This is a genomic window from Streptomyces sp. ID05-26A (assembly GCF_033794685.1).
GTDB lineage: Bacteria > Actinomycetota > Actinomycetes > Mycobacteriales > Pseudonocardiaceae > Lentzea.
Genome location: NZ_JARAYZ010000001.1, coordinates 1294359 through 1350685 on the forward strand (window position 1 = coordinate 1294359; position 56327 = coordinate 1350685).

60 protein-coding genes (1 of these 60 only partly in view) are annotated in these 56327 nt (G+C 69.6%); 31 read left to right on the forward strand and 29 right to left on the reverse strand.

Features of this window, described 5'->3' with window-relative positions; genetic code table 11:
• From PV646_RS06220 to PV646_RS06230, 3 genes are all read left to right on the forward strand, one after another.
• The coding region (locus PV646_RS06220) for a WD40 repeat domain-containing protein (RefSeq protein ID WP_500340514.1) at nt 1-332 on the forward strand (332 nt) is incomplete at its 5' end.
• Nucleotides 333-399: 67 nt separating this feature from the next.
• The gene (locus PV646_RS06225) at nt 400-1164 is read left to right on the forward strand and encodes a GntR family transcriptional regulator (protein WP_500340516.1); all 765 of its coding nucleotides are present in this window, start codon (nt 400-402) and stop codon (nt 1162-1164) included.
• A gap of 7 nt (nt 1165-1171) precedes the next feature.
• Entirely contained in the window at nt 1172-1879 is a 708-nt protein-coding gene (locus tag PV646_RS06230; RefSeq protein WP_500340517.1) for a hypothetical protein, read from the forward strand.
• Here PV646_RS06230 and PV646_RS06235 read toward each other — a convergent pair.
• From PV646_RS06235 to PV646_RS06265, 7 genes are all read right to left on the reverse strand, one after another.
• Nucleotides 1851-3014, reverse strand: coding sequence for an acyl-CoA dehydrogenase family protein (locus PV646_RS06235; protein WP_500340519.1), 1164 nt, complete (start codon nt 3012-3014; stop codon nt 1851-1853). The genes PV646_RS06230 and PV646_RS06235 overlap by 29 nt on opposite strands.
• 78 nt (nt 3015-3092) lie before the next feature.
• The gene (purE, locus tag PV646_RS06240; RefSeq protein ID WP_500340520.1) at nt 3093-3581 is read right to left on the reverse strand and encodes a 5-(carboxyamino)imidazole ribonucleotide mutase; all 489 of its coding nucleotides are present in this window, start codon (nt 3579-3581) and stop codon (nt 3093-3095) included.
• Complete coding sequence (locus tag PV646_RS06245) at nt 3578-4732, reverse strand: 5-(carboxyamino)imidazole ribonucleotide synthase (RefSeq protein ID WP_500342283.1); 1155 nt, start codon at nt 4730-4732, stop codon at nt 3578-3580. The genes purE and PV646_RS06245 overlap by 4 nt, the downstream gene beginning before the upstream one ends.
• A 136-nt stretch (nt 4733-4868) precedes the next feature.
• On the reverse strand, nt 4869-5975 hold the full coding sequence (locus tag PV646_RS06250; RefSeq protein WP_500340521.1) for an ABC-2 membrane transporter-related protein: 1107 nt from the start codon (nt 5973-5975) through the stop codon (nt 4869-4871).
• Nucleotides 5972-6766 carry an ABC transporter ATP-binding protein gene (locus PV646_RS06255; protein ID WP_500340523.1) on the reverse strand — a complete coding sequence of 265 codons (795 nt, stop codon included), beginning with the start codon at nt 6764-6766 and terminating at the stop codon, nt 5972-5974. The genes PV646_RS06250 and PV646_RS06255 overlap by 4 nt, the downstream gene beginning before the upstream one ends.
• Nucleotides 6763-7143, reverse strand: coding sequence for a GntR family transcriptional regulator (locus PV646_RS06260; protein WP_500340524.1), 381 nt, complete (start codon nt 7141-7143; stop codon nt 6763-6765). The genes PV646_RS06255 and PV646_RS06260 overlap by 4 nt, the downstream gene beginning before the upstream one ends.
• 110 nt (nt 7144-7253) lie before the next feature.
• Nucleotides 7254-8021: a hypothetical protein gene (locus tag PV646_RS06265; protein WP_500340525.1), complete on the reverse strand. Its 768-nt coding sequence runs from the start codon at nt 8019-8021 to the stop codon at nt 7254-7256.
• A gap of 142 nt (nt 8022-8163) precedes the next feature.
• Here PV646_RS06265 and PV646_RS06270 point away from each other — a divergent pair, with 142 nt between their 5' ends.
• From PV646_RS06270 to PV646_RS06280, 3 genes are all read left to right on the forward strand, one after another.
• On the forward strand, nt 8164-10416 hold the full coding sequence (locus PV646_RS06270; protein ID WP_500340526.1) for a sigma-70 family RNA polymerase sigma factor: 2253 nt from the start codon (nt 8164-8166) through the stop codon (nt 10414-10416).
• A 141-nt stretch (nt 10417-10557) separates the two neighbouring features.
• Entirely contained in the window at nt 10558-11127 is a 570-nt protein-coding gene (locus PV646_RS06275; RefSeq protein WP_500340527.1) for a GtrA family protein, read from the forward strand.
• Nucleotides 11057-11590, forward strand: a complete 534-nt coding sequence (locus tag PV646_RS06280) for a GtrA family protein (protein WP_500340528.1) — start codon at nt 11057-11059, stop codon at nt 11588-11590. The genes PV646_RS06275 and PV646_RS06280 overlap by 71 nt, the downstream gene beginning before the upstream one ends.
• A 5-nt stretch (nt 11591-11595) precedes the next feature.
• On the opposite strand, the gene PV646_RS06285 is transcribed toward PV646_RS06280, so the two are convergent.
• Both PV646_RS06285 and PV646_RS06290 read right to left on the reverse strand, forming a co-directional pair.
• Complete coding sequence (locus tag PV646_RS06285; RefSeq protein WP_500340529.1) at nt 11596-12870, reverse strand: ATP-binding protein; 1275 nt, start codon at nt 12868-12870, stop codon at nt 11596-11598.
• Entirely contained in the window at nt 12870-13544 is a 675-nt protein-coding gene (locus tag PV646_RS06290) for a response regulator transcription factor (RefSeq protein ID WP_500340530.1), read from the reverse strand. Before PV646_RS06290 ends, PV646_RS06285 begins: the two co-directional genes overlap by 1 nt.
• Before the next feature lie 32 nt (nt 13545-13576).
• Between PV646_RS06290 and hisN the strand changes: the two genes are divergently transcribed.
• Nucleotides 13577-14356, forward strand: a complete 780-nt coding sequence (hisN, locus tag PV646_RS06295; RefSeq protein WP_500340532.1) for a histidinol-phosphatase — start codon at nt 13577-13579, stop codon at nt 14354-14356.
• On the opposite strand, the gene PV646_RS06300 is transcribed toward hisN, so the two are convergent.
• The 4 genes from PV646_RS06300 to PV646_RS06315 are packed head-to-tail and all read right to left on the reverse strand — an operon-like array spanning nt 14337 to nt 17965.
• Entirely contained in the window at nt 14337-14591 is a 255-nt protein-coding gene (locus PV646_RS06300; protein ID WP_500340533.1) for a hypothetical protein, read from the reverse strand. The two genes, hisN and PV646_RS06300, sit on opposite strands and share 20 nt — an antisense overlap.
• Entirely contained in the window at nt 14588-17167 is a 2580-nt protein-coding gene (locus PV646_RS06305; protein ID WP_500340534.1) for a TNT domain-containing protein, read from the reverse strand. Before PV646_RS06305 ends, PV646_RS06300 begins: the two co-directional genes overlap by 4 nt.
• 1 nt (nt 17168) lies before the next feature.
• Nucleotides 17169-17483, reverse strand: a complete 315-nt coding sequence (locus tag PV646_RS06310) for a hypothetical protein (protein ID WP_452253629.1) — start codon at nt 17481-17483, stop codon at nt 17169-17171.
• On the reverse strand, nt 17480-17965 hold the full coding sequence (locus PV646_RS06315) for a YbaB/EbfC family nucleoid-associated protein (RefSeq protein ID WP_500340535.1): 486 nt from the start codon (nt 17963-17965) through the stop codon (nt 17480-17482). Before PV646_RS06315 ends, PV646_RS06310 begins: the two co-directional genes overlap by 4 nt.
• A gap of 95 nt (nt 17966-18060) precedes the next feature.
• Here PV646_RS06315 and PV646_RS06320 point away from each other — a divergent pair, with 95 nt between their 5' ends.
• A complete protein-coding gene (locus PV646_RS06320) occupies nt 18061-18501 on the forward strand; it encodes a MaoC family dehydratase (protein ID WP_500340537.1) in 441 nt (146 codons plus the stop codon).
• Between the two features lie 316 nt (nt 18502-18817).
• Here PV646_RS06320 and PV646_RS06325 read toward each other — a convergent pair whose 3' ends face one another.
• The 3 genes from PV646_RS06325 to PV646_RS06335 are packed head-to-tail and all read right to left on the reverse strand — an operon-like array spanning nt 18818 to nt 21075.
• Nucleotides 18818-19747, reverse strand: a complete 930-nt coding sequence (locus PV646_RS06325) for a hydroxymethylglutaryl-CoA lyase (RefSeq protein WP_500340538.1) — start codon at nt 19745-19747, stop codon at nt 18818-18820.
• Complete coding sequence (locus tag PV646_RS06330; protein WP_500340539.1) at nt 19734-20258, reverse strand: PH domain-containing protein; 525 nt, start codon at nt 20256-20258, stop codon at nt 19734-19736. The genes PV646_RS06325 and PV646_RS06330 overlap by 14 nt, the downstream gene beginning before the upstream one ends.
• 13 nt (nt 20259-20271) lie before the next feature.
• The gene (locus PV646_RS06335) at nt 20272-21075 is read right to left on the reverse strand and encodes a biotin--[acetyl-CoA-carboxylase] ligase (RefSeq protein WP_500340540.1); all 804 of its coding nucleotides are present in this window, start codon (nt 21073-21075) and stop codon (nt 20272-20274) included.
• A 117-nt stretch (nt 21076-21192) separates the two neighbouring features.
• Here PV646_RS06335 and PV646_RS06340 point away from each other — a divergent pair, with 117 nt between their 5' ends.
• Nucleotides 21193-22839: an acyl-CoA carboxylase subunit beta gene (locus PV646_RS06340; protein ID WP_500340541.1), complete on the forward strand. Its 1647-nt coding sequence runs from the start codon at nt 21193-21195 to the stop codon at nt 22837-22839.
• Nucleotides 22836-23060 carry an acyl-CoA carboxylase subunit epsilon gene (locus PV646_RS06345; RefSeq protein WP_500340542.1) on the forward strand — a complete coding sequence of 75 codons (225 nt, stop codon included), beginning with the start codon at nt 22836-22838 and terminating at the stop codon, nt 23058-23060. Before PV646_RS06340 ends, PV646_RS06345 begins: the two co-directional genes overlap by 4 nt.
• Here PV646_RS06345 and PV646_RS06350 read toward each other — a convergent pair.
• Nucleotides 23057-23443 (reverse strand): hypothetical protein, encoded by a 387-nt coding sequence (locus PV646_RS06350; RefSeq protein ID WP_500340543.1) that lies wholly within the window; start codon nt 23441-23443, stop codon nt 23057-23059. The two genes, PV646_RS06345 and PV646_RS06350, sit on opposite strands and share 4 nt — an antisense overlap.
• Before the next feature lie 77 nt (nt 23444-23520).
• On the opposite strand from PV646_RS06350, the gene PV646_RS06355 reads away from it, so the two are divergent.
• The 3 genes from PV646_RS06355 to PV646_RS06365 all read left to right on the forward strand — a co-directional run bounded on the left by PV646_RS06355 (nt 23521) and on the right by PV646_RS06365 (nt 26961).
• Entirely contained in the window at nt 23521-24930 is a 1410-nt protein-coding gene (locus tag PV646_RS06355; protein ID WP_500340545.1) for an MFS transporter, read from the forward strand.
• Nucleotides 24890-25489, forward strand: coding sequence for a Maf family protein (locus PV646_RS06360; RefSeq protein WP_500340546.1), 600 nt, complete (start codon nt 24890-24892; stop codon nt 25487-25489). Before PV646_RS06355 ends, PV646_RS06360 begins: the two co-directional genes overlap by 41 nt.
• Nucleotides 25490-25674: 185 nt before the next feature.
• Nucleotides 25675-26961, forward strand: a complete 1287-nt coding sequence (locus PV646_RS06365) for a dicarboxylate/amino acid:cation symporter (RefSeq protein WP_500340547.1) — start codon at nt 25675-25677, stop codon at nt 26959-26961.
• Here the strand turns inward: PV646_RS06365 and PV646_RS06370 are convergent.
• Nucleotides 26958-27584, reverse strand: a complete 627-nt coding sequence (locus PV646_RS06370) for a hypothetical protein (RefSeq protein ID WP_500340548.1) — start codon at nt 27582-27584, stop codon at nt 26958-26960. The genes PV646_RS06365 and PV646_RS06370 overlap by 4 nt on opposite strands.
• Before the next feature lie 164 nt (nt 27585-27748).
• Between PV646_RS06370 and PV646_RS06375 the strand changes: the two genes are divergently transcribed.
• From PV646_RS06375 to PV646_RS06410, 8 genes are all read left to right on the forward strand, one after another.
• Nucleotides 27749-29509, forward strand: a complete 1761-nt coding sequence (locus PV646_RS06375) for an acetyl/propionyl/methylcrotonyl-CoA carboxylase subunit alpha (RefSeq protein WP_500342286.1) — start codon at nt 27749-27751, stop codon at nt 29507-29509.
• 31 nt (nt 29510-29540) lie between these two features.
• Complete coding sequence (locus tag PV646_RS06380) at nt 29541-29927, forward strand: DUF1707 SHOCT-like domain-containing protein (RefSeq protein WP_500340549.1); 387 nt, start codon at nt 29541-29543, stop codon at nt 29925-29927.
• On the forward strand, nt 29906-30703 hold the full coding sequence (locus PV646_RS06385) for an HAD family hydrolase (protein ID WP_500340550.1): 798 nt from the start codon (nt 29906-29908) through the stop codon (nt 30701-30703). The genes PV646_RS06380 and PV646_RS06385 overlap by 22 nt, the downstream gene beginning before the upstream one ends.
• A 112-nt stretch (nt 30704-30815) precedes the next feature.
• Nucleotides 30816-31382, forward strand: a complete 567-nt coding sequence (locus PV646_RS06390; RefSeq protein WP_500340551.1) for a GNAT family N-acetyltransferase — start codon at nt 30816-30818, stop codon at nt 31380-31382.
• A 6-nt stretch (nt 31383-31388) separates the two neighbouring features.
• Complete coding sequence (locus tag PV646_RS06395; protein WP_500340553.1) at nt 31389-31973, forward strand: DUF3558 domain-containing protein; 585 nt, start codon at nt 31389-31391, stop codon at nt 31971-31973.
• Between the two features lie 97 nt (nt 31974-32070).
• Nucleotides 32071-32436 (forward strand): hypothetical protein, encoded by a 366-nt coding sequence (locus PV646_RS06400; protein ID WP_500340554.1) that lies wholly within the window; start codon nt 32071-32073, stop codon nt 32434-32436.
• Between the two features lie 2 nt (nt 32437-32438).
• Complete coding sequence (locus PV646_RS06405) at nt 32439-33641, forward strand: PPE domain-containing protein (RefSeq protein WP_500340556.1); 1203 nt, start codon at nt 32439-32441, stop codon at nt 33639-33641.
• Nucleotides 33641-34447 carry an ESX secretion-associated protein EspG gene (locus PV646_RS06410; RefSeq protein ID WP_500340557.1) on the forward strand — a complete coding sequence of 269 codons (807 nt, stop codon included), beginning with the start codon at nt 33641-33643 and terminating at the stop codon, nt 34445-34447. The genes PV646_RS06405 and PV646_RS06410 overlap by 1 nt, the downstream gene beginning before the upstream one ends.
• Nucleotides 34448-34486: 39 nt before the next feature.
• Here PV646_RS06410 and PV646_RS06415 read toward each other — a convergent pair whose 3' ends face one another.
• A complete protein-coding gene (locus PV646_RS06415) occupies nt 34487-34957 on the reverse strand; it encodes a gamma-glutamylcyclotransferase family protein (protein ID WP_500340560.1) in 471 nt (156 codons plus the stop codon).
• Nucleotides 34958-35066: 109 nt separating this feature from the next.
• On the opposite strand from PV646_RS06415, the gene PV646_RS06420 reads away from it, so the two are divergent.
• From PV646_RS06420 to PV646_RS06435, 4 genes are all read left to right on the forward strand, one after another.
• Nucleotides 35067-36470 carry an NAD(P)H-quinone dehydrogenase gene (locus tag PV646_RS06420; protein ID WP_500340561.1) on the forward strand — a complete coding sequence of 468 codons (1404 nt, stop codon included), beginning with the start codon at nt 35067-35069 and terminating at the stop codon, nt 36468-36470.
• Nucleotides 36471-36523: 53 nt separating this feature from the next.
• A complete protein-coding gene (locus PV646_RS06425; RefSeq protein WP_500340562.1) occupies nt 36524-36970 on the forward strand; it encodes a sortase domain-containing protein in 447 nt (148 codons plus the stop codon).
• A gap of 11 nt (nt 36971-36981) precedes the next feature.
• Nucleotides 36982-37449: a hypothetical protein gene (locus PV646_RS06430; protein WP_500340564.1), complete on the forward strand. Its 468-nt coding sequence runs from the start codon at nt 36982-36984 to the stop codon at nt 37447-37449.
• Nucleotides 37450-37519: 70 nt separating this feature from the next.
• Nucleotides 37520-38056, forward strand: coding sequence for a sortase domain-containing protein (locus PV646_RS06435; protein ID WP_500340565.1), 537 nt, complete (start codon nt 37520-37522; stop codon nt 38054-38056).
• Between the two features lie 54 nt (nt 38057-38110).
• On the opposite strand, the gene glpK is transcribed toward PV646_RS06435, so the two are convergent.
• Nucleotides 38111-39619 (reverse strand): glycerol kinase GlpK, encoded by a 1509-nt coding sequence (gene glpK, locus PV646_RS06440; protein ID WP_500340566.1) that lies wholly within the window; start codon nt 39617-39619, stop codon nt 38111-38113.
• Between the two features lie 14 nt (nt 39620-39633).
• Complete coding sequence (locus PV646_RS06445) at nt 39634-40377, reverse strand: MIP/aquaporin family protein (protein WP_500340567.1); 744 nt, start codon at nt 40375-40377, stop codon at nt 39634-39636.
• A 284-nt stretch (nt 40378-40661) separates the two neighbouring features.
• On the opposite strand from PV646_RS06445, the gene PV646_RS06450 reads away from it, so the two are divergent.
• Nucleotides 40662-42371, forward strand: coding sequence for a glycerol-3-phosphate dehydrogenase/oxidase (locus tag PV646_RS06450; protein WP_500342288.1), 1710 nt, complete (start codon nt 40662-40664; stop codon nt 42369-42371).
• Nucleotides 42372-42486: 115 nt separating this feature from the next.
• On the opposite strand, the gene PV646_RS06455 is transcribed toward PV646_RS06450, so the two are convergent.
• The 6 genes from PV646_RS06455 to PV646_RS06480 all read right to left on the reverse strand — a co-directional run bounded on the left by PV646_RS06455 (nt 42487) and on the right by PV646_RS06480 (nt 50389).
• Nucleotides 42487-43680 carry a M20 family metallopeptidase gene (locus tag PV646_RS06455; protein ID WP_500342291.1) on the reverse strand — a complete coding sequence of 398 codons (1194 nt, stop codon included), beginning with the start codon at nt 43678-43680 and terminating at the stop codon, nt 42487-42489.
• An 80-nt stretch (nt 43681-43760) separates the two neighbouring features.
• Nucleotides 43761-44933: a M20 family metallopeptidase gene (locus PV646_RS06460; RefSeq protein ID WP_500340568.1), complete on the reverse strand. Its 1173-nt coding sequence runs from the start codon at nt 44931-44933 to the stop codon at nt 43761-43763.
• Nucleotides 44934-45152: 219 nt separating this feature from the next.
• A complete protein-coding gene (locus PV646_RS06465) occupies nt 45153-45446 on the reverse strand; it encodes a hypothetical protein (protein ID WP_189154370.1) in 294 nt (97 codons plus the stop codon).
• A gap of 56 nt (nt 45447-45502) precedes the next feature.
• Nucleotides 45503-46495 (reverse strand): methylmalonyl Co-A mutase-associated GTPase MeaB, encoded by a 993-nt coding sequence (meaB, locus tag PV646_RS06470; RefSeq protein ID WP_500340569.1) that lies wholly within the window; start codon nt 46493-46495, stop codon nt 45503-45505.
• Entirely contained in the window at nt 46488-48626 is a 2139-nt protein-coding gene (scpA, locus tag PV646_RS06475) for a methylmalonyl-CoA mutase (protein WP_500340570.1), read from the reverse strand. Before scpA ends, meaB begins: the two co-directional genes overlap by 8 nt.
• Nucleotides 48623-50389, reverse strand: coding sequence for a methylmalonyl-CoA mutase family protein (locus tag PV646_RS06480; RefSeq protein WP_500340572.1), 1767 nt, complete (start codon nt 50387-50389; stop codon nt 48623-48625). The genes scpA and PV646_RS06480 overlap by 4 nt, the downstream gene beginning before the upstream one ends.
• A gap of 149 nt (nt 50390-50538) precedes the next feature.
• Here PV646_RS06480 and PV646_RS06485 point away from each other — a divergent pair, with 149 nt between their 5' ends.
• Genes PV646_RS06485 through PV646_RS06495 form a run of 3 tightly spaced genes read left to right on the forward strand, consistent with a single transcriptional unit; the run spans nt 50539 to nt 54575 of the window.
• Nucleotides 50539-52176, forward strand: coding sequence for a serine/threonine-protein kinase (locus PV646_RS06485; protein WP_500340573.1), 1638 nt, complete (start codon nt 50539-50541; stop codon nt 52174-52176).
• Nucleotides 52177-52185: 9 nt separating this feature from the next.
• The gene (locus PV646_RS06490) at nt 52186-52977 is read left to right on the forward strand and encodes a purine-nucleoside phosphorylase (RefSeq protein ID WP_189154375.1); all 792 of its coding nucleotides are present in this window, start codon (nt 52186-52188) and stop codon (nt 52975-52977) included.
• Nucleotides 52974-54575, forward strand: a complete 1602-nt coding sequence (locus PV646_RS06495) for a phospho-sugar mutase (RefSeq protein ID WP_500340574.1) — start codon at nt 52974-52976, stop codon at nt 54573-54575. The genes PV646_RS06490 and PV646_RS06495 overlap by 4 nt, the downstream gene beginning before the upstream one ends.
• Here the strand turns inward: PV646_RS06495 and PV646_RS06500 are convergent.
• Both PV646_RS06500 and PV646_RS06505 read right to left on the reverse strand, forming a co-directional pair.
• Nucleotides 54568-54903 carry a hypothetical protein gene (locus tag PV646_RS06500; protein WP_500340575.1) on the reverse strand — a complete coding sequence of 112 codons (336 nt, stop codon included), beginning with the start codon at nt 54901-54903 and terminating at the stop codon, nt 54568-54570. The two genes, PV646_RS06495 and PV646_RS06500, sit on opposite strands and share 8 nt — an antisense overlap.
• 21 nt (nt 54904-54924) lie before the next feature.
• On the reverse strand, nt 54925-55551 hold the full coding sequence (locus PV646_RS06505) for a class I SAM-dependent methyltransferase (protein WP_500340576.1): 627 nt from the start codon (nt 55549-55551) through the stop codon (nt 54925-54927).
• Between the two features lie 20 nt (nt 55552-55571).
• Between PV646_RS06505 and PV646_RS06510 the strand changes: the two genes are divergently transcribed.
• Both PV646_RS06510 and PV646_RS06515 read left to right on the forward strand, forming a co-directional pair.
• A complete protein-coding gene (locus PV646_RS06510; protein WP_500340577.1) occupies nt 55572-56039 on the forward strand; it encodes a hypothetical protein in 468 nt (155 codons plus the stop codon).
• Nucleotides 56039-56327: the 5' portion of a flavodoxin family protein gene (locus PV646_RS06515; protein ID WP_500340579.1), read on the forward strand. The gene runs 164 nt beyond the window's last position; the window shows 289 of its 453 coding nt (coding positions 1-289); it begins with the start codon at nt 56039-56041; the stop codon falls past the right edge of the window. The genes PV646_RS06510 and PV646_RS06515 overlap by 1 nt, the downstream gene beginning before the upstream one ends.

Here is a 56327-nt window from a genome sequence, read left to right on the forward strand (position 1 = left end):
GGAACGCCACCACCGGCCAACCCATCCACGAACTCACCGGACACACCAACTGGATTCAATCCGTGGCCTGGTCCCCCGACGGCACCCACATCCTCACCGGCAGCGGTGACAACACCACCCGCTTCTGGAACGCCACCACCGGCGAGCAGGAAGGCGAATACCTGGTGTTCCTGCCGGGTGACGAGTTTGCCGTTTTCGAGTCGGGAACAGACGCGCTGATCGGGTGCACGGATGGCGCCTGGCGGTGGCTCGGCTGGAGCGTCGTCCGGGACCAGCGGATCGATCGCCTTCCGGCGGAGTCCTTCGGCCCGCTGCCTCCGTTGCCTGCCTAGGCCGACGCCGCAGTTACGCCAGGTAGCGTGACCTCTGTACAGAACTGCGGCACCAAGGAGACGATTCATGACCGGCAACGCCCTGCCAGGGCGGGTTGGCTATCGCGAGATCGCGAACGACCTCCGGCATCAGATCGACTCCGGCGAACTGGCGCCTGGCAGCAAAGTCCCCGGCGAGAACGACATCATCAGCCAGTACGGCGTGGCGAAGCTGACCGCGCGGCACGCCCTGGAGGTCCTGAAGTCCGAAGGCCTGATCATCGCGAAGCGTGGATCGGGAACGTTCGTCCGCGAGTTCAAGCCGATCAGGCGCGTGTCCCCGGATCGCTTGCAGGCGAGCACGTCGTGGGGTTCAGGCCGGCCGATCTGGAACACCGACGTCGGCGCGAGGCCCAGGACTGAGAACGTGGCTGTCGATGTCGAGCTCCCGCCCGCTTCGGTCGCCCAGGTGCTGGGACTCGACGGCGACACCCACGTGGTCGTCCGGCGCCGCACCTACGTGGTGGACGACAAGCCTGTGCAACTTGCGACGTCCTACTACCTGGAAGCGCTGGTCGCGGGATCTGCGATCACCGAGATCGACACTGGCCCCGGCGGCGCCTACGCCCGACTGAAGGACCTGGGCCATGAGCCCGTCAAGTTCCGCGAAGAGCTGCGCGTGAGCATGCCGCGTGAAGCCGAGCGCAAGGCTCTCGACCTCACTCAGGACATGCCGATCGTCCTGATCACGAGAACCGCCTACACCGCCACTGACCAGGCGGTTGAGGTCAGCGAGATGGTTCTCGACTCAGCGGCGTACGTGCTCGAGTACAAGTTCACCTCGCAAGACTGACTTGCACTTGTATATAGAACTGCGCTTCACTGTCCAGACCAAGTTCTATATACAACTGGCGGCCGACATGTCGAGGATCATCGCGCCCTACATCACCGCGTGGAGTGCCGAGCAGGACTTGCCGTGCGTTCTCATCGAACGGCCCGGCCACAGCATCGGGTATGCGAACGAGCTGCTGAGTGATCGCGATCGGCACGGCGTTCTGTGGCAGCAGACGGCGTCGCGGCACCGAGTCGGACGGCCGGAGTTCGCCAGGGTTCACCCGTCACGGCAGCGCCGGGCCATGGAACTGTTGCTGTGCCAGGTTTGTGGCGGGCCAGCCGATCAGAACGACGACGGAGTCCTGTGGTTGCAACGGGATTTCCGCGGTGACTGGCCGCAATGGCCGGATGGGATGGCTTCGGTCGAACCGCCGGTCTGTCTGGCGTGCGTGCCTGTCGCCACTCGGCTTTGTCCTGCGCTGCAACGGGGTGCGGTCGCGGTTCGGGTGAAGGACTGCGCGATCGTGGGCGTGCGGGGCGTGTTCTACCGGCAGAGCGTGCTGGCGCCGACTGCCGTCACGGCTGGGAACTTCGCCTACGACGATCCGGCGGTGCGCCGGGTGCTCGCGTCGGCGTTGATTCGCGAGTTGCGCGGGTGCGTCGCCGTCCCGCTCAACGAGTTGAGCAGGACGGCGACCCCGAGCCTCAGCCGTTCAGGACCGCGCGGGACATGACCACGCGCTGCACCTGGTTCGTGCCCTCGTAAATCTGCGTGATCTTCGCATCGCGCATCATCCGCTCGACCGGGAAGTCACGCGTGTACCCGGCTCCACCGAACAACTGCACCGCATCCGTCGTGACCTCCATGGCCACATCAGAGGCGAAGCACTTGGCGGCGGCCGTGATGAAGCCGATGTTCGGCTCACCCCGCTCGGCCTTCGCGGCGGCTACGTAGACCATGTGGCGGGCGGCCTCGATCTTCATCGCCATGTCGGCGAGCATGAACTGGACGCCCTGGAAGTCCGAAATGGACTTGCCGAACTGCTTGCGGTCCTTGACGTACTCGACCGCGGCCTCGAGAGCGCCCTGCGCGATGCCTACGGCCTGCGCGCCGATGGTCGGACGGGTGTGGTCCAACGTGCGCAGTGCGGTCTTCAGGCCGGTGCCGGGTTCGCCGATGATGCGCGACTCCGGGATGGTGCAGTTCTCGAAGTAGATCTCGCGGGTCGGCGAGCCCTTGATGCCGAGCTTGCGCTCCTTCGGGCCCACCGAGAAGCCCGGGTCGTCCTTGTGCACGACGAACGCCGAGATGCCGGCGGACTTCTTCGCGGCGTTGGGGTCCGTCACGGCCATGACCGTGTACCAGGTGGACTCGCCTGCGTTGGTGATCCAGCACTTGGTGCCGTTGAGCACCCAGTCCGAGCCGTCGCGCACTGCGCGGGTGCGCATCGACGCCGTGTCGGAGCCTGCCTCGCGCTCCGACAGGGCGTAGGACGCCATCGCCTCGCCTGAGGCGATGGACGGCATGACCAACTGCTTCAGCTCGTCGGAGGCCGCGAGCAGGATCGGCATGGTGCCGAGCTTGTTCACCGCCGGGATCAGGGAGGACGACGCGCAGACGCGGGCCACTTCCTCGATGACGATGCAGGTGGCCACGGAGTCCGCGCCCTGTCCGTCAAAGGACTCGGGGACGTGGACGGCCGCGAAGCCCGCCTTGACCAGGGCGTTGTGTGCCTCTACCGGGAAGCGCTCGTTCTCGTCGACCTCGGCCGCGTACGGCTTGATCTCCTTCTCGGCGAGCGAGCGGACGGCCTCTCGCAGCGCCTCGTGCTCCTCGGCGAGCTGATAGGTGCCGAAGCTCGGGTTCACCTTGTTACCTCCCAGTAGCGAGTACTCGGCACGATGTTAGCGCCCGTTCACGTCGGGCGCTGCTGTGCTGTTGAGCACTCAGAGGGACTTCTGCAGCGCCGCGTCCTTGTCTAGTACGAGCTGCTCGAGTTCGGCCTGGAAGCGGGCGATGCGTTCCTGCAGTGCCGGGTCGCCCGCGGCCAGGATGCGGACGGCCAGCAGGCCCGCGTTGCGCGCGCCGCCGATGGCCATGGTCGCCACCGGGATTCCTGCGGGCATCTGCACGATCGAGAGCAGCGAGTCCATGCCGTCGAGGTACTTCAGCGGCACGGGGACGCCGATCACCGGGAGCACGGTGGCGGAGGCGACCATGCCGGGCAGGTGGGCGGCACCGCCGGCACCCGCGATGATCGCGCGCAGACCGCGGTCCGCCGCCGTCCTCGCGTAGTCGATCATGCGCTGCACGGTGCGGTGGGCGGAGACGACGCTGACCTCGTACTCCACGTCGAACTCGGCGAGGGCTTCGGCGGCCGCCTTCATCACCGGCCAGTCCGAGTCGCTGCCCATGATCACGCCAACCTGAGTCACTCCGCGCTCCCGTGAATGTCGAATCCGTCTGACCAAATGCCCGTGGACAGCCAGTCCGCGGCGAGACGCGCGCGCTGGCGGACCTCGGTCATGTCGTTGCCGAGGAACGTCACGTGCCCGACCTTGCGGCCCGGCCGTTCCTCCTTGCCGTAGAGGTGCACGTGCGCGTCGGGGAACCGGGCGAACAGGTGGTGCACGCGTTCGTCGGGGCCCATCGCGGGCGTTTCGGTGGCGCCCAGGACGTTCGCCATCACCACGGCCGGGGCCATCAGGTCGGTGCGGCCCAGCGGGTAGTCGAGGACGGCGCGCAGGTGCTGTTCGAACTGCGACGTGCGGGCGCCCTCGATCGACCAGTGGCCTGAGTTGTGGGGACGCATGGCGAGTTCGTTCACGACCACGCCGTCCGCGGTCTCGAACAGCTCCACGGCCAGCACGCCCACGACGCCCAGCGCCTCGGCGACCTTCAGCGCCAGCTCCTGGGCCTCGGCGCCGTCCAGGGCGGGAGCGGGAGCGAGCACCTCGACGCAGATGCCGTCGGACTGCACGGTCTCGACGACCGGCCACGCCGCGCCCTGCCCGAACGGCGAGCGCGCCACGACGGCCGCCAGCTCGCGGCGCATCGGCACGCACTGCTCGACCATCAACGGCGTCCCGGACTCCAGCAGCTCGGGGACGACCCGCTCGGCGCTCTGCGGAGTGTTCAGCATCCACACGCCGCGGCCGTCGTAACCACCGCGGATCGCCTTCAGCACGCACGGCCAGCCGTTCGACGCGCCGAAACGAAGCACGTCACGCACCTCGTGCACCTCGGCGAACGGCGGCACCGGCAGGCCCAGCTCGGCCAGCTTCACGCGCATCTTCAGCTTGTCCTGCGCGTACTGCAGCGCGTCCGGGCCGGGGTGCACCTTGACGCCCTCGGCGGCCAGCGCGCGGAGGTGCTCCTGGGGCACGTGCTCGTGGTCGAACGTGACCACCTCGCAGCCCTTCGCGAACGCGCGCAGCGCGTCCAGGTCGGTGTGCGTGCCGAGCACCACGTCCCGCGCAACGAGCGCGGCCGGGTCGTTCTCGGAGACTGCGAGCACGCGCAGCGACTGCCCGAGGGGGATCGCGGCCTGGTGCGTCATGCGGGCGAGCTGCCCGCCGCCGATCATTCCGACGACGGGGAGACGGGTACGAGAGTCCACGGTTCAGGCATTCTACCTGCGGCTTCACCCACGGTCGAAGTGCACCGGCTGAACGGCCCCACCCCCAGTGGAGCCGTCCAGCCGGACGCCGGTTCGTGCCGCGCTACCCCTCGGTGCGGGTCGCCGCGGTCTCCGGCTCGGCCTGGTCGCCGGAATCGGGCTCGCCCTCACCGTCGGACCCAGACCCAGACCCAGACCCGGCCTCGGGTTCGGGTTCGGCCTCGGATGCCGACTCAGGCGCGGCCTCGGCCTCCAGTTCGGAACCCGGCTCGGCCTCGGGCTGGGACTCGGGCACGGGCTTCGAGTCCTCGGGCACCGCCGGGCCGAGGCGGCGGTGCGTGCGGGACGGCTTCCACCCGCCGCCGTTGCGCAGCAACCGGAAGATCACCGCGAACAACCCCGCCGCGATCAGCGCGCACAGGACGAACTCGATGATCTGGAACAGCAGGAGCCGCTCGATCGGCTGGAAGTCGATGTACGTGCCGATGGCGGTCTTCGAGCTGCGCATGCAGGTGTGCTCGTTGATCGCCTGCACGCACTTCTCCGGCACCGCCACCGGCTCGAAGTCGGGTCCGGCGAAGCCCCTCGCGACCTCGAGCCCCCGATCCGGCACCTGAGCCGTGTCCTCCCAGCGGGCGATCACGCGGTCCGACGGCAGGTAGTGGTCGCGCACCCCCATGGCCAGAAAGAGGCGCACGAATGTGAAGACCACCAACGTCGCCGCCATTGCCGTCACGACGTGCCGGCTCAGCAGACCGATGAGCACGCCGATCGAGAGACCTAAGACGGCGTAACCGACCTGCACGAGAGAGTTGGCCTCGAAACCGCCCCACGACCTCGTCGCGCCGACGAAACCGTCGCCGTTCCCGACGAGAGCGCCCAGCAGCACGGTCAGGCTGCCGAGCACGATCAGCTTGCCGCGCAACCACTGCACGGGCGTCACGTCCTGGCCCCAGGCCACGAAGTAGGTGCGTTCCTCGAGCTCGCGGGCGATCAGCGGAGCGCCCCAGAACGAGCCGATCACGGCGCCGAACGCGAGCTGCACCATCAGCGCGTAGAAGCCGGCGATCGGCATCGAGTTGGTCAGCGCCCGATCGCCCGCCTCGGTGGTGACCAGGCCGTACACCGCGGCCATCGCGACCGACCCGACGGCGACGAGGGACCAGCGGTGCTGGCGCCAGGTCAGCCAGATGAGTGAACTCAGCTTCACTGCCCACGCTCCAGGTGCGCCACGACGAGCTCCTCCAGCGTCACGTACCGCGCGGTCCACGGTTCGTCGATCCGCGTGCCACCCGAACGCACCAGGTACGACGACTGCGACCTACCGTGCTTCGCCAGCACCACGGGCCCTTCGACGGGTGATTTCGACGCGTGCGGGCCGGTGTAGAGCACGTGCTCCTCGAGCAACGCGTCCGTGTCGCCGTCCACCAGCAACCGGCCGTTCGACATCAGCAGCAACCGGTCGGCCACACCGCCGATCTCCGCCACGACGTGCGTGGAGAAGATCAGCGTCATGCCGTTGTCGCTGACCTCGGTCAGCAGTTCCCGGACGACCCTGCGGCGCGCCAGGGGATCCAGTTCGGCCAGCGGCTCGTCCAGCAACAGGACGTCCGGGCGCGATCCCAGCGCCAGCGCGAGCACCACGTGCGTGCGCTGACCGCCGGAGAGGTCCTCGATCTGGAGCTTGCGCGGAATCCGGTACCGGTCGAGCCACTGCTCGGCGCGGTCGTTGTCCCAGACCTCGTTCATGCGGCGGCCGAACTGCAGCACGTCCGCGATCTTGAACGACTTGTACATCGGCTTGTGCTGGGGCACGTACGCCACCCGGCCCGCGATCGAGGTGTGACCCGAATCCGGTTCGAGGTGCCCGGCCAGCACGTTGAGCAGCGTCGTCTTGCCGGATCCGTTGGATCCCACGATCGCCGTGACGCTGCCCGGCGGCAGCTCGAAGGAGACGTTCCGCAACGACCACTTCGACACATCGGCCGCAACCACGCTCATTGCGCTCCCCCACTCAGCACTTCGCGCACCAGCGCGTAGATGTCCTCGTCCTCCAACCCGGCGGAGCGTGCCTCCGCGACCCATGCGGCGAGCTTCTTGCGCAACGGGTCGAGGTCCTCGGGGGCGGCGGACCCCAAGGAAGCCTTGACGAAGGTGCCGGAGCCCTGACGGGCTTCGACGAGGCCGGCGAGCTCGAGCTCGCGGTAGGCCTTGAGCACGGTGTTCGCGTTCACGCCGCTCGTGGCGACGACATCGCGGACCGTCGGCAGCCGATCGCCCGGCTGCAACCAGCCGAGCCTCATGGCCTCCCTGACCTGCTGACCCAGCTGCAGGTACGCGGGAAAACCACTGCCGCGGTCAACGTGGAACTCGACCACGCACGCTCCCCAGATTGTTCTAGTGAACTAGGACAATAGAACACTTCTGAGCGTGTTGAAAAGCACCCCCGGTGGGGACACGGGGAGCCTCCGGGCGCGGGACAGGGGGGTCAGCGCCCGAGCGAGGTGAGGAGCACACGCGCCTCGGCGTGCGTGTCCGGCAGCTGTTCGACCCAGACCTTGGCTGGTCCGACCGGCCGGACGTGGGGGTCGTCGGCGAGCCGGTCGGCCGCCAGGACCCGGAGGTTCGAGACTCTTCGGGCAAGAAGTTCGTCACGGCGGACCAGCACCGCGGCCACGCACGGGCCGAGGGTCGCCAGCGTCTCGCCGCCGTCGAAAACGGTGCGCAGCGCGTCGCTCGCGAGTGTCATCGCGACGACCCGGGACCAGCCCGAGGCGCGGTGCACGTCGAGCCGCAGCAGGACGAGGGCGTAGTCGAGGGACGCGACCGGGGTCTCCCGGTACACCTCGCCCAGCCGTGTCCGCAGGTAGGCGGCAGTCGCCAGCCCGGTCAGAGGATCTTCGGCCGCGCAGTCGCCGGCCTGCTTGGTCACCACGTCCGCCCATCCCAGCGCTGTCATGCGCACCATCTGGGAAGGGAGCGCGTCGACGTCCGGCGACACGACGTGCGACGCGTCGGTCAGCACGGCGTGCAGCGCGGCCAGGTCCATGAGCGTCTCGCTCAGGCCCGCACCGGCCTCGGCGCGAGCGCGGCCCAGCCGGACCAGCGCGTCGCCGGGATCGGCCTCGTCCAGCATCGCCGCGCACACCTCGTCGACCTCGGCGAGCGGCCAGTCTGCGGGGAAAGCCCAGCCGGCGGCCATGGTGGCTGTCCGCCACCTCGACTTCAGCAGGCGTTCCGCTTGTGCGACACCCACCCGGTCTCCCTTCAGTTCGCCCGATTCCAGGTGGGAGACGCGTCCGTCGCCGATTCGTGACGCAACCCGCGCGGGGGATTCAGATGACTCCGCCAGGCGCCGTAAGTCACACTGGGCGCCGCGTGGGAGGGAAACAAAGACTGTGGCGATCGTTCCTGCAGACGTCCAGGGACCGAGCGACGCGGAACTCATCGAGTCCGTGCGCGGCGGGACCATCGACGCCTACGGCCAGTTGTACGAACGCCACGTCTCGGCGGCCTACAACCTCGCCCGCCAGTTGGCGCGCTCTCAGGCGGAAGCCGACGACCTCGTCTCCGAGGCGTTCGCGAAGGTGCTGGACACGCTCCGTGCGGGCCGTGGCCCCGATTCCGCGTTCCGCGCGTACCTCCTGACGGCGCTGCGCCACACCGCGTACGACAAGACCCGCCGCGACAAGAAGGTCGACCTCACCGAGGACATGACCGACGTCGCACCGGCGGTGCAGTTCAGCGACACGGCCGTGGCCGGGCTGGAGCGCTCGCTCGCCGCCCGCGCGTTCGCCGCCCTGCCCGAGCGCTGGCAGATGGTGCTCTGGCATACCGAGATCGAGGGCCAGTCGCCCGCCGAGGTCGCCCCGCTGCTCGGGCTGACGGCCAACGGCGTGTCCGCGCTCGCCTACCGCGCCCGTGAGGGCCTCAAGCAGCAGTACCTGCAGATGCACCTGGCCGACACGGAGGCGGAGCGCTGCAAGGCGACCGTCGACCGGCTCGGCGCCTGGACTCGCGCGGGCCTGTCCAAGCGCGAGGCGACCCAGGTCGAGGCGCACCTCGACGAGTGCGGCCGGTGCCGCGCGCTGGCCGCCGAACTCGCGGACGTCAACGGTGCGCTGCGGATCTTCGTCGCGCCGCTGGTGCTGGGCCTCGGTGCCACGACGTACCTGGTGGCCGCCGGGACGACGACCGCTGTCGTCGGTGCCGGAGCGGCCGCCGGTGGGGCGGGTGCCGTCGGTGCCGCGATCCCCCGCCAGCTCGTCACGGTCGGTGGTTCCGCTGCCGCCGTGGCCGCGGCCGTGGTGATCGCGCTGGCCGCGGCGAGCAGCGAGCAGCAGGCACCGGTCGTGCAGGCCGTCGAGCCTCCGCCCGCGCAGACGCAGGTCCAGCCGCCACGGCAGACCGTGCCGCCGGTGCCGCCCTCTCCGACTCCCACCACGCAACCGCCCCCTCCGACGACGACCACCACGACGGAGCCGCCGCCCTCGGTGACCCCGCCGGCGCCTCCCGCACCGTCCGAGCCGCCCGCTCCCGAACCGCCCGCGCCCGCGCCGCCGTCGCTCACGCCGACCACCCCCAGCGGGTACACGCTGACGCCGGGCGAGGAGCCCAAGGACTTCCCGATCACCGTCCGCAACACCGGCGGCACCGCGGCACCGCCCGCGAGCATGGTGCTGAACCTGCCGCCGGGCGTCGTGTCGACGGGAGGCCCGGCGGGCTTCGGCGGAGCACGGCTGCTGCAGCCGGACGGCTCGGCCGACCAGACCGTGAACTGCCCCGCCGGCACCGGCACGATCGTCTGCGCGACGCCGCAGGGCATCGCTCCCGGCGGGCAGGCGACGTTCCACTTCCGGCTGCGCGCGACCGACACCGCCGTGCCCGGCACGATCACCGGTGTCATCAGCGCGGGCACGTCGGTCTCGGTCGACATCAGCGTCGAGGTCAACGTGCCTCCGGTGAACGACGACATCGACCTGACCGTGAAGACGTGGCACGAGGTGTGGTGGCACAACCCGCGGGCAGACGTCCTGGTGCGCAACAAGGGTCCGCGCGCGGGCACGCTGAAGCTGGACATCACGTCGACGAAGGACCTCGTGATCTTCGCGCCGTACCGGCAGTGCCAGCAGGTCGACAAGCGGTCGATCCGCTGCGTCGCCGACCTCGACAAGGGCGGCAAGTTCCGGATGTCGTTCTGGGCGTTCGGGCGCTACGGCGGGGACGTCACCGTGACGGCCGCGCTGGGCAACGCGACGAAGTCCGTCACCGTGCCGATGAAGGGCTGGCCGGAGCACCCGCCGGGCGAGGAACCGCCGAACCCGCCGACGACCACCACGACGGTGCCGCCGACGACCACGACCACCCAGCCCACGAAACCGACGGAGCCCACCGAGCCCACGCGGCCGACCGACCCCACGAAGCCGACCGGGCCCACCGAGCCGACCGGACCGACGGAACCGACCGGCCCCACGGAGCCCTCGACGCCGGAGAACCCGCCGTCGGAGACCCCGCCGCCGTCGACGCCGTCCATCCCTCCGTCGACCACACCACCGAGGTCGGAGGAGCCCTGCGAACCGCCGCCGGGACTGGTTCCGGGCCTGCTGGGACCGATCCTCGGGTGGCCGGATTGCGCACCGCCGCGAAGTTGATCAAAAGTTGATCTTTGCTCGTCACCGAACGTGCAGGTCATGCACCTCTGTGTCGAGTTTTGTAACACCCGGAGACGGGCCCGTGATCCAGATCCGTAAGCTGGCGAGGTGCTGCCAGTCGTTCGCCGTGCCATGAGCCGGATGCCGGAACCAGTTCAGTTCCTGCTGCACAAGCACCGCGAGTTGATCAGGTTCGCCCTGGTCGGCGGCACGACGTTCCTCATCGACAACGGCGTCTGGTACGCGCTGAAGCTCACCGTGCTGACCGACAAGGTCGTCACGGCGAAGGTCATCGGCGTGCTGGTGGCGATCATCGCCTCGTACGTGCTGTCCCGTGAGTGGTCCTTCCACACCAGGGGCGGCCGCGAACGCCACCACGAGGCCGCGCTGTTCTTCTTGGTCAGCGGCCTGGGCGTGGGCATCAACATCCTGCCGCTGTGGTTGTCGCGGCACCTGTTCGGCCTGCAGGCCCCGTTCGTCTCGGTGCTGACCGAGGAGGTCGCGGACTTCGTCTCGGGCTCGATCATCGGCATGCTGCTCGCCACCGGCTTCAAGTTCTGGGCCATGCGCCGCTGGGTCTTCCCCGACGCGGGCGCTCGTCCGGACCGGCACGTTCACCCGATCTCCGTAGACTCGTCTCGTGTCCCTAGCCGAAACAGTGGTCTCGCGGTTCCCGGAGCCGATCCGGTCGATCGCGCTGAAGCATCGTGAACTGCTCAAGTTCGCCCTGGTCGGGGGCACCTGCTTCGTGATCGACACGGTCTTGTTCTTCGGAATCAAGACCGTGGTCCTGCCGAACAACCCGGTCACGGCGAAGATCATCGCGACGCTGGTCGCCACGATCGTGTCGTACCTGCTGAACCGGGAGTGGTCGTTCCGCACGCGCGGCGGCCGTGAGCGTCATCACGAGGCGCTGCTCTTCTTCATGGTCAACGGCATCGGCATCGTGCTGAACTCGGCGCCGCTCTATCTCGCGCGCTACGCGTTCCACCTCCAGGAGCCGCACGTGTCGCGGCTCACCGAGGAGATCTCGGACTTCCTGAGCGCGCAGATCGTCGGCACGCTCATCGCGATGACCTTCCGCTGGTACGGCTACAAGAAGTGGGTCTTCCCCGAGGAGAACGCCCGCGGCGACCGTTCGATCGAGGACGAGAAGGAACTCGGCCACTCCTAGGGCGCCTAGCGCGGTGTGGTCGGCGCCTTCCACGGGATGCCCACCACGTCCTGCGCCTTCGGCACCGGCAGGAACACGGCGAACGTCGCCGGCCTCGCCGTGGACAGCTCCAACCGGCCGCCGTCCGCGTCGACCAGCGCCCGTGCGAGCGCCAGCCCCACACCGGTCGAGCCGCCACCCGACACACCGCGTTCGAAGATGTGCGCCGCCAACTCGTCCGGCACTCCGGCGCCGCCGTCGCTGACCTCTACGACGACCGTGCCGTCCTCACCGCGGGCAGAGACCACGACGGAGCCCTCACCGTGGCGCAGGGCGTTGTCGAGCAGCACGCCGATCGCCTCACGCAGCCGTGCCGGAGTGGCCCTGGCCAGCAGGCCGTCGGGAACGCGCACGCGCAACGCCCGGCCCTGGCTCTTCACCTGCTCACGCCACTCGTCGGCGATCAGGGTCAGCGCGGGCCGCAGTTCCAGCGGTTCGGCGCCGAGGGCCCTGGCCGCGCGGGCGGCGGCGAGGAGCTCGTCCAGCACGGCGGCGAGGCGTTCGGCCTGTTCCAGTGCGGCGCGGGCCTCGGCGGCCGTGTCGGGTTCGGGGTGCTCGGCCAGTGCCTCCAGGCGCAGCTGGAGCGCGGTCAGGCGGCTGCGGAGCTGGTGGGAGACGTCGCCGACGAGTTCGCGCTCGCGCTGGACCAGGCGGGCCAGGGCCGTCGCGGAGGTGTCGAGGGCGTCGGAGACCGCGTCGAGCTCCTCGATGTTGTAGCGCTGCTCATCGGCGCGGAAGTCGCCGGCGCCGAGCTTGGACGCGCGGGCGGCCACGTACCCCAGCGGGCGGGCAAGCGTTTGCGCCGTCACCAGGGCGACGACCGTGCCGGTGCCGACGGAGACCGCCAGCAGGAGCAGCACGAGGCCCGCCACCTGGTACTGCGTGGTGTGCATCGGGCCGGAGGGGATCTCCAGGCGGACGGTGCCCTGCTGCGCGATCGTCAGCTCGACGGTCAGCGGGTCGTCACCCGGCGAGGGACCGGTGGCGGTGGTCATGCCTCCGGACACGACCGTGAGGCGGCCGTCGGTCGGGATGGCGACCCGGACGTCCTCGATGTCGAGGCTCTGCTGCTTGGCGAGCTGGTCGTCGAGCCGCGTCGCGATCTGCTGGGCGCGCTGGGTGAGGTCGCCGCGGGCGGTGTCCTCGACGAGCGTCAGCGCCGAGTAGCCCAGCGGCAGGCCGAGCACGAACCCGGTGACGGCGACGGCGAGCAGGATCGCCCGCAGGATCCGGCGGCGCACTAGTCGGCGTTGAAGCGGAAGCCGCGGCCGCGCACGGTCGCGATGTGCTTCTCGGCGGAGTTCGGGACGCCGTCGCTGAGCTTCCGGCGCAGCCACGACATGTGCATGTCGAGCGTCTTGCTGCCCTTCAGGTCCGGGTCGTTCCACACCTCGGACAGGATCTCGTCGCGGCTCACGACCTGACCCGCGCGCTGGATCAGCACCTTGAGCAGCTCGAACTCCTTGTTCGCGAGCTGGATCTCGCCGCCGTCGACCGTGACGCGGCGGGCGGCCAGGTCGACGCGCACACCGTTGACCTCCAACGTCCCGGGCGCGCGGCGGCGCAGCAGGGCCCGGATGCGGGCCATCAGCTCGGCCAGCCGGAACGGCTTCGCGACGTAGTCGTCCGCGCCCGCGTCGAGCCCGACCACGAAGTCGACCTCGTCGGCACGCGCGGTGAGCATCAGCACGGGCACGCCCCTGCCGCTCTGCCGCAGCCGCCGGCACACCTCCAGCCCGTCCATGCCCGGCAGGCCGAGATCCAGCACCAGGAGGTCGATTCCCCCGGCGAGGGCGGCATCGAAGGCACTGGGCCCATCACCGACGACCTGCACCGAATAGCCCTCCCGCGTCAACGCGCGGGAGAGTGGTTCGGCGATGGCCGGGTCGTCCTCGGCCAGCAACACCACGCTCACGGACCCCAGCGTATTCGTGGAACGATCGCCGCGTGTCACGCCACGATGCTGATCTCGAACTCGCCCTCCGCCTCGCCGACGCCGCCGACGCGATCACCGCGACCCGATTCCGCGCTCACGACCTCGCCGTGGAGCGCAAGCCGGACCGCACGCCGGTCACCGACGCCGACATCGCGGTGGAGGACGCGGTCCGTGCCGTGCTGGCCGCCGAACGTCCCGACGACGTCGTCATGGGCGAAGAGCGCGGCGGCACGCTCGACGCGTCCCGCGTCTGGGTCCTCGACCCGATCGACGGCACGAAGAACTTCCTGCGCGGCGTGCCGATCTGGGCGACGCTGATCGCCCTCGTCGAGGACGGCGTGCCGATCGTCGGCGTCGTGTCCTCACCAGCGCTGAGCCGCCGCTGGTGGGCTGCTTCCGGTGGCGGTGCGTTCGCGTCGGACGCCTCCGGAGAGCGTGCGATCTCCGTGTCCGGCGTGCGTTCTCTGGAGGACGCCTACGTGTCGACGACGGACATCAAGTCGTGGGTCACGTACCACTCTCGCGAGGCGTACCTGCGCTTGGTGGACGCGACCTGGGAGAGCCGTGCGTTCGGCGACTTCTACCAGCACTGCCTGGTCGCCGAGGGCGCCATCGACCTGGCGCCCGAGTGCGTGGCGAACCCGTGGGACATCGCCCCGTTCCAGGTCCTGGTGACCGAGGCGGGTGGCCGTTTCACCTCGCTGGACGGCGAGGAGCGCTACGACGGCGGCAGTGTGCTGACGTCGAACGGCCACCTGCACGAGGCCGCGCTCAAGCTGTTGGCACGGTAAGACTTCCGCGCGCGACCTGGGCCCAGGCCAGCCGGCCGAAGAGGTAGTGGCACGCCACGCTCTCGTCGTCGAACCGGGCCCAGTCGTAGCGGTTGCCCTGCTCCTGCCAGAACACCTCGTGCCCGGTCTCGTCACTGAGCACGCACCAGCGCTGGTCGGCCTCCTCACCGAGGCTGACGACGTCGTCGGCCACGCCGATCCTGGTCAGCCACTCGGGCAGCTGTTCGACGTTCATGCGGTGATCTCCGTGAGGTAGCCGAGCGCGACGAGGTCCGCGACGGGGTAGGTGGCGCGGTACCGGCTGCCGCCGCCGGGCTGGCCGAACCAGGGCGCGCTGATCGTGCGGTGCACGGGCAGGTCCTTCTCGACGCGATAACGCCGGTAGCCCTCGTCCGCGGCCTGGGGAGGCAGCGAACGCTGGGAGAACGGGGTGCCCGCGGCGCTCAGGACGCGGCCTTCCGGGGTGCCGAACCGGTCGAGTTCGGTGCCCGCCTTCACGATCTCGGGCCGGCTGTCCTCGTAGCCGCCCTCGCGTTCGGCCGGCCAGCGCGGAGTGCCGTCCTCGTGCTGGAACAGGCTTTCCCAGTCGCGTTCGTGCATGCCCGCGAGCGGGTCGTGGCCTTCGAGCAGCGCCTGCACGATCGGGTGATCCTTGCCGAGGCCGTCGTGCTGCGGGGACGGCTGGGCGGAGGACGTGTCGATCCGCTGCGGGTGGTCGTCCGGGCCGAACCGGGGAACGGCCTGCTCCTCCACCTGTGGAGGCGGTGGGAGCTGACGAGCCGGCTTCGGGGCGAGCCGCGGCGCCCTGCCCGCGCTCAGGAAGATGGCCATGAACCAACTGCCCGCCGCGGCCGCCGTGTAGGTGTGGCCGATGATCTCGCCGGCGAGGGCCTGGTCCTCCCGGCTCTCGAGGCGGTCGCTGAGCGCGTGCGACGCCGGCTGGCCGCCGGTGTCGACAGTGGCCAGCGGGCCTGACGTGGTGATGTCACCGAGATCAACGTCGGCACCCGGCGCGGCCGGGGTGGCGATCGTGTCCCCGACCTTCTGCGCACCGGCCGTGTCGGGATCGGGCTCGCCGAACTCCCAGGCCTGCGCCTGAGCGTCCTTGGCCGCCTGGTCCTTCGCCAGTGCTTCCTTCGCCGTCACCTGGGCCTGCGGACTCTGGCCGTGCGCGGCGGTCTGCGTGCCGGACGCCGCCTGACCCGGCCCCTGCGCCTGGGTCGGCTGAACACCGGCCTGGCCACCGAACTGGGTCGGCTGGGCCGGCTGGCTCGCGGCCGGCAGTGCGCCGGGAACACCGGTCTTGGCCGCGGCGGCCTGCGCACCCGGCTTGGCGTCGCCCGGCTTGACCTCACCGGACTTGACCTCACCGACCCGCGCCTCAGCCGCCTTCGCGTCCACGGCCTTGGCGGCCTGCTGCGCTGCCTGACCCTGCTGGCCGGGAGCCTGCGCACCGCTCTGCTGGTGTCCCACGACGCCACCGACCTGGGAAGCGGCCGCCGGAACACCACCGGCAGCGACACCACCGATCGGTCCGGCCGCCGGAGCGGCAGCGCCCATCGGACTGCCCATCGCCGGACCCGCGGGAGCGGGCTGGGCGGCCGGAGCGGCGGGCGCCGCGGTCTGAGGCGCGGAGGGCCCCTGACCGGGAACCTCGCCGCCACGGATCAACGGCTGGTCGAGCACCGCGGCGCCGGACGCCTGGGTCGTGCCGTCGGCGATGGGCCCGAGGGTGCCCGCGACGCTCGGGATCACGTCGGCCACCGGCTGCGCGACGGGCGCGACGACCGGCCCGACGGCGTGGACGGGGTTGGCCACGAGACCGGGCACCGGCCCCTTGCCCTCACCACGCCCGGAACCTTCACCACGTCCGTCACCATGACCATGTCCCGGACCGTCACCATCGCCCCGCCCGTCGAACACGGGCCCGACGGTGTCACGGCCACCGGGCACCGCGTCCACCACCGGCTGCACGACAGCGGCAGCGGGCGCGGTGACGGGAGCAGCGGCGTCGAGAACAGGTGCCGCAACGTCGGCCACAGCACCGACGACAGGTGCAACGGGTGCGGTCACAGCGCCCACGACCGGGGCGACCGGAGCGGTCACAGCCCCGACGACGGGCGCCACGGCCTCGGTCACCGGGGCGACCACGGCGGCGACGGGCTCGACGACGGGGGCGACCACGCCCGCCACCGGCGCCACCACGCCACCGACGATGTCCGTGATCGGCGACAACAGACCGCCGCTGCCGTTGCCGGGCCCGTGGGCACCGGGAGCGGTGTTGACGGGGTTCGTGCCCTGGCTCATGTCGATGCCGCTGTCGAGCCGGATGGCCGAGGTCAGCGTGCTCTGGAGGTTCGCGACGTTGGCCGCGGCACCCTTGGTGAGCGTGTCGAGGCCGAGCAACGCGGCGGGGTTGCCGGCGTTGGCCGAGGCCGCGGCGGCATCGTTGTTCTTGGCCAGCGAGACCAGTTCGCGAACGATCTGGACCTTCGCGGCACCGACCTGCGTGGCAGCGTGGTCGAGGCGGTCGGCGGCGGCGTGGCACCCGCGGGCGGCGCGGTGGAAGTCGCCGTCCGGGGCCACGACCTTGGCCCACCGCCCGCGCGCGGCGTCACCGGTACCGCCGGACATGCCGCCCAGCGCACGGTTGGCAGCACCGTCGGACGTGGTGCCGAGGCTCTTGATCTTGTCGCCCGCCTCGCGCCACGCGGTGGCGCTGGACCGCATGGCGTCCTCGTCGGCCTTGGGCCACGAGACACCGGCCTTGGCCGCGATGGCGGTGAGTTCGGCGGGAAGCTCGATGCCCATGTCAGCCGTCCAACCTTCTCATCGCGGACGAGTTGCTCTCTTCGACGTGCCGGTACGTGGAAGCCGTGGCGGCGAGCTTGTCGCTCACGTCCCCCAACGTGGAGGCAAGCCCCAGCACAGCACCGGTGGCGTCACCGGAGGGCTTCTCGTGCGAGGCGGCGAAACTCCGCCCGACAGCGTCGTCTCCCCAGCACGCACCGAACGAGGCGAGCGCCCGATCGAGCGTCCCCGCGATCTCGCCCGCCTGCCCCGCAAACCCCTTGAGCTCGCGCGCCCCGGCGTCGAGCCGCTCGAGGTCAGCCGAGTACCCGGTCATCGGACCCTCCTGTCGATGAGCTCGGAGTCGAGCCAACTCTCCCGCTGCTCGTTGTCCTCGTCGTCGTCCACGCGGAGCCCAACGGGCCGGTGCCCCAGGTCCACGGTCTCGGTGTCGTCGACCGCGTACTCGTCGGGCCGCAGATCAGCGGTCCCGGCGACCAAGGCCGCGGGATCCGTCGCAGACGGCAACACAGCGCTCAACGTCTGATAGGTGTCCTCGGCAGCACTGGCAGCAGCAGCCGCCACAGTCCGCACGATCAACTCGGCCAACTGCTCGGGCCGATGCCTGCGATAGGCCATCTCGGAAAGCTCGAGTCCCACCAGCGCACCCCCGGCCCCCACGGTCGCCGAGACCGTCCCGTCAGGACTGGCGGCCTGCCCGGACACAGCGGCAAGCTCACGCTGGACCGAAGCAAGCTGCTCGCGGCTGCGCCGATAGTCGGCGAGCATCTCCTCGACCTGCGCACGGTGGTCGTCCACCGAGTCCCCCTCACACGCATAGCCCTGGGCTCGGGCTCTAGGACGCCGTCGCCCATAGATCGGTTCCCAGCGGATTCAGTTACTAGGATCAACGGATGATCGCCTTCGAGGATCTGCCCGCAGGCCGCATCATCCCGCTCGGCGAGCTCACCGTCGACAGGGAGGACATGCTGGACTTCGCGAAGAAGTTCGACCCGCAACCGTTCCACCTGGACGAGCAAGCGGGCAAGAACTCGATTTTCGGCGGTTTGTCCGCCTCGGGCTGGTACACCGCATCACTCTGGATGCGCCGCTGGGTGGACGAGGTCCTCGCGGACTCCACCTCCCAGGGCTCACCGGGAGGCCGGGAACTCTCGTGGCTGGCCCCGGTCTACCCAGGCGACACCCTGACGTTCGCGGCAAAGGTGCTCAGCGCACGACTGTCGAAGAAGCGCCCAGAACTGGGCCTGGTGGAGTTCGAGGGCACAGCGAGCCGGGACGACCAACTGGTGTTCCGATTCGTGGCAACGGGCATGTTCACAGCACGCAACGCCTAGCCCCACCCGAACGCGATGCCGCAGGCGAGCCGCCCTTACCAAAAGGTCCGGGTGGGGTGGCTTCGTCACGAGTCGTGCCATAGCTCTTGCTGCATGCCTGAAGGGGTGTCAAACCGCCACGCTTTTCGGCGGTTTGACACCCCTTCAGGCATGTGGCCCGCTCTTGGCTCGACTCGTGACGAAGCCACCCCACCACCGCAACCACCAACGCAACGCGCCTCCGCCCAAAGCAACAGGCGTGCCATCTACCCGCGCACGGCGCAGGCCCCGGCTTTGGATCAGATTGGCGGGGTCTGGGGCGGAGCCCCAGGAAGGCCTACTTACCCAACGCCCGCACAACACGGGAAGGACTGGGCCGCCCCAGTTGCTCAGCCATCCACACCGAGGTCTCGACCAACTTGTCGAGATCAACCCCGGTCTCGACCCCAAGCCCGTCCAACATCCACACCAGATCCTCGGTAGCGAGATTCCCAGTGGCCGACTCGGCATAGGGACACCCACCCAGCCCGCCGGCCGACGAGTCCACAGTCGTGACCCCACAACGCAAAGCGGCCAACGTGTTGGACAACGCCTGCCCATAGGTGTCGTGGAAGTGCACAGCCAACCGCGAAACATCCTCAAACCCGCCGAGCAAAGCCTCGACCTGCCCAGGAGTGGCAACCCCGATGGTGTCCCCCAAAGACAACTGAGAACACCCCATCTCCAGCAACCGCTCCCCAACGGCGACCACCTGGGCCCGGGCGACAGCCCCCTCCCAAGGATCGCCGAAGCACATCGACACGTACCCGCGCACGTCCAACCCCGCTGCCAGCGCACGAGAAACGGTCGGCTCGAACATCTCGAACTGGGAATCCAACGTCCGGTTCAGGTTCCGGGAGGCAAAGGTCTCCGTGGCCGAAGCGAAGATCGCGATGTGCGAGACCCCGGCCTCCAACGCCCGATCCAGCCCACGCTCGTTCGGCACCAGCACGGGATAAACCACGCCGTCCCGGGCCCGAAGCCCAGCCAGCAACTCGGCGGCGTCGGCCAACTGCGGCACCCACTTGGGGTGCACGAACGACGTGGCCTCCAAAACGGACAGCCCAGCCGAAGCCAGCCGATCCAGGAACTCCAGCTTCACCGCCACGGGCACGACGACGGACTCGTTCTGCAGCCCGTCCCGGGCCCCGACCTCCCAGATCGTCACCCGCGACGGCAACGACCCGCCGGGGACGACGTCGGGCAGTCCGACCTCACGCGCGCCCATCGAGTGCTCCGGGGTGGAAGTCGTCGTCGGGGTTGTCGTTGACCTCTCGGTACAACATCGTGTGCACCTTCTCCACGGACGGGATGTCGTCGAACTCGAGCGGCTCGTCCGAGGCCGACTCGATGATCAGGGTGCCGCAGCCGAGCAGGCGGTCGAGGAAACTGTGCTCGAAGCGGACGCTGTTCACACGAGCCAAAGGGATGTCGAGGCCTGTGCGCTTGAACACTCCCTCGCGGTACATCACGCGGTCCGACGTGATGATGAAGTGCGTCGTCCGCCAGCGCACGACCGGCGCGATCGTCAGCCACAGGACCAGCACCACGCCGATCACGGCCAGGGCGATCCACGCGATCGAACCCCACGACTGGTCACCGACGAGCCCGGCGAGGTAGGTGCCGAGCGCGACCACCACCAGCAGCCAGAACACCGGGAAGATCAGCATCTTCCAGTGGGGGTGCTTGTGGATCACGACGTGCTCGCCGGAGCTCAGCAGGTCGTCGGGATAGGCCATGGAGCAACCCTAACTACGCCGGGCGCAAATGCACCACGTCACCAGCGGACACGCCGTGGTCCACCCCGTCGGTGCCGCGCACCACCAGCGTGCCGTCGGCTTCGATGCGCTGCGCCACCCCGACCAGCTGAACACCACCCGAAAGTTCGACGCGCACGTTCTGGCCGACGGTCGACGAGTGCTCCTCGTACTCCTCCAGCACACCGGACTCGACGGCGTCGCCCTCGTTCTTGCGCCACACGCCTTCCAGCCCGGCCAGCTCGACCAGGAGCCGGAACGCGAGCTCGCCGCGATCCAGTTCGGTGGCGCCCAGGTCCTCCAGCGACGTCGGCGGGAGACCACCGGGTGCGGGCTCCACGTCGGACGGCAGCTTCGCCACGTTCAGGCCGATGCCGACGACGACGGAGCCGTCGGCGGTGATCTCGGACAGGATGCCGGCGCCCTTGCCCGGCCCGGCACCGAGCAGCAGGTCGTTCGGCCACTTCAGCGTCGCCTCGACCCCCACCGACTCGGCGACGCGCACGAGCGCGAGCCCGGCGATCAGGTTCAGCCACGGCAACCGCGCGGCGGGCACACCGGCCGGGCGGAACAGCACGCTGACGTAGAGGCCACCTTCGGGGGACGACCAACTGCGGCCGCGACGGCCCTGGCCCGCGCTCTGCTCCAGCGCGATCAGCACGGTGCGGTCGGCGGCACCAGAGGCGGCGAGGTCCGCATTGGTGGACGCGGTGGTCTCGACGACGTCGAGAGCGGCGTACGGGCCGTTGGGTGCGACGAGCCGTGAGCGCAGCTCTTCGGCGTCGAGTGCGGTGGTCATCGCGCCAGGCTATTGGAACGGAAGAGAGTACGTGCGATCGAACACGACGAACAGGTTGCCGTGACCTGGACAACTGCACGGGGCAGTTCAGCAATGGTCTCGTTAGGCTGCCAGCCCATGAGCAGTGCGACCGAGCCGATCGGGCACGTCCCCACCGGCGCCTCAGGCGCCCCGGACGTCCACACCACCGCGGGCAAGCTCGTTGACCTCTACCGGCGCAACGACGAGGCGGTTCACGCCGGCTCGGAACGCGCGGTCGAAAAGCAGCATGCGAAGGGCAAGAAGACAGCCCGCGAGCGCATCGACCTCCTGCTCGACCCGGGGTCGTTCGTCGAACTGGACGAGCTCGCCCGGCACCGGTCGACGAACTTCGGCCAGGAGAAGAACCGCCCGTACGGCGACGGCGTCGTGACGGGCTACGGCACCGTCGACGGCCGTCCGGTGTGCGTGTTCTCCCAGGACGTCACGGTCTTCGGCGGGTCGCTCGGCGAGGTCTACGGCGAGAAGATCGTCAAGATCATGGACCTGGCCATCAAGACCGGCCGGCCGATCGTCGGCATCAACGAGGGCGGCGGCGCGCGCATCCAGGAGGGTGTCGTCTCGCTCGGCCTCTACGGCGAGATCTTCTCCCGCAACGTCAAGGCCTCCGGCGTGATCCCGCAGATCTCGCTGATCATGGGCTCGAACGCGGGCGGGCACGTCTACTCCCCCGCGCTCACCGACTTCGTGGTGATGGTCGACCAGACCTCGCACATGTTCATCACCGGCCCGGACGTCATCAAGACCGTCACCGGCGAGGACGTGACGATGGAGGAGCTGGGCGGCGGTCGCACGCACAACACCAAGTCCGGCAACGCGCACTACCTCGGCAGCGACGAGGAAGACGCGATCGCGTACGTCAAGGAGCTCCTGAGCTACCTGCCGTCGAACAACCTGAGCGACTCGCCCACGTTCGAGGGCACGCTCGCCGAGGGGTCGATCTCCGACTCGATCACGGACGAGGACCGCGAGCTCGACACGCTCATCCCGGACTCCGCGAACCAGCCGTACGACATGCACGAGGTCATCAACCGCGTGCTCGACGACGGCGACTTCCTGGAGGTGCAGCCGCTGTTCGCGCCCAACATCCTCGTGGGCTTCGGCCGCGTGGACGGCCACAGCGTCGGTGTCGTCGCGAACCAGCCCACGCAGTTCGCCGGCTGCCTCGACATCAACGCCTCCGAGAAGGCCGCACGGTTCGTGCGCACCTGCGACGCGTTCAACATCCCGGTGCTGACGTTCGTCGACGTGCCCGGCTTCCTGCCCGGCACCGACCAGGAGTGGAACGGCATCATCCGCCGCGGCGCCAAGCTGATCTACGCCTACGCCGAGGCCACCGTTCCGCTCGTCACCGTCATCACGCGCAAGGCGTACGGCGGCGCGTACGACGTCATGGGCTCCAAGCACCTCGGCGCCGACATCAACCTCGCGTGGCCGACCGCGCAGATCGCCGTCATGGGCGCGTCGGGCGCGGCGAACATCGTGCACCGCAAGACGCTCGCCGCCGCCGGCCAGAACGGCGAGGACGTCGACGCCCTGCGCGCGAAGCTGCAGCAGGAGTACGAGGACACGCTGTGCAACCCGTACGTGGCCGCCGAGCGCGGGTACGTCGACTCGGTGATCCCGCCGGCGTACACCCGCGGTTACGTGGCACGGGCGTTGTCGATGCTGCGGGACAAGCGCGAGACGCTGCCGCCCAAGAAGCACGGGAACATCCCGCTGTGACCGCGCCGGAGGAGAGCACGCCGCTGCTCAAGGTCGTCAAGGGCGCGCCCGACGACCACCAACTGGCTGCGCTGACGGCCGTCATCGCCGGGCTGGCGTCCGCCGCGCCCGCCGAGGACGAGCCGAAGCAGCGTTCGGAGTGGGCGAACCCCACCCGTCGCGTGAGGCGCGCGGTGCAGCACGGACCGGGCGCTTGGCGCGCCTCCGGGTTCCCCGGTTAACAGTCCACTCGACGACTGGCGACGTTCGGGCCGACGGCGACCTCGCGACAGCGGGTCTCGCCGTCGACCTGCATCTTCAGCGTCCAGAACGCGCTGCCGTACGCCGAGGTCCTGCGCAGCACCTCGACGCCCGCGTGGTTGAGCGGCGAGCCCGAGCGCACGGCGGGCACGACCGACGAGAGCAACGCGTTCTCCGCGCGATCGGCGGTGTCGGCGAACGGCCAAATGGGCACTCCATAGCCGATCGGGTCACTCGCGAGCACACTTCCAACGCCGAGTGATCCGATGAGCCCGCCGAGCACGACGAGCAGTGCCGCGATCCGTCTGCGCTTGCCTTCGCGATCGGAGCCGCGTTCGGTGAGGACAAGCACCCAGCGCTTCACTCTTCCGAGAGTGCCTACCGAAGAGGTGATCGCGCATCAGCAGTACTACTCAATCGGACCGTGCGAACTGGCGGACTGTGTACGCGCTGTGCATCGGCTTCTTCATGACGCTGCTGGACACGACCATCGTCAACGTCGCGCTGCCGTCGATGATCACCGATCTGAACGCCTCCCTGAACGACGTCATCTGGGTGGTCAGCGCCTACCTGCTCGCGTTCGCGGTGCCGTTGCTGCTGACCGGGCGGCTGGGTGACCGGTACGGGCCGAAGCGGCTCTACGGCATCGGGCTCGTGCTCTTCCTCGTGGCGTCGCTGGCCTGCGGGCTCGCCACCAGTTCCGACGCGCTGATCGCCGCCCGCGTCTTCCAGGGCCTGGGCGCCGCGGCCATGACCCCGCAGACGATGGCGTTCATCACGCACCTGTTCCCGGCGGCCAAGCGCGGTGCGGCCCTGGGCATGTGGGGGTCGGTGGCCGGGCTCGCGACGGTCTCCGGGCCGTTGCTCGGCGGGGTGCTGGTGACGCACCTGGGCTGGGAGTGGATCTTCTTCGTGAACCTCCCGATCGGCGTGCTGGCGCTGGTGCTGCTGTTCCTGTGGGTGCCTGACCTGCGGCCGGACCGGGCGCCGAGGTTCGACGTGCTCGGGGTCGTGCTGTGCTGCCTCGGGCTGGGGCTCGCGGTGTTCGGGATCCAGAACGGCGAGCACTACCGGTGGGGCCGGGTCGCGGGGCCGATCACCATCGCCGAGATCATCGCGGCCGGGGTGCTGTTCCTCGTGGCGTTCGTGTTCTGGCAGGCGTCCGCGCGCAACCCCGAGCCGCTGATGCCGCTGCGGATCTTCCGCAACCGCAACTTCTCGCTCGGCAACGTCGCGAACATCGCCATCGGCATCACGGTGACCGGCGTGTTCGTGCCGCTGGCGCTGTTCCTGCAGACCGTGCCGAAGCTGTCGCCGCTGATGACGGGCCTGGTCACGGCGCCCGCGTCGCTGATGTCCGGTGTCGTGGCGGTGTTCGCGGGCCGGTTGTCGAACCGGGCGGACGCCAAGTACCTGCCGATCACCGGGTTCGCGCTGATGGCGGCGGGCATCGTCGCGATGACGTTCCTGCTCGGCGACGGGTCGCAGTGGGTGCTGCTGCCGTCGATGGTCGCGCTGGGCATCGGCATGGGGCTCGTGTTCTCGCCGCTGACGAACATCTCCACGCGCACCCTCGACCGATCGCTGCTCGGCGCCGGGTCCGGGATCTACAACACCTCGCGGCAGTTCGGGAACGTGCTGGGCAGCGCCGCGACGGCGGCCGTGCTCCAGGTCGTGCTGGCGGCCACGGGCGACTTCACCGCGGCCGTGCGGGCGGCGTTCTACCTGCTCCTCGCGGTGCTGGTGATCGGCATCGCCGCCGCGTTCGCCTTTCGGCAGGTCGCCGCGCCGAGCGTGACAGACTCGGCCCGTGCGTCTGATCCTGGCCTCCCAGTCACCCGCCCGTCTTAGCGTCCTGCGGTCCGCGGGCGTCGAACCCGTCGTCCGGGTCTCCGGTGTCGACGAGGACGCGCTGATCGCGTCGCTCGAGGACCCGACGCCCGAGGAGACCGTCGTCGCGCTGTCCGCAGCGAAGGCCGAGGCGATCGAACACGACGACGAGTGCGTGGTCGTCGGCTGCGACTCGATGCTGCTGTTCGAGGGTGAACTCGTGGGCAAGCCCGGCACGCCCGAGGTCGCGCGGGAGCGGTGGCAGCGGGTGGCGGGCAAGAGCGGCGTGCTGATCACCGGGCACACGGTGCTGCGGGTCTCCGGCGGTGCTGTCGTCGACCGCGCCTCGGGTGCCGAGTCGACCACCGTGCGGTTCGGCACGCCGTCGGACGAGGAACTGGAGGCGTACATCGCGACGGGCGAACCGCTGCACGTCGCCGGCGGCTTCACGATCGACGGGCTCGGTGGCTGGTTCATCGACGGCATCGAGGGCGACCACACGTCGGTGATCGGCATCAGCCTGCCCCTCACCCGAAGGCTGCTCGGCCGGCTGGGTGTTTCCGTGTCCACTCTCTGGTAGACCCTGGTCACAGTTCACCCGATCGAGGAAGACTTGCCCCTGACGCCGGCGTTGGGGGCTAGCGGTGAACGAATACTTGACGCGTCGCAGGCACATCGACCTGGCACGCAGGACGAGCACGGGTTGTCGGAGCTAACGCCTCCGCCACCCCTCACTCAGCTCATCCCTGCCCAGGAGATGTTCCCGTGTCGTTCGTCCAGACATATCGCAAGCCCAAGGTCTTCGGATTCACCGTTCTCGGCGCGCTCGTTCTCGGCGCGCTGGCCGGCTGGCTCGGCAAGGGCACGTGGCTCGCGCCGGTCCTCGCCAAGATCGGCTCCACCTTCACCGCGCTGCTGCAGCTGACCGTCATCCCGCTGGTGTTCACGGCGATCGTCGTCGGCATCGCGTCGCTGCGAAACCTCGGCGGGGGTCGCACCGCCGCACGCCTCGGCGGCAAGACGTTCCTGTGGTTCGCCATCACGTCGTTCATCGCCGTGCTGATCGGCATCGCGGTCGCCACGATCCTCAAACCCGGCAACGGGTTGCAGATCGAACCGGCCGCCGGGGCCGTCGACAAGCTCGCCAAGCGCGCGTCCGGTTCGTGGCAGGCGCTGCTCGACAACCTGGTGCCCACCAACATCTTCAGCGCGTTCACCGAGGGCGACGTGCTGCAGGTCGTGTTCATCGCGGTGCTGGTCGGTTTCGCCGCCTACGCGCTCGGTGACAAGGCCGCGCCGTTCACGAACCTGGTCCGCTCGTTCTTCGAGATCGTCCAGAAGGTCGTCGGCTGGATCATCCTGCTCGCCCCGATCGGCATCTTCGGCCTGATCGGCAACGCGGTGGCGTCCTACGGCAACTCGTTCGTGAAGCCGCTGTTCTCGTTGATCCTCGCCGTGTACCTCGGCACCGCGCTCGTGCTGTTCGTCGTCTACCCGGTGCTGCTGAAGTTCGTCGGCAAGACCTCGCCGGTCGAGTTCTTCCGCAAGGCGGGCACGGCACTGCAGTTCGCGTTCGTGTCCCGTTCGTCGGGCGCCACGCTTCCGTTGTCCCGCAAGGCCGCCACCGACCTCGGCGTGCCGAACGAGTACGCGAACTTCGCCGTGCCGCTGGGCACCACGACCAAGATGGACGGCTGCGCCGCGGTCTACCCGGCCGTCGCGACGATCTTCATCGCGAACCTCTTCGGCATCCAGCTCTCGGTGTGGCAGTACGTCGGCATCGTGCTCGTCGCCGTGTTCGGCGCGCTCGCCACGGCGGGCACCACCGGCTGGTACACGATGCTCACGCTGACCCTGAGCGTCATCGGCCTGCCGCCGGCCGTGATCGCGACCGGTGTGGCCGTGGTCTACGCGATCGACCCGATCCTCGACATGATGCGCACCGCGACCAACGTGGCCGGCCAGATCACCGTGCCGGTGCTGGTCGCCCGCAGCGAGAACCTGATCGAGGAGCCCGCCGCTCCGTCCGAGAAGGACCTGATCAACGCCTAAGCGGCGCAGGGACGGAGCTGGGACAACTTCGGCGCCGGTGCGGGCCAGCCTGGGAGCTGGTCGCGTGCCGGCGCCGGTGTCGTACAGCCGAGGTCCGGCCCGAACACCGAGAACACCTGCACGAACGCGTTGTTGCACTGACCGTCGCACGCGAGCTGGACGGCGACGACCTCCGCGGTGCCGTCCTCGTTGACGTCGTGCAGCCCGAGGAACCCGCCGGTCGACAGGTAGGCCTGGGCGCGCGACCACGTGCCGTCCTTGCGGATCAGCACCTCACCGAGCAGGTCGGTGCCGCGCGTGCCGTGCACCAGGCACACGCTGACGGTCGCGTCGGCGCACTGCAGCGACTTGTCGGTCACCGTCGCACCGGACTCGGCGATGGTCATCTCGAAGATGAACGGGCCCGACTCACCGGTCACCCTGATCCGCCCGCCGCCGGTTCCGGAGAGCAGTTCCACGAGGTCCCTGCCGACCGATTTGCCGATGACGACCTGGCAGACGGTCGTACCGCAGCGCATTCCGGTGTCGGTTCCGGACTGACCTGAATCGATGCTGTTCGGCCTCTGGAAATAGGCGAACACCACCCCCGCGATGACGACCACGGCGGCGATGACGGCAGTCACCTGCACGGACCTCGTTCCAGCCACATCGCAGATTGTGCTCGATGGCCTCACGATGGATGTGAAGTGAGCCGTCTCTCCCTCTCGGAGTTCATCAATCTCCGTAGACTGCGGCACCAGCCAGAGCCGTAATTAACCGGTCCAGCAGGAGGTACGACGCCGTGTCGCTGCGCAAGGTGCTCATCGCGAACCGCGGTGAGATCGCCGTCCGGGTCATCCGAGCCTGCCGTGACGCCGGACTGACGAGCGTCGCCGTCTACGCCGATCCCGACCGCGACGCGCCGTTCGTGCGGCTCGCCGACGAGGCATTCGCGCTGGGCGGCAACACCCCCGGTGAGAGCTACCTGTCCTTCGAGAAGGTGCTGGCGGCCGCCGCGCAGTCCGGCGCCGACTCCGTGCACCCCGGTTACGGCTTCCTGTCCGAGAACGCGGAGTTCGCACAGGCGGTGATCGACGCCGGTCTGGTGTGGATCGGCCCGACCCCGCAGGCGATCCGCGACCTCGGCGACAAGGTGACGGCGCGGCACATCGCGATGCGCGCGGGCGCGCCGCTGGTGCCCGGCACCAAGGACCCGGTCAACGGGCCGGACGAGATCATCGCGTTCGCCTCCGAGCACGGCCTGCCGGTCGCGATCAAGGCGGCGTTCGGCGGTGGCGGCCGTGGCCTGAAGGTCGCGCGCACCCTCGAGGAGATCCCCGAGCTGTTCGACTCCGCGGTCCGCGAGGCCGTCTCGGCGTTCGGCCGCGGCGAGTGCTTCGTCGAGCGCTACCTGGACAAGCCGCGCCACGTCGAGGCCCAGGTCCTCGCCGACACCCACGGCAACGTGATCGTCGTCGGCACGCGTGACTGCTCGTTGCAGCGCCGCCACCAGAAGCTGGTGGAGGAAGCGCCCGCGCCGTTCCTCACCGACGAGCAGCGCGCCACGATCCACTCGTCCGCGAAGGCGATCTGCCTCGAGGCGGGGTACCACGGCGCCGGCACCGTCGAGTACCTCGTCGGCCTCGACGGGTCGATCTCGTTCCTGGAGGTCAACACGCGCCTGCAGGTCGAACACCCGGTGTCGGAGGAGACCACGGGCCTCGACCTGGTGCGCGAGCAGTTCCGCATCGCCTCGGGCGAGAAGCTGCGCTTCACCGAGGACCCGGCGCCGCGCGCGCACTCGATCGAGTTCCGGATCAACGGCGAGGACGCCGGCCGCGGCTTCCTGCCCGCGCCAGGCACGGTGACGACGTTCGTCGCGCCGTCCGGTCCCGGCGTGCGCGTGGACGCCGGTGTCGAGAGCGGCTCGGTGATCGGCGGCCAGTTCGACTCGTTGCTGGCCAAGCTGATCGTCACCGGTGAGAACCGCGAGGAGGCCCTGGGCCGGGCCCGCCGGGCGCTTGACGAGATGGTCGTCGAGGGCATGGCGACGGTGCTGCCGTTCCACCGGGTGATCGTGCGGGACGCGGCGTTCACGGCCGAGAAGCCCGAGGGCTTCACCGTGCACACGCGGTGGATCGAGACGGAGTTCGACAACCAGATCGCGCCGTTCGCGGGTTCCGGCGAGGCCGCCGAGGAGGAGACCGCGCGCCAGACCGTGGTGGTCGAGGTCGGTGGGCGCCGCCTGGAGGTCTCGCTGCCGGGTGATCTCGCGATCGGTGGCGGACGGCCTGCCGCAGCGGCCAAGAAGCCGAAGGCCAAGCGCGGGGGTGGTGGCGGCGCGGCCGTGTCGGGTGACGCGGTGGCGGCGCCGATGCAGGGCACGATCGTGAAGGTGGCCGTCGAGGACGGGCAGACCGTCGAGGCGGGCGAGCTGATCGTGGTGCTGGAGGCCATGAAGATGGAGAACCCGGTGACGGCGCACAAGGCCGGCACGGTGACGGGTCTCGCGGCCGCTCCCGGCGACCCGATCACCCAGGGCACTGTGATCTGCGAGCTGAAGGACTGATCCCCCGGGTCGCTCACCTACGATTGAGTTCGTGAGCGACCCGTCGAGGGACATCCGCATCGGTGACACCGAGCGACAGCAGGCGTTGCAGGTGCTCGGCGAGCACATGAGCGCGGGCCGCATCGACATCACCGAGTACGGCGACCGGTCCGCGAAGATCACCACCGCGAAGACCCGCGGTGAGCTGATGGCGTTGTTCTACGACCTGCCGGACCCGCGGCCCCAGTTCGTGGCGCCCGTGCCGATGTTCAACGAGCCCGCCCGGCCGCCCGCGCGCCGCTGGGAGGGCGCGCTCATCCCCGTGGTGGGCATCGCGACGGTGATCCTGTTCTTCGCGCTGGTGAAGAACCCGCTGATCTTCCTGCTGGTGCCCGCCGTGGCGATCCTGTGGGGCACGTGGAACGGACGCCGACGCTGAAACCCTTGCTGCTGCTGGACCTCGACGGAGTGCTGCGGTCGTACCCACCGACTCCGCCGCGGATCGCCGAGGTCGCCTTCGAGCCCTCGCTGCTGCTCCGCGCCGTCACCGGGCAGATCACCGACGAACAGTGGCGTGCCGAGATCGCGCTGCGGATCCCGCGCGCCGAGGTCGACGCGTGGGCCGTGCTCGGTTCCGTGATGACCGAGGCCCTGGCGTTGGTCCGGCTGGCGCGACGGCAGTGCTTCGTGGCGCTGCTGTCCAACGCGACGACCCGGCTCGAAGCGGACCTGGAACTGCTCGGCCTCGACGGCGAGTTCGACGCGGTCTTCAGCTCCGCCCGGCTCGGTCTCGCGAAGCCCGATCCCGCGATCTACCGGCGGGTGCTCGACGAGCTCGGGTACGAGACCGGGGTCTTCTGCGACGACGTCGCGGAGAACGCGGACGCGGCGAGCGCGGCGGGGCTGGACGGCGTGCACGTGCCGGACACGGCGGCGTTGCGGACGGCGCTGGCGGTGCGGGAGCTGATCCCGCCGACCGTCCTGCTGATCCTGCCGGACCGCGACGAGGCCGAGGAGCTGGCGGCGGAGCTGCTGGAGGCCGGCTGGGGTCCGTGCGCGGTGCACCGGGACATGCTGGCGGGCGAGGACGACGCCGAGGACGTGGACTGGGTGGTCGAGCTGACCACCGCGCCGGACGGCCTCCCCGCGTCCGCCCACCGCCACGAGCTCGACGAACTGGCGGAGGAGCACGACGGGTTCACCGGCGACAGCTAGCGGCGTGGCCCGGAACGTCGGCTGGGTGATTCACGCTCAGCAGGGCGCCTCGCGGCCGTCCGACCGCGAATCCGCCCGGCGACGTTCCAGGCCACGCCGCTAGCCTCCGTCCGTGGAGCCAGTTGAGATCAACGCGGGCGAGTACTACCTGCGCGCCTTCCGCAGCGACGACCGCATCGACGACGTGCCGGCGCTGGCCGCGACCTTCGCCGACGCGGAGACCCGGCGGTACATGCCCCGGCTGACCGGGGAGGACGCCCCGTCCGCGGAGACGCTCGTCCTGCTGCTCACCGACGGCTGGGAGAAGGACTACCGCTGGTCGTGGGCGGTCTGCGAGGCCGTCACCGCCGAGGTGATGGCCGGGATCGTCATCCACGACGTCGACCACCACCTCAGGTCGGCCGAGGTGATGTGCTGGAGCCAGCCCGCCCACCGCGGCAAGGGCGTGCTGCCCGCCGCGCTGAACTCCGTGCTCGGCTGGGTCTACGGCGCGATGGAGATCCACCGGGTCACCTACCGGCACGCGGTCTCGAACCAGGCGTCACAGCGCGTCGCGGAGAAGTGCGGATTCACCCTGGAGGGTCGACTTCGCGAGGAGGCGATCGTCGATGATCAGCGCGAAGACCAGTTGCTGTGGTCACGGCTGGCCTCGGACCCCTTCCCCGAGCAGCTACGGTGACCGGCCATGCGGACCACGGGGCTCCTGATCCTCGCGATGGCGCTGGCCGGGTGCACGGCGGCGCCCAAGCAGAGCGCTCTGACCACCCCACCGCCTCCGCCGCCCCAGGTCACGACGACGCCCACCCAGCTCGACTTCCCGCATCGGCCGCGCGCCGTACCGCTCGACGCGGTTGACCCGTGCGCGGTGCTGACCGAGGAGCAGCGCAGGTCGCTGAGCCTCGACAACCCGCCCAGCGCGTACGTCGAGCCGAGCTTCGGCAGCGCGCGGGCCTGCACGATCCGCAGCACGACGAGCGGGAACGTGGCTCGGATCGCGCTCGTGCTCGTCTCCGGGGCGGACGTCTGGCTCTCCGAGAACGCCCAGGTGGAGTACACGGTGAGCTCGATCGAGGGATTTGCGGCGATCACTGTCCGCACACCTGACGTGAGCAACGTCTGCAACGTGGAGGTGGACGTCGCGGACGGCCAGTTCCTCGACGTGATGTTCCGCGACGGCGGCAATTCCACTGCGGTGCAACAAGATCATCTTTGCCTCGGTGCCCAGCGTGTGGCAGAGGCCGCGATGGCCAGTTTGCTCCAGAAGCGCTGACCCACACGGGCGGATGTCACTGTTCGCACTCCACAGCGTTACCTTCGGTGGTTAGAGTGACGAAGCGCTTGTAGGCACAACCGCCGGAGGTTTCACGATGCCGCCAGGGGGACGCAGCGGGGCAGACACCTCGCCACCCGGCCAGCACCAGTTGAACGTGGAGCCGGAGGCGATCCCCGCGTTGCGCAACACGTTCTCCGCCGCCCTGATCAAGCTGGACAAGCAGATCGAGATGGCGGTCACGGAGTTCCGCGTGCGCCCGTGGGCCGGCGACCCGGTCAGCGCGGAGGCAGCCGAGAAGTTCAACGACCGTTCGATCGCGGACGGTGACTCGGCGTTGCAGGCGCTGCTGAACTACCAGCGCCAGCTCAAGACCGCGATGGACAACCTCAACCAGATCGAGCGCCAGTACAACGTGGTCGAGGGCGACAACACCGGCATGATGAACAAGAGCGGGTGCTGACCATGGCCGACCACCGCTGGCAGGGCTACAGCCACAAGGAACTGTACGAGCGCATCCACGCGGGTCCGGGCGCCTCCGCGTCGTTCGCGTCGATGGAACGCTGGCAGGGCGTCTCGGCCGCGCTGACCGAGATCAACGACGACCTGCACAAGGGCATCTCCAACTCGGGCGCGAAGTGGCAGGGCAGGGCCGCCGACATGGCGCAGGCCGGCCTGAACCCGATCGCGGCCTGGGCGGACGGCGCGCGCACCGGCGCGGACGTCATGCGCTACTCGGCCGAACTGCAGGCCGGTTACGTCTCGAAGGCCCGCGCGGACATGCCCGCGCCGGTCAACGTGACCGCCGAGCAGCCGGGCGCGCTCGTCACCGGCATCACGCACCTCTTCGGCGGGCAGACCGACCACGAGAAGCAGGAGGCGGCCCAGGACGCGGCCGAGCGCCGTGCCCGTGAGGTCATGTCCACCTACGCGTCGTCCACGACGGCGAACACCTCTACGCTCGGCCAGTTCTCCCAGCCGCCGCAGTTGCAGATCAGCGGTACCGGCGTCACGCACGGCGGTGGCGCGCAGATCGGCACGGCCACGGTCTGGGGCCTCGGCCCGCGCGGCACCGGTGGCAGTGCAACGCGGGGCCGCACCTCGTCCGGCACGCGTGGCGCCGCTGTCGCCCCGCCCCCGCGTGGCGGTTCGTCCGCGCCGGGTTCCACGACCAGCACCTCGAACGCCGGTACGTCGACGGCTCCGGGCAAGGGCTCGCACACGTCGGTCACGAACGGCCTCAACGGCCCCGGTGGCACGGGTACGGGCACCGCGGGCGCCGGCCTGCCCGGTCAGCGCACGTCCAGCCGTTCGGGCACCTCCGGCTCCGAGCCGAAGCAGATGGAGGACGGCGCGACCGCGGCCTCCAGCGCCGCCGCGATGGGCACGGTGATGAACCAGGGCCACGCCGCCGGCGTCTCGGGCGCGGCGGGTTCGGGCATGGGCCCGATGGGCACGGCCGGTGCCGCGAACAACGGCGACCAGGTCCATCGCCGGGCCGTGCCGATGCCGACGTCGTTCGACCCGTTCGGCGGCATGGGCGCGCGCAAGGGCGAGGAAGAGGAGGACTTGGAGCACAAGGCCGCCGACTACCTGCGCGAACGCGACGACATCTACGGCGTGGGCAGCTACTCGCTGCCCGTCATCGGGGAGAGCACGACCGACTGATGACTCTGTTCGGCTTGGACGTCGGGACGAGCGACACACGCGACCCGATGGTCATCTCCACGCTGGAGTTCGACGTTCTCTGGGACCACCTGGGCCTGGAGACGATGCCTCTCGTCCTGAAGGTGCCCTCACCGGGCAAGACGACCGAGGAACGCCGGGCCATCGAGGACCGCGTCTGGCTCCAGCTGGGCGCGCGTGGTCTCGGTGGCCCCCGCTCCCTGGACCCGACCCTCGAGGACCTGCTGCACGTGCTCAACCGCCCGCAGCAGGAGATCGACGCGCGCATGTGGCTGCAGGAACGCAGCCTCCGCGTGCTGGCCGCGGGCAAGGGCCAGGCCGGTGTCCTGGCGGTCCTCGACGGCACCCAGCTCATCCTGCGGCCGGCCGAGGCCGACGGACTCCCCCGTGAGGTCCTCACGGCCCTGCCCACCGCTCCGGCGGGCGAGGGCCACTCGATCACCCTGCCCTCGGCCGACCTGGACGCGGCGGCAGCCTCAGCGAGCACTCCGGAAGACCTGGAGGAGGCTCTGCGCAGCCGGCTGCGCGCCGACGACGCGCACACCCTGGCCGAGATGATCCGCGACGCCTCGAACCGGGGTCAGTTCGGCGCGGCGGCCCGCGACAAGTGGGGCAAGCGCGTCCGGCCGGACCGGGTGGTCGCCTTCTACGACACGCCGAAGGGCCGTTACCTGCAGATGCGCCGGGCGGCCGACGGGCAGCCGCCGTGGTCGACCATCACGCCGGTCGACTACCGCCGCATGCACCACCACCTGGTGGAACTGCTCGCGGAGGCCGCCGGCTCCTGACGGCGTCAGGGCTGGGGTGAGACCCCAGCCCTCAGCGCGTCAGCCCTCGGACGCCAGCCCGCCTGGCCCGATCCCCGAGCAGGGCCGGGTGCGCAGGTCGTTCACGTAGTCGTCAGGCGCCCCGGCAGCCTCGGCGGCGTCCGCGACCACGCCGATGTACCGGGCGGACGGCAGCCCGCCCTCATAGGCGTCCAGCACGTAGAGCCAGGCCACGACAGACCCCTCCAGGGTCTGCACCCGCAGCCTGATCTTCTTGTAGAGCCCGAGCGCGCCCTCCCACCGGTCCAGTCGCGACTCATCGCGCGGGGACATGTCGTAGAGCACGCAGAACGTCTGCTGGTCCGGCTCCTCGACGATGGTCGCGAGGGCCCCCTCCCAGCCGAGGTCCTCGCCACCGAACGTCATGCGCCATCCCACGAGCCAGCCGGTCCCCGCGAGCGGGGAGTACGGGGCTCGCTCCATCATCTGGTTCGGATCCATGTTCGACCCGTACGCGGCATAGAGCGGCACGTCCGACAGCGTAGCGACCCGGCGATCAGCTTTCGGTACTGACGACACGGTCGATTCGGTCAACGCGTACGGTTGAGCCGCCCAACAAGCCCGTGGAAGGGAACTGATCGTGACCCGCATCGTCATCATCGGCGGCGGACCCGCAGGTTACGAAGCAGCCCTGGTCGCGGCGCAGCACGGCGCCGACGTGACCGTGGTCGAGAACGACGGGGCCGGTGGCGCATGTGTGTTGTACGACTGCGTTCCGTCCAAGACGTTCATCGCTTCGGCGGGGGCCCGCAGCGCCTTCCGCAACGCCGGTGAGCTGGGCATTCAGACTCACAACGAGCTCGCCACGGTCGATCTGCCGGTCGTGCACGGCCGGGTGAAGGGGCTGGCGCTCGCGCAGTCCGCGGACGTCCGGGCGCGTCTCCAGCGCGAGGGCGTGCGGCTCATCAACGGCCGCGCGAAGTTCGTCGACGACTCGCGCGGGCTCGCCCAGCACCGGGTCGTCGCGCACGCCGCGGACGGGTCCGACGAGGTCCTCAACGCCGATGTGGTGCTCATCGCAACCGGTGCGACCCCGCGCGTGTTGCAGGGCGCGGAGCCCGACGGCAAGCGGGTCCTCACCTGGCGGCAGATCTACGACCTTCCCGAGCTGCCCGAACACCTCGCGGTGATCGGTTCCGGCGTCACCGGTGTCGAGTTCGCCAGCGCCTACACCGAGATGGGCGTGAAGGTGACGATGGTCTCCAGCCGGGACCGGGTGCTCCCCCACGAGGACGCCGACGCGGCCGTGGTGCTCGAGGACGTGTTCGCCGAGCGCGGCACGGCCGTCGTCAAGCACGCCCGCGCGGACAAGGTCGAGAACACCGGCGACGGCGTGCTGATCCACCTGGAAGACGGTCGCACGATCGAGGCATCACACGCCTTGATGACCGTCGGCTCGGTGCCGAACACGACCGACATCGGTCTCGACAAGATCGGTATCGAGCTCGGGCGTGGCGGGTACATCCCGGTCGACCGGGTCAGCCGGACGAACGTCAGCGGCGTCTACGCGGCGGGCGACTGCACCGGCGTGCTGCTGCTCGCGTCCGTCGCCGCCATGCAGGGCCGCATCGCGATGTGGCACGCGCTGGGCGAGGGCGTCAGCCCGATCAAGCTCAAGACCGTCGCCGCGAACGTCTTCACCAACCCGGAGATCGCGAGCGTCGGCATCAGCCAGCAGGCGATCGACTCGGGCGAGGTGCCCGCGCGCACGATCATGCTGCCGCTCGCCACGAACCCCCGTTCCAAGATGGAAGGGCTGCGCCGCGGCTTCGTGAAGCTGTTCTGCCGCCCGGCGACCGGTGTGGTCATCGGCGGTGTGGTCGTCGCGCCCAACGCGAGCGAGCTCATCCTGCCGATCGCGCTGGCCGTGCAGAACCAGCTCACCGTCGAGCACCTCGCGACGACGTTCTCGGTGTACCCGTCGCTCTCGGGCTCCATCACCGAGGCCGGCCGCCAGCTCATGCGGCACGACGATCTCGACTAGGTAACGCCAGACCCAGATGGCAACCATGCCCCGGCCACGAACGTGTCCGGGGCATGGTTCTGCGCACGGTCCTCGCTGCGCTGACGGCACTGGTGCTCCTCAGCGGCTGCGCCTCGCCGCCTGAGCCGACGCTGCCCACCGGGCCGGCTCCGGTCACGTCGACGTCCACTTCGGACAGTGCGGCGCCGGAGCAGGGCATGCCCGCCTCGGAACCGGCCGTGCTGCTGGGCCACGTCGACGGCAACGGGCAACCGGGAGTCTTCTTCCGGCTGCGCGAGCTCACCGAGGGCGACGAGGTCGAGGTGTCCAGAAAGGACGGAACCACGGCCAAGTTCCGCGTGCGCAGAACCGAGCAGATCGCCAAGAACGACTTCCCGACCGAGGCCGTCTACGGGGACACCGATGAACCCGAACTGCGGCTGATCACCTGCGGGGGCAGCTACGACCGGGCCGCCCGCAGCTACCGGGACAACATCATCGTCTACGCCACATCGAGCTGAGGAGTGCCATCATGAGGAGGCCCCGGAGATCCGTTGCCGTGCTGCTGGTCGCGGGCACGGCGTTCGTGTTCACCCCGACAGCGGGCGCACAGGAAACCGTCGCGCCGAGCTTCTCCCCCGAGCCGGTCGCCGGCTCGTTCCTCGACAAGGACGAGTACGCGCCGGGCGAGCGGATCAAGATCTTCCTGCTCGACACCCACAGGTGTGGTTACACGGCGTCGTCCAAGGGCTTCACCGCGCCGGCAGAGCTCACGCTGGTCCGGCCCGGTTACTCCCTCGAGGGAGCGACGACGGCCGTCACCACGCCGGGCACCTACCAGGCGGAGATCCCGTGCGGCATGACGGGACCTGTGGTGGACACGTTCACCATCAAGGCCAAACCGACCCGGCCGCCGGGAAATCCGGCACCGAAGCCGAAGCCACCGATCGTCAAGCCGAAGGGGGCGCCGGACACGGGCGGCGGCGGCACCGCGCCGTAACGTTGATCACGGATCAGAACTGTCTTGATTGGACGCGCAACTAACCCACGAGATGTGCGTCAATGGGTTCGTGGGGACTCGTGTCTTGATCGCGGTGCTGTGCGTGGCGCTGGCCACCACCGCCTGTTCGCAGGGACCAGCACCGAAGCCGACGGCGGCGACGAGCGACAGCGCTCCGCCGCCGGTGGTGTCACCGCTCGGCAAGTCGGACCCGATGGAACTGCGGATCGAGCGGATCGGCGTGCGTTCGTCGCTGGTCGCGCTCGGCCTCGACCAGCACGGCGCCGTCCAGCTGCCGCCCGCCAACGAGGGCATGCAGGCCGGCTGGTACCAGACGCAGCCGCAGCAGTGGATCATCGTCGGCCGGATCGAGAGCAACAAGGCCAGAGGCGTCTTCTTCCGGCTGAACGACCTGACCGAGGGCGACACCCTCGAAGTGTCCAAGAAGGACGGTTCGGTCGCCCGGTTCACGGTGTCGCGCACCGAGAGGATCATCCGCGACGACTTCTTCGCGGAGGCCGTCGCGCGGGACAAGGACGAGCAGGGGCTGCGGCTGATCACGTGCGGCACTCGCGACAACGTGATCGTGCACGCGACGCCGGCTTGAGTTGACGAGGGGAGCTTCCCGAACCCGAGGTTCGGGAAGCTCCCCTCATCAAGGTCAGTCCTCGACCCAGTCGAAGGTCTTCGACACCGCCTTCTTCCAGTTGGCGTACTCGGACGTGCGGCGGGACTCGTCCATCTGCGGCTCCCACTGCTTGTCCTGCGCCCAGTTCTCGCGGATCTCGTCCTCGGTCTTCCAGAACCCGACCGCGAGACCGGCCGCGTAAGCGGCGCCCAGCGCGGTGGTCTCCGCGACGACCGGCCGGATGACCGGCACGCCGAGGATGTCCGCCTGGAACTGCATCAGCAGCTCGTTCACGACCATGCCGCCGTCGACCTTCAACGCGGTCAGGTCGACGCCCGAGTCGGCGTTCATCGCGTCGAGCACCTCGCGGGTCTGGAAGGCCGTGGCCTCCAGCACGGCCCGCGCGAGGTGGCCCTTGTTGACGAACCGCGTGAGGCCCACGATCGCGCCACGGGCGTCGGAACGCCAGTACGGGGCGAAGAGGCCCGAGAACGCGGGCACGAAGTACGCGCCGCCGTTGTCCTCCACCGAACGGGCGTGCTCCTCGATCTCGGCCGCGGAGCCGATCATGCCGAGGTTGTCGCGCAGCCACTGCACCAGCGAACCGGTGACGGCGATCGAGCCCTCCAGCGCGTAGACCTGGGGAGCCTCACCGATCTTGTAGCAGACGGTGGTGAGCAAACCGTTCTCGCTCATCACCTTTTCGGTACCGGTGTTGAGCAGCATGAAGTTGCCGGTGCCGTAGGTGTTCTTGGCCTCGCCGGGCGAGAGGCAGGCCTGGCCGAACGTCGCCGCCTGCTGGTCGCCGAGGATGCCGGCGATCGGCACGCCGGCCAGCGCGCCGCGTTCGCGCACCTGGCCGTAGACCTCCGACGAGGAACGGATCTCCGGCAGCATCGACAGGGGAATCCCCATGTCTGAAGCGATCGAGGAGTCCCACTGCAGCGTGTCGAGGTCCATCAGCATGGTGCGCGAGGCGTTCGTCGGGTCGGTGACGTGCACACCGCCGTCCACCCCGCCTGTCATGTTCCACAGCACCCACGTGTCCATGTTGCCGAACAGCAGGTCGCCGGCCTCGGCCTTCTCCCGCGCGCCCTCGACGTTGTCGAGGATCCAGCGGACCTTGGGCCCGGAGAAGTAGGTCGCGAGCGGCAGGCCGACCTTGGCGCGGTACCGCTCTTGGCCACCGCCCAGCGCGCCGAGTTCCTGCACGATCTTGTCGGTGCGGGTGTCCTGCCAGACGATGGCGTTGTAGACGGGTTCGCCGGTCTTCTTGTCCCACACCACCGCGGTCTCGCGCTGGTTGGTGATGCCGACCGCGGCGATGTCCGAAGTGGACAGATCAGCCTTCGCCAGAGCGCCGGCGGCGACCTGGCGGGTGTTCTGCCAGACCTCCTTCGGGTCGTGCTCGACCCACCCGGCCTTCGGGAAGATCTGCTCGTGCTCCTTCTGGTCGACCGAGACCACCCGCCCGGAGTGGTCGAAGATCATGCACCGGGTCGACGTGGTGCCCTGGTCGATCGCGGCCACGTACTGCGTCATTGCGGGAAGTCCTTTCAGACCGGGAGAACCAGGAAGAGCAACGCGGCGAGCGCGCCACCCACGAGCGGGCCGACGACGGGGACCCACGAGTAGCCCCAGTTGGCGTTGCCCTTGTTGTGGATCGGCATCATGAACGCGTAGGCGATGCGCGGTCCGAGGTCACGTGCCGGGTTGATGGCGTACCCGGTCGGGCCGCCGAGCGACGTGCCGATCACCAGCACGACGAACGCGACGCCCGCGTAGCCGAGCGCCGAGTTGCCGAACTGCGGCACCCCGTCGACCGTCTCCTTCGCGCCGGGCGACAGCAGGATCCACGCGACGAGCACGAACGTGCCGATGACCTCGGAGACGAGGTTCCACGGCTTGTTCGGCACGGTCGGGCCGGTGGAGAAGATGCCGAGCGTGTTCTGCGGTTCGTCGTGCGTGTCGAACTGCAGCTTGTAGGTGGCCCAGCAGAGCATCGCGCCGAGGATCGCGCCGACCATCTGCCCGAGGACGTAGAAGGGAACGTCGCCCCACGGAGTCTTGTCCGCGATGGCGAGGCCGAGGGTCACGGCGGGGTTGAGGTGCGCCCCACTGGGGTTGGCGATGCTCGCGCCGGCGAAGACCGCGAAGGCCCAGCCGACGTTGACGAACAGGAAGCCCGTGCTGTTGCCGAGCGTGTTCTTGAGCACCTGGTTCGCGACGACACCGGTGCCCAGGAGGATGAGGACCGCTGTCCCCAGCATCTCCCAGACGAAGATCGAGCCTGCGCTCATCGTCGACCTCCACTCGTTTGCGGCCAGACAGGACGCGCAAACCCGAGGTCAGGGCCGCGCCGCCCGCCTTCAACGTGCTCGGACGCTATTACCGCGCTGATCAGTTGTCTACGCCAAGTACCTGTGGAGAGGCCATTTTTAGGCCATGGGGTTCTGGAGCGCGCGCCCATCGGCGAAGGGCGGTTGCTGCAGGTAACGTGATCCGCAGTCGTCACAGGGAGGCGTCCGTCGTGGCCACGCGCAAGAACGCAGCTTCAGCACCTCGAACCCATGCCGAACCTCCGATCACCGGCAGACTGGGCCCGGCCGAGCGCGAGGAGTCGTGGCAGCGGCTGGGAGCGGAGACGTTCGACGTCGTCGTGGTCGGCGGTGGTGTGGTCGGCGTCGGTGCGGCGCTCGACGCTGCCACCCGAGGCCTGCGGGTCGCCCTCGTCGAAGCCCGTGACCTGGCGTCCGGCACGTCGAGCCGGTCCTCCAAGCTCTTCCACGGTGGCCTGCGCTACCTGGAGCAGCTGGAGTTCGGCCTGGTCCGCGAGGCCCTGCGCGAACGCGAGCTGATGCTCACGCGCATCGCGCCGCACCTGGTGAAACCGGTGGCGCTGCTCTACCCGCTCTCGAACAGGGTCTGGGAGCGCCCGTACACGGCCGCCGGTCTGTTCCTCTACGACACGATGGGCGGCGCCCGGTCCGTGCCGGGGCAGAAGCACCTGACCCGCGCGGGTGCCCAGCGACTCGTGCCGGCGTTGAAGCGCGACGCGTTGATCGGTGGCATCCGCTACTACGACGCTCAGGCGGACGACGCCCGGCACACGATGATGGTCGGCCGCACCGCCGCCCACTACGGCGCCGTGGTGCGCACGTCGACCCAGGTGATCGGGTTCCTGCGCGAGGCGGACCGGGTGTCCGGCGTACGGGTGCGCGACGTCGAGGACGGCCGTGAGGTCGACGTCCGGGCGCACGCGGTGATCAACGCGACCGGTGTGTGGACCGACGAGTTGCAACGGCTGAGCGGCTCGCGCGGACGGTTCCGGGTGCGCGCGTCGAAGGGCGTGCACATCGTCGTTCCGCGCGACCGGATCGTCGCCGAGGCCGGGATGATCCTGCGCACCGAGAAGTCCGTGCTGTTCGTGATCCCGTGGCGCAACCACTGGATCGTCGGCACCACGGACACGGACTGGAACCTCGACCTGGCGCACCCCGCGGCCACCAAGCACGACATCGACTACATCCTCGAACACGTGAACTCGGTGCTCGCGACGCCGTTGACGCACGACGACATCGAGGGCGTCTACGCGGGCCTGCGGCCGTTGCTGGCGGGCGAGTCCGACTCGACGTCGAAGCTCTCGCGCGAACACGCGGTGGCCCGCGTGGCTCCCGGCCTGGTCGCGATCGCGGGCGGCAAGTACACGACGTACCGGGTGATGGGCGCGGACGCCGTGGACGCGGCGCACGTCGACCTGCCCGGCCGGATCCAGCCGTCGATCACGGACAAGGTGCCGCTGGTCGGCGCCGACGGCTACCACGCGCTGGTCAACCAGGCCGACCAGTTGGCGGCCAAGCACGGCCTGCACCCGTACCGCGTCCGGCACCTGCTGGACCGCTACGGCTCGCTGGTGCACGAGGTGCTGTCGCTCGCGGCGGACAACCCGGAACTGCTCAAGCCCATCCCGGCCTCACCGGACTACTTGCAGGTCGAGGCGGTGTACGCGGTCTCGCACGAGGGCGCGATGCACCTGGAGGACGTGCTGACCCGGCGCACCCGCATCTCCATCGAGTACGCCCACCGCGGCGTCGACTCGTCGGAGGCGGTGGCCCGGCTCGTCGCGCCGTACCTCGGGTGGGACGAGGACACGATCAAGCGCGAGGTCGAGGTCTACAACGCACGCGTCGAAGCCGAGCGCGCGTCCCAGACCCAGCCGGACGACCAGGCGGCGGACGCGGTCCGCGCTGCCGCACCGGAAGCACGTCCGCAGTTGACGGAGCCCGTGAGCTGACGTTCGGTGTGCTGGAGGGTGGCGTCGTTGTCGAACGGGCCCCGGACAGCACTGTGGCGCGTGCGCAGTCGTTCCGCACGCGCCACAACGCCGCTCTGACCGAGAGGGTTCCGCTCTAAGCCAGAGCAGCCAACGCCGTGTGCACCATGACGCGGACGCCGACGAGGAGCGCGCGCTCGTCGAGGTCGAACGTCGGCTGGTGCAGATCGCGCTGCTTCTCCTGGCCGTCCCACACGCCGAGGCGCGCGAACGAGCCAGGCACGTGCTCCAGGTACCAGCCGAAGTCCTCACCACCGGAGGACTGCTCGGTGCCCGCGAGTGCGTCGTCACCCAGTGCGGCCTCGATGCCGGCGCGCAGGATCTGGGTGGACTCGCGCTCGTTGACCACCGGCGGCACGCCGCGGCGGTGGTGCAGGTCGAAACCGACGCCGGTCGGGGCCAGCAGGCCCGTCACCAGGTCCTTGACCAGCGGCTCCAGCTCGGCCCAGATGTCTCGGTCGCCGGTGCGCAGCGTGCCGCGCACCATGCCGTCCTGCGGCACGGCGTTCGGCGCCTCGCCCGCGTGCACCGCGCCCCACACCAGGACGGTGCCGGAGCGGGGGTCGACGCGGCGCGACAGCATCGTCGGCAGGCCGGTGATGACCGTGCCGAGCGCGTGCACCAGGTCCGCGGTGAGGTGCGGGCGCGACGTGTGGCCGCCCGGCGAGGACAGCCGCAGTTCCAGCAGGTCGGAGGCCGACGTGATGGCGCCGATCCGCGTGCCGATGCGGCCGACCTGCAGACGCGGGTCGCAGTGCAGGCCGAAGATCCGCTCCACGCCGTCGAGCCCACCCGCGGCGAGCACGTCGAGCGCACCGCCCGGCATGACCTCCTCGGCCGGCTGGAACACCAGGCGGATGCGGCCGGGCAGCTCCGTCGCCGAGGCGAGGGCCAGCGCGGTGCCGAGCAGGACCGTGGTGTGGGCGTCGTGACCGCACGCGTGCGACACACCGTCCACAGTGGAACCGAACGGGAGGCCGGTGTTCTCGTGCAGCGGCAGGGCGTCCATGTCCGCGCGGAGGGCCACGCAGCGAGGGCCGTGGCCGATGTCGCAGATCAGGCCCGTGCCGCCGGGAAGGATGCGCGGCTTGAGGCCGACCTCGCGCAGCAGCTTCGCGACGAGCTCAGTGGTGTTGTACTCGCGCCGGGAGAGCTCGGGGTTGGCGTGGATGTGGCGCCGCCAGGCGACGACGTCGGAGGCGTGTGCCTTCAGCCAGTCGTCGAGCCAGGCCGGGCCACGGCCTTCTCCGAGATCATCCACAGGAGACATGCTCACCCCGGTGGGGTCGACAAGCATCTCAGGGAACGTCTTCACAGTTGAGGAGCCCGAGAGCCGGGAGTCCAGAACCGTCATGCCGCACCTCCGCGGGCCAGCAGCCGTGCGCGCTGCTGGGAATCGGTGGCTGTCGCGATCGTCGTCCAGGCCATGGCAAGTGCTCCGTCGAGGAGCGCACGGTCGGCCGACGCCGAGGCACAGGCGGTCGCGAACTCTAGTTGGTGGTTCACCGCGTCTCCGCAGTCGATGGCGATTGTCGGGTGGATTGCGGGCAACACTCTGGTGACGTTGCCCATGTCGGTGCTCCCGATCTTCTCTCGCTGTTCCTGCTCGGGCGAGAGCGGTCGTCTGCCCAGCTCAGTGGCCGCACGCCGGTAGGCGTCGGCGAGCCACGGATCGGGTGTCAACTCGGCGTAGATCGGCGAGACCTGCACCACCTCATGGGTGCAGCCGGTCGCGAGCGCACCGGCTGAGAAGCAGTCCCGAATTCGGTTCTCCAGGCGCTGCAACGATTCCAGGTTTTCCGCCCTCACATCGAACATCGCCGATGCGCGGGCGGGTATTACGTTCGGCACGGTGCCGCCGTTGGTGACAATGCCGCTCACCATCTGGCCGGGCTCGAAGTGCTGCCGCAGCAGACTGATCGACATCTGGGCGATCGTGACCGCGTCCGCGGCGTTGACGCCCAGGTGCGGGGCCGCGGCCGCGTGGGACGGCTTGCCCTTGTAGTGCACCTCGAGATCGGTGATGGCGAGCGATTTGGCGGCGCACGACTCGTACGGCGCCGGGTGCACCATCATCGAGAGCGAGACGTCGTCGAACACGCCTCGTTCCAGCATGAGCACCTTGCCGCCGCCGACCTCTTCGGCCGGGGTCCCGATCACCTTCACGGTGACACCCAGCTGGTCGGCGACGTCACGCAGAGCGAGTGCCGCACCGACGGAGGCCGCGGCGATGACGTTGTGCCCGCACGCGTGCCCGACCTCGGGCAGCGCGTCGTACTCGGCGCAGAGGCCCAGCACGAGCTCGCCGTCGCCGAACGTCGCGACGAACGCGGTGTCGAGGTCAGCCACACCTCTGTCGACCTCGAAACCCTCCTTGACCAGCAAGGAGGTGATTTTCTCGACGCTGCGGTGCTCCTCGAAGGCCAGCTCGGGTTCGGCGTGGATCGAGTGCGACAGGTCCAGCAGCGCGTCCGAGTACCGCTCGACGGTCGAGCGTGTGCTGATCTTCAAGTCGGTACCCATTTGCCACCATCCTGCATCACCACTTGACTGACGCGGCGCGCTGATGATGATCAACCGGACGGCCGGTCGCAGCGCTGCGCCGAGCGGCGAGCGAGTTTCGGTCTGACCGATCAACGATGACGCAAATGGCCGGGAGGGACGTTTGATTTTGACTATTACGTCCCATCATGCGGGACGAACGGTCCCAGCCGAACAGAACGCGGGCCAGCCCTTCGCGGACTATCCCTTCTTGGCAGCCCGCTCCTTGCGCCACTTCGCCCACCGCTTCTTGTTGCGGAGGTAGACGAGGGCGAACAGCACCACGGCGATGCCGCCCATCCACAGCTTGCGCTTGGTCTCCTCGCGAGCTTCGGGCGACGGCTCCTGCGGCGCGTTCACGTCGGGAGCCGGGTTCACGGTCGTCTGCTGCGCGACCGGCACAGGCGCGTTCGCCGCCTCCTGCGCGGACGCCACACCGGCGATCCCGAGAACGCTCATCAGCGAGAACACGCAGGCCAGCAGCAACCTCGACATGCCCCGAACTCTACCTCGAATACCACGATCGAAGGTCACCCAAACTAGTTAAGCGCCTACCGTGAGTCCGATTGGAACGCCTGCAGAATCTGCTCGGCCGCAAGGGTGGCGGTGAGCTCTCCGAGGCGGACCTTCTCCTCCAGGGAGGGGGCGAGGGAGCGGACGGCCGCACTGTCGCGCACCTGCCGCCACAGTTCGTCGTGGACCATCATCCAGGTCCAGTCGATCTGCTGACGGCGGCGGCGTTCGTCCAGCTCTCCGGCGTCGGTCAGGGTCCGGCGATGTTCCAGCACGCGGGACCACAGCTCGTCGAGCCCGGTCCCGGTGAGGCCCGAGCACGTGAGCACGGGCGGGTGCCACAGCGCGTCCGGCGGGCGCAGCAGTTTGAGGGCGCCGGCCAGTTCCCGCGCGGCCTTGCGGGCGTCCAGTTCGTGCTCGCCGTCGGCCTTGTTGACCGCGATGACGTCCGCGAGCTCCAGGATGCCCTTCTTGATGCCCTGCAGCTGGTCGCCGGTGCGGGCGAGGGTCAGGAACAGCGAGCAGTCCGTCATGTTGGCGACGGCCACCTCGGACTGCCCGACGCCGACGGTCTCGACCAGCACCACGTCGAAGCCCGCGGCCTCGACCAGCACGATCGTCTCGCGGGTGGCCTGTGCGACGCCGCCGAGCGTCCCCGACGTCGGAGAGGGCCGGATGAACGCGTTCTGGTTCACCGACAGCCGTTGCATCCGCGTCTTGTCACCCAGGATGCTGCCGCCGGTGCGCGTCGAGGACGGGTCGACGGCGAGCACCGCGACCCGGTGCCCCTGCTCGGTCAGCGTGGTGCCGAGGGCGTCGATGAACGTCGACTTGCCCACGCCGGGCACACCGGTGATGCCGACGCGGATCGCGTCGCCCGACTTCGGCAGCAGTTCGACCAGCAGTTCCTGGGCCTTGGCCCGGTGCTCGGCGCGCGTCGACTCGACGAGCGTGATGGCCTTGGCCAGCACGCCGCGATCGCCGTCGAGGACGCCTTTCGTGTACTCGGCGACGTCGATGACCCTAGCCATGGTGTCCGAGCAGGTCCGCGAGCTTCACCAGCAGGTCCTTGGCCGCGTCCGCGATCACGGTGCCGGGCGGGAAGATCGCCGCCGCGCCCGCCGCGTACAGCTCGTCGAAGTCCTGCGGCGGGATGACACCACCGACGACGATCATGATGTCCTCGCGGCCGAGCTTGGTGAGCTCCTCCTTGAGCGCCGGGACGAGCGTGAGGTGCCCGGCGGCGAGCGAGGACACGCCGACGACGTGCACGTCGGCCTCGACGGCCTGGCGCGCGACCTCGTCCGGCGTCTGGAACAGCGGGCCGACGTCGACGTCGAAGCCGAGGTCCGCGAACGCCGTGGCGATGACCTTCTGGCCGCGGTCGTGGCCGTCCTGGCCCATCTTCGCGACGAGGATGCGGGGGCGACGGCCTTCTTCCTCGGCGAAGGCCTCGACGACCTCGCGGCAGGCGTCCACGTTGGACACTGAACCGACCTCCTGCCGGTAGACGCCTGAGATGGTGCGGATCTGGGCGCTGTGCCGGCCCCAGACCTTGCCGAGCGACTCGGAGATCTCGCCGACGGTGGCCTTCGCGCGGGCGGCGTCGATCGCCAGCTCCAGCAGGTTGCCCTCACCGCTCGTGGCGGCGTTCGTCAGGGCGGCGAGCGCACCGTCCACTGCGGACTGGTCGCGTTCTTCCCTGAGCCTGCGCAGCTTTTCGAGCTGCTGGGCGCGAACCCCGGCGTTGTCGACCTTCAGCACGTCGATCTGCTCGTCGTTGGTGACGAGGTACTTGTTGACGCCGATGACGGGCTGGCGTCCGGAGTCGATGCGGGCCTGGGTGCGTGCGGCGGCCTCTTCGATGCGCAGCTTCGGGATGCCCTCGTCGATCGCGCGGGCCATGCCGCCGGCCGCCTCGACCTCGGTGATGTGCTCCCAGGCCTTGGCCGCGAGTTCCGCGGTGAGGCGTTCGACGTAGGCGCTGCCGCCCCACGGGTCGATGACGCGCGTGGTGCCGGATTCCTGCTGCAGCAGCAGCTGGGTGTTGCGGGCGATGCGCGCGGAGAAGTCGGTGGGCAGGGCGAGGGCTTCGTCGAGTGCGTTGGTGTGCAACGACTGCGTGTGCCCCTGCGTCGCCGCCATGGCCTCGACGCACGTGCGCGCGACGTTGTTGAACACGTCCTGCGCGGTGAGGGACCAACCGGACGTCTGGCAGTGCGTGCGCAGGCTCAGCGACTTCTGCGACTTCGGTTCGAAGTCGTTGACCAGCTTCGCCCAGAGCAGGCGCGCGGCCCGCATCTTCGCGATCTCCATGAAGTAGTTCATGCCGATCGCCCAGAAGAAGCTCAGCCGCGGCGCGAACTTGTCGACGTCCAGCCCGGCTTCCTTGCCGGCGCGGATGTACTCGACACCGTCCGCGAGCGTGTACGCCAGTTCCAGGTCGGCCGTCGCCCCGGCCTCCTGCATGTGGTAGCCGGAGATGGAGATGGAGTTGTACTTCGGCATGTGCTGGGAGGTGAAGGCGAAGATGTCGGAGATGATCCGCATCGACTGCTTCGGCGGGTAGATGTAGGTGTTGCGGACCATGAACTCCTTGAGGATGTCGTTCTGGATCGTCCCCATGAGCTGCTCCGGCTTCACCCCCTGCTCCTCCGCGGCGACCACGAAGAGCGCCAGGATCGGCAGCACCGCGCCGTTCATCGTCATCGACACGGACATCTTGTCCAGCGGGATGCCGTCGAACAGCGTGCGCATGTCGTAGATCGAGTCGATCGCCACGCCGGCCATGCCGACGTCACCCGCCACCCGGGGGTGGTCCGAGTCGTAGCCGCGGTGGGTGGCGAGGTCGAACGCCACCGAGAGGCCCTTCTGGCCCGCGGCGAGGTTGCGGCGGTAGAAGGCGTTCGACTCCTCGGCAGTGGAGAAGCCCGCGTACTGGCGGACGGTCCACGGCTGGTTGACGTACATCGTCGGGTACGGGCCGCGCAGGAACGGCGCGACGCCGGGGTAGGTCTGCAGGAAGTCCAGGCCGTCGGTGTCGGACGGGCCGTAGACCGGCTTGACCGCGATGCCCTCCGGCGTCTCCCACGCGGGCAGGTCGGTCTCGTACTTCGCCTGCGGAGTGGGGCCGAGGTCGACGTCCGCGAAGTTGGGGATCATCGCTCCACTCCAAGGAAGTCGTAGGTGGTGTTGAGGATCTCGAGGGCGGGACAGCCCAGGTGGACGAAGCCGTCGACCTCCGCGTCGGACTTCTTGCCCGCGAGGAGTACCCGCTCGGCACCGGCCTGACGCAGTGCCTCGACGGTGGCGACGGCCTGGTCGGCGTAGCTGGTGTCGCTGCCGCAGACGACCGCGACCCGTGCGCCGGACTCCTTGAACTTCTGCGCCACGTCGTCGGCGGTCTTGGTCGGGCCCGCGTTGGGGGTGGCGAAGCCGCCGGCGTTGAAGAGGTTGGCGGCGAAGGTGGCCCTGGCGGTGTGGGCGGCGACCGGACCGAGGGTGGCGAGGAAGACCTGCGGGCGTTCGGACTGGGCGTCGGCGAGGTCGCGCAGCTCTTCGAAGGCCTGTGCATAACGCACCCGCGGCAGCCCGAAATTGTCAGACCTGCCTGAGAAACTTGGGATGGGGGGCGATTCCCCCCAGGGGGCCTGCGAGTCGGAATCGATTCCGGGTTCCCGCACGACCGGCTTCTCCCCGAGGTTCGGGAACTCGCTCACCCCGGTGATCGGGTCGCTCCGGTCCGCCAGCCGTGCCGACCGCGCCGCCCAGGTCTCGGCGATCCGCGCCGCCACCAGCGAACGAGCCTCCTCGATCCCGCCGGCGCGCTCGATCTCCTGGAACCAGGCCCAGGCCGACACCGCCAGCGAATCCGTCAGCTGCTCGACGTACCAGGACCCGGCGGCGGGGTCGATCACCTCACCGAGGTGCGACTCCTCCAGCAACAGGTTCTGCGTGTTGCGCGCGATCCGCCGGGCGAACTCGTCCGGCAATCCGATCGCCGCGTCGAAAGGCTGCACGGTCACCGAATCGGCCCCGCCGAGACCGGCCGACAGCGTGGCGATCGTGGTGCGCAGCATGTTCACCCAAGGGTCGCGGCGGGTCATCATCGCCGACGACGTCACGGCGTGCTGCACCTGCACGGCATCGGTGGTGGAATCGACCCCGGACACCTCGGCCACCCGCGCCCACAACCGGCGAGCGGCGCGCAGCTTCGCGATCGTCATGAACTGGTCGGCCGTCGCGGCGTAGCGGAACTCCAACTGCGCGAAAGCCTCCGAGGCGGGCAACCCGGCGTCCGTCAGAGCGCGCAGGTACGACACCGCCAGCGCGAGAGAGGCGCCCAGTTCCTCGGAGTCGGAGCCGCCGGCGTCGTGGAACGGCAACGCGTCCACAACGACGGTCCGCAGCCCCGGGAATGCCGAGCGGGCCTGCTTGATCACGTCCAGGGCCTCGCCGAACGGTGTCAGGGCCAGGTTGCCGCGCACCTCGGACGCCAGCACCGGCGCCTGGTCGTAGATCCGCAGCATCGCGCGTGCCGCGTCCACCGAACCGTCCAGCACGATCGGTGCGAGATCGAGGTAGACGCCTTCCAGCAACCGTTCGAGTGACGCGGCCGGCACGGCGAGCCAGAGGGAGGTGACGCCGCCTTCGAGGTCGTTCATCAGGGCGACCGGATCGGGAACGGCGTGGCGCTGCCGGACGTCCCAGCCCTGCTTCACCGGCGCGAGCGCATACGGCTCGAGGGCGTCGTCGAGGGTGTAGAGCGGCTGGAGTTCGATGCCGTCGTACGTCTTCGTGACCAGCGAGTCGAAGCTCGCTCCGGTCTTGCGGAGGACGGCGTCGACCAGCTCACGCCACTGTTCCCTCGACGCGGAGGGGAACTCGTTCGGGCGGAATTCGGCGGTCAATGCCAACTCCATCATGCGTTGCAGTGTTACCGACCGGTACCGGCACGGCTATGTGAGGTTCACCGCCGTTAACGATGCAGTCGGGGTCCGACGGAGAGAGTGTCCCCGACCGCGGCCGACGGGACCAAAGAAGCGACCCCCGATCTGTCAGGAAGAATGGAAACGTGGAGAACGTTGGCCAGGATCGCTTGATCGCGGCTCGGTACCGGCTGCTGCACCTGCTGGGTCAGGGCTCGATGGGCACGGTCTGGGCCGCCCACGACGAGGTGCTCCGCCGGCAGGTCGCGGTCAAGGGGATCCTCCGGCCGCCCGGCATGCCCGACGCCGACGCCGAGCAACTGCGCGAACGGACGATGCGCGAGGCACGTGCCGTCGCCGCTCTCTCCCACCCGAACCTCGTGACGCTCTACGACGTCGTGCAGCACGAAGGCGACCCGTACGTCGTGATGGAGATCGTGCCGTCACGCAGTCTCGGCGAGGTGCTGCAAGAACAGGGCTGCCTCACCGAGAAGCAGGGCGCGGCGGTGCTGGACGCGATCGCGGCGGCACTGGCCTCGGCACACCGGGCCGGCATCACGCACCGCGACGTGAAGCCGGGCAACGTGCTCATCGCGGACGACGGCCGCGTCAAGCTCACCGACTTCGGCATCGCGCGCAACGTCGCCGAGGCCACCATGACCGCGCGCGGCATCACGCTCGGCACGCCCGCCTACATCGCGCCCGAGGTGGCGCAGGGCGGTGACGTGTCGGCGGCCGCGGACAGGTGGTCGCTCGGCGCGACGATGTGGGCCGCGATGGCCGGCGAACCGCCGTACGTGGGCAAGAACGTCATGCAGACGATCAACGCGGTGATCAACGGCGACGTCCCGGTGCCCGCGGGTGCGGGCAGGCTCGCACCGGTGATCAGCGGGTTGATGCGCAAGGAGCCGACCGAACGGCTGTCGCTCGTCGACGTGCGCAAGCAGGTCTACCAGTTGCTGCCGGAACCGGGCACGGACGCGTTCGAGATCCGCGAGTCGGTGCAGACGCCGATCGTCGTGCGACCCAAGCCGAAGATCGACCCGGACGCGCCGCTGGCCGACGACCCGGGCCCGCTGCCGTTCCTCGTCACGAGACCGACCGCGCCCCCGGCCCGCCGCGGCCGGGCAGCCTCGGCGTTCGTGCTGGTCGTGGCCGTGCTGCTGTTCATCGCGGGCTCCGGCGGGGGTTTCGCGCTGACCAGGTACGTCGCGGGAGCGTCCCTGCTGCCGCCGACCGAGCAGACGCTGCCCACGCTGCCGACCCTGCCCACCTCGGCGACGCTCGAGCCCCGCACCGCGTCGGCCGTGCTGGCGAACGGCGACCAGGGCGGCAAGTTCACGCTGCACGTCGAGAAGAGCTGGTCCACCTACGCCGAGCAGCGCGCCGGCGACCTGCGGCTGCCGGCCTCGGCGATGGTGCACTTCGTGTCCGGGAGCGGCGCGTACGAGGTGACGGTGCAGCGGTTCCCCGAGTACTACCCGAAGCGCGACATCAAGCTGTACACGGTGGGGGTGCAGGGGCGCTGGCCCGGCAGGTTCTTCGGCGGCGAGATGGTGCCGACACCGGACCTGGCGGGGCCGCGCAAGGAGGCCAGCGTCCAGTTCATCTACCGGACGGTCGAGGGTGACGAGCCCACGGCGTTGCGGCGCTCGCACTTCTCGCGTGTGCTGCCCTACGGCAACGATCTGTGGGTGGTCGAAGTGGTCGTTCCCACAGAACAGGAGGACGAGGCACGCGCCAGGCTGTTCGACGCGATCGCCTCGACGTTCGCCCCGGTTTAAGCTCTCGCGGTGACTCCAGAAGAGCTGGCCGGCAAGGCCGCGGAAGAGATCCAGAGCCGCACCGGCAACGAGAAGCACGACATCGCCATCGTGCTGGGCTCCGGCTGGCGACCCGCCGCCGACGTGATCGGCGAGCCGGTCACCGAGATCCCGGTGGGCGAACTGACGGGCTTCGAGGCGCCGACCGCGCTCGGGCACGGCGGCACCATCCGTTCCGTCGAGGTCGGCGGCAAGAAGGTCCTCGTCGTTCTCGGCCGCACCCACGGCTACGAGGGCAAGGGCGTCCAGAAGGTCGTGCACGCCGTGCGCACCGTGGCCGCTGCAGGCGTGTCGAGCGTCGTGCTCACCAACGCGGCCGGTGGCCTGCGGCAGGGCATGTCGGTCGGGCAGCCCGTGCTGATCTCCGACCACCTCAACCTGACCGCGGTGTCGCCGCTGGTCGGCGCGCGGTTCGTGGACCTCACGGACCTGTACTCGCCGCGGCTGCGCAAGGTCGCGCAGGAGATCGACTCCTCGCTGGAGGAGGGCGTGTACGCAGGGCTTCCCGGGCCGCACTTCGAGACGCCCGCCGAGATCCGGATGCTGCGCACGATGGGCGCGGACCTGGTCGGCATGTCGACGGTGCACGAGGCGATCGCCGCGCGGGCCGAGGGCGTCGAGGTGTTCGGGCTGTCGCTGGTCACGAACCTCGCTGCGGGCATCACCGGTGAGCCGCTGAACCACCAGGAGGTGCTGGAGGCCGGTGCCGCCGCCGCTCAGCGCATGGGCACGCTGCTGCGCGAGTTGGTGGACCGGGCATGAGCCTGACGCCGGCCCTGCGTGACGCCACGTTCCGGTGGATCGCCGACGACCCGTCCGACGCGACGCGTACCGAGTTGCAGGGCGTGCTGGCGCGGTCGATGGGCGGCGACGCCGGTGCGTTGGAGGACCTCCAAGACCGCATGGCCGGTCCGCTGACGTTCGGCACCGCCGGGCTGCGCGGGCCGGTGCGGGCGGGTACGAACGGCATGAACGTCGCCACGGTGGTCCGCACGACCGCCGGGCTGGCGGCGTGGCTCGGGTCCCCCGGCCTGGTGTTCGTCGGACGCGACGCGCGGCACGGCTCGGAGGAGTTCGCCACCGCGGCGGCCGAGGTGATGGCGGCCGCGGGGTTCGACGTGCGGGTGCTGCCCGGGCCGTTGCCGACGCCGGTGCTGGCGTACCTCGTGCGCGCACATGGTGCGGTGGCGGGGATCCAGATCACCGCGTCGCACAACCCGCCCGCGGACAACGGGTACAAGCTCTACCTGACCGGTGGTTCGCAGATCGTGCCGCCTTCGGACGGCGAGATCGAGAAGGCGATCGAGGCGGTTCCGGCCGCGGTGTCGGTGCCGCGGAACTTCACGTACACCACGGTGTCCGACGCCGAGGTGGACGCGTACCTGGACCAGGTGGCGTCGCTGCCGCGCGGGAACTCCCGGGAGCTGAAGATCGCGCTGACGCCGATGCACGGCGTGGGTGGCGCGTTCGCCGTGGAAGCGTTGCGGCGTGCGGGTTTCACCGACGTGCACGTGGTGCGCTCGCAGGCGGTGCCGGACCCGGACTTCCCGACCGTGGTGTTCCCGAACCCGGAGGAGCCCGGCGCGTCCGACGAACTGCTCGCCCTCGCCGCGTCGGTGGACGCGGACCTGGCCATCGCGCTGGACCCGGACGCGGACCGGTGCGCACTGGGAGTCAAGGACGGCGAGACGTGGCGGATGCTGCGCGGCGACGAGACGGGTGTGCTGCTCGGCTCGCTCGTGCTGTCGACCACGGAGTCCACGGATCCGTTGGTGGCCACGACGATCGTGTCGTCGTCGCTGCTGAAGTCGATCGCGGCCGCGCACGGTGCCCGGTACGCGGAGACGCTGACGGGCTTCAAGTGGCTGGCACGCGCGGGCGAAGGCCTGGTGTTCGCCTACGAGGAAGCACTCGGCAACTGCGTCGATCCGGAGCACGTAGCCGACAAGGACGGCATCTCGGCCGCCGTCGTCGCCGCTGATCTGGCCGCCGGGCTGAAGGCGTCCGGGCGCACGTTGCTGGACGCGCTGGACCAGCTCGCGGCGGACCACGGACTGCACCTGACGGACCAGGTCTCCTTGCGGTACACCGATTTGAGCCTGATCGGCGCCACGATGGCCCGCCTGCGCGCGAACCCGCCGGCGGACTTCGCGTCCGAGGACCTGCTGCCCGGCGCGGACGTGCTGCGCTGGACGGCCGACGGGGTGCGCGTGATCGTGCGCCCGTCCGGCACCGAGCCGAAGCTCAAGGCGTACCTGGAGGTCGTCGAGCCGGTCACGGACGGACTGGAGTCCGCCCGTGCGTCAGGCCGGGCCCGGTTGGCTGAACTGCGTGAACGGGTGACTGCGCTGGTCAGCTAGCGATCGCGATCGCCAGGCACAGCGCGGCGAGGACAAAACCCCCGCCGGCCACGAAGTAGGCCCTTCTGGTCGGCGGGGACACCGCGTTGCGGCGTCCCTCGGTGACCGCCGCCACGGCGATCCGGCCGAAGATGTACGCGATCGCGCAGAGCCCCACACCAAGTCCGAACAACATCATGTTGATGTCCCACGGGCTGTGGTCGAACCCCGGCCACACGGACGCGAACAGGGGCCCGATCCCGATCATCCCGATCGCGACGGCAAGGCCGAAACCCCAGGTGATGCGACGCTGACGAGGACTGGTGTGCATTAGGGCGGTGGTCTTCATGGTCCCTCCTGTGTACACCCATCAAGACGCGCTTCCGGCCTCGGGGTTCCGTTTGCTCATCAACAGAAACGCCTGCGGGCCGCCTTCGTCCACACCCTTCTGACGTTGCAGGCGTGCCACTTCGTTGAACCCGGCTTCGGTCGCGTTGGTCACGAGTTCGTCGATGTCGTGCCAGTGGACGTGGAGGTCCACGTCGTGGCCGTACGCGTGGGCGAGGCGCTTCTTCTGGTTACCCAGTTTGAAGGCGTGCAACAAGTGTCCGCCAGGCCTGAGCACCCGGAAGAACTCCTGCCAGGGGACTTCGGCGGCGGTCATGTGGACCGTGGAGTACCAGACGACCGCGCCGCCGAGGCTCTCGTCCTCCAGGTCCAGCGCGGTCATGTCACCCTGGGTGAACGTGAGGTGCGGGTACAACTTCCTTGCCTGTTCGAGCATGCCGTCGGACAGGTCGACGCCGAACACGTCGAGGCCCAGTTCGTGGAGGTGCTGCGTGATGCGGCCGGCTCCGCAGCCGATGTCTCCCACCGGGCCTTCGGTGAGCTCGGCGAACGCGCGCATGATCGCGGCGTCGAGAGGACGGCCGTCGTGCGCGTCCGGGATGAGCTGGGCGTAGTCGGCGGCAACAATGTCGTAGGAGGCGCGGGTCATGGTCATCTATGTTGCCGCTCATGGACTACACGCGGCGCGATTTGGCGCAGGCGGTGCTCGACGCACACCCGGACAGCAAGCGCGGCCTGAACATGTTCTACGGCAAGTTCAGCAACGACATGAAGAAGCACCAGGTCCAGATGCGCGACGGCCTGCTGAAGGCGTTCGGCGTCGACCTGGAGACCAACATGGTGATGACGATGATGCTGAACGAAACGGTGGCGTCGAACGCGGCCATCACCGGCCCGATGAGCGGCTTCGGTGAGGCAGGCCTGCTGGCCAAAAGGCTGGAGGGCAGCGGCGTCCTCGACAAGGTGCGAGAGATCTACGCCCTGAACAAGCTGTCGGCCGAGGCGCACCTCGACATCGTCGAGGAGGTGCTCGGCATCGTGGACTCGTCGGTCCAGACCGTGACCACGGACGATCTGGTGGCGCTCGGTGTGGCGGTCACCCCGCCGGACACCAACGACTACGAGATGGACTACTGATGGCCCGGCTGCTGCTCGTCCACCACACCCCGTCACCCGCTCTCCAGGCGATGTTCGAGGCCGTGCTCGCCGGTGCCTCCACGCCGGAGATCGAGGGCGTCGCACTGGTCCGGCGCGCCGCGTTGTCCACAACCGCTGTGGATGTCCTGGAGGCCGACGGCTACCTGCTGGGCACGCCCGCGAACCTCGGTTACATGAGCGGTGCGCTGAAGCACTTCTTCGACACCGTCTACTACCCGTGTCTCGATTCCACGCGTGGTCGGCCGTTCGGGCTTTACGTGCACGGCA

Coding starts and splice junctions, on each gene's coding strand:
- PV646_RS06305 (WP_500340534.1), bottom strand. CDS start 17,167: ATGGGCATCGAGCTTCCCGCCGAACTCACCGCCATCGCGGCCAAGGCC.
- PV646_RS06510 (WP_500340577.1), top strand. CDS start 55,572: ATGGACTACACGCGGCGCGATTTGGCGCAGGCGGTGCTCGACGCACAC.
- PV646_RS06300 (WP_500340533.1), bottom strand. CDS start 14,591: ATGAACGTCGAACAGCTGCCCGAGTGGCTGACCAGGATCGGCGTGGCC.
- PV646_RS06505 (WP_500340576.1), bottom strand. CDS start 55,551: ATGACCCGCGCCTCCTACGACATTGTTGCCGCCGACTACGCCCAGCTC.
- PV646_RS06225 (WP_500340516.1), top strand. CDS start 400: ATGACCGGCAACGCCCTGCCAGGGCGGGTTGGCTATCGCGAGATCGCG.
- PV646_RS06320 (WP_500340537.1), top strand. CDS start 18,061: ATGATCGCCTTCGAGGATCTGCCCGCAGGCCGCATCATCCCGCTCGGC.
- PV646_RS06400 (WP_500340554.1), top strand. CDS start 32,071: ATGCCGCCAGGGGGACGCAGCGGGGCAGACACCTCGCCACCCGGCCAG.
- PV646_RS06325 (WP_500340538.1), bottom strand. CDS start 19,747: ATGGGCGCGCGTGAGGTCGGACTGCCCGACGTCGTCCCCGGCGGGTCG.
- PV646_RS06255 (WP_500340523.1), bottom strand. CDS start 6,766: ATGAGCGTGGTTGCGGCCGATGTGTCGAAGTGGTCGTTGCGGAACGTC.
- PV646_RS06340 (WP_500340541.1), top strand. CDS start 21,193: ATGAGCAGTGCGACCGAGCCGATCGGGCACGTCCCCACCGGCGCCTCA.
- PV646_RS06310 (WP_452253629.1), bottom strand. CDS start 17,483: ATGACCGGGTACTCGGCTGACCTCGAGCGGCTCGACGCCGGGGCGCGC.
- glpK (WP_500340566.1), bottom strand. CDS start 39,619: ATGACGCAGTACGTGGCCGCGATCGACCAGGGCACCACGTCGACCCGG.
- PV646_RS06445 (WP_500340567.1), bottom strand. CDS start 40,377: ATGAGCGCAGGCTCGATCTTCGTCTGGGAGATGCTGGGGACAGCGGTC.
- PV646_RS06465 (WP_189154370.1), bottom strand. CDS start 45,446: ATGTCGAGGTTGCTGCTGGCCTGCGTGTTCTCGCTGATGAGCGTTCTC.
- PV646_RS06425 (WP_500340562.1), top strand. CDS start 36,524: ATGGTTCTGCGCACGGTCCTCGCTGCGCTGACGGCACTGGTGCTCCTC.
- meaB (WP_500340569.1), bottom strand. CDS start 46,495: ATGGCTAGGGTCATCGACGTCGCCGAGTACACGAAAGGCGTCCTCGAC.
- PV646_RS06410 (WP_500340557.1), top strand. CDS start 33,641: ATGACTCTGTTCGGCTTGGACGTCGGGACGAGCGACACACGCGACCCG.
- PV646_RS06480 (WP_500340572.1), bottom strand. CDS start 50,389: ATGATGGAGTTGGCATTGACCGCCGAATTCCGCCCGAACGAGTTCCCC.
- PV646_RS06455 (WP_500342291.1), bottom strand. CDS start 43,680: ATGTCTCCTGTGGATGATCTCGGAGAAGGCCGTGGCCCGGCCTGGCTC.
- PV646_RS06275 (WP_500340527.1), top strand. CDS start 10,558: ATGCCGGAACCAGTTCAGTTCCTGCTGCACAAGCACCGCGAGTTGATC.
- PV646_RS06495 (WP_500340574.1), top strand. CDS start 52,974: ATGAGCCTGACGCCGGCCCTGCGTGACGCCACGTTCCGGTGGATCGCC.
- scpA (WP_500340570.1), bottom strand. CDS start 48,626: ATGATCCCCAACTTCGCGGACGTCGACCTCGGCCCCACTCCGCAGGCG.
- PV646_RS06405 (WP_500340556.1), top strand. CDS start 32,439: ATGGCCGACCACCGCTGGCAGGGCTACAGCCACAAGGAACTGTACGAG.
- PV646_RS06430 (WP_500340564.1), top strand. CDS start 36,982: ATGAGGAGGCCCCGGAGATCCGTTGCCGTGCTGCTGGTCGCGGGCACG.
- PV646_RS06395 (WP_500340553.1), top strand. CDS start 31,389: ATGCGGACCACGGGGCTCCTGATCCTCGCGATGGCGCTGGCCGGGTGC.
- PV646_RS06330 (WP_500340539.1), bottom strand. CDS start 20,258: ATGGCCTATCCCGACGACCTGCTGAGCTCCGGCGAGCACGTCGTGATC.
- PV646_RS06500 (WP_500340575.1), bottom strand. CDS start 54,903: ATGAAGACCACCGCCCTAATGCACACCAGTCCTCGTCAGCGTCGCATC.
- PV646_RS06460 (WP_500340568.1), bottom strand. CDS start 44,933: ATGGGTACCGACTTGAAGATCAGCACACGCTCGACCGTCGAGCGGTAC.
- PV646_RS06245 (WP_500342283.1), bottom strand. CDS start 4,732: ATGATCGGCGGCGGGCAGCTCGCCCGCATGACGCACCAGGCCGCGATC.
- PV646_RS06335 (WP_500340540.1), bottom strand. CDS start 21,075: ATGACCACCGCACTCGACGCCGAAGAGCTGCGCTCACGGCTCGTCGCA.